The sequence below is a fragment of the Arthrobacter sp. Y3221159 genome (assembly GCF_059089885.1).
Genome location: NZ_JBNHFC010000006.1, coordinates 167212 through 223734 on the forward strand (window position 1 = coordinate 167212; position 56523 = coordinate 223734).

General features: G+C 64.3%; 44 protein-coding genes and 2 tRNA genes (1 of these 46 only partly in view). 20 read left to right on the forward strand and 26 right to left on the reverse strand.

Annotated elements, in window-relative coordinates:
• A protein-coding gene (locus AC5RT3_RS08455; RefSeq protein ID WP_494051968.1) for an amino acid permease crosses the window boundary here: on the reverse strand, nt 1-413 show its 5' end (the start). Its footprint begins 1006 nt before the window's first position; 413 of the gene's 1419 nt are visible here — the first part of the coding sequence; the start codon lies at nt 411-413; the stop codon falls past the left edge of the window.
• Between the two features lie 472 nt (nt 414-885).
• Between AC5RT3_RS08455 and AC5RT3_RS08460 the strand changes: the two genes are divergently transcribed.
• A complete protein-coding gene (locus AC5RT3_RS08460; RefSeq protein WP_494011436.1) occupies nt 886-3579 on the forward strand; it encodes an AAA family ATPase in 2694 nt (897 codons plus the stop codon).
• A 27-nt stretch (nt 3580-3606) separates the two neighbouring features.
• Here the strand turns inward: AC5RT3_RS08460 and AC5RT3_RS08465 are convergent, their stop codons facing one another.
• From AC5RT3_RS08465 to AC5RT3_RS08525, 13 genes are all read right to left on the reverse strand, one after another.
• Nucleotides 3607-4914: a M18 family aminopeptidase gene (locus AC5RT3_RS08465; RefSeq protein WP_494011435.1), complete on the reverse strand. Its 1308-nt coding sequence runs from the start codon at nt 4912-4914 to the stop codon at nt 3607-3609.
• A 10-nt stretch (nt 4915-4924) separates the two neighbouring features.
• Complete coding sequence (locus tag AC5RT3_RS08470) at nt 4925-5830, reverse strand: intradiol ring-cleavage dioxygenase (protein ID WP_494011434.1); 906 nt, start codon at nt 5828-5830, stop codon at nt 4925-4927.
• A gap of 38 nt (nt 5831-5868) precedes the next feature.
• Nucleotides 5869-6561 carry a response regulator gene (locus AC5RT3_RS08475; protein ID WP_494011433.1) on the reverse strand — a complete coding sequence of 231 codons (693 nt, stop codon included), beginning with the start codon at nt 6559-6561 and terminating at the stop codon, nt 5869-5871.
• Nucleotides 6558-7907: a sensor histidine kinase gene (locus tag AC5RT3_RS08480; protein WP_494011432.1), complete on the reverse strand. Its 1350-nt coding sequence runs from the start codon at nt 7905-7907 to the stop codon at nt 6558-6560. The genes AC5RT3_RS08475 and AC5RT3_RS08480 overlap by 4 nt, the downstream gene beginning before the upstream one ends.
• 13 nt (nt 7908-7920) lie before the next feature.
• Nucleotides 7921-8817, reverse strand: coding sequence for an ABC transporter permease (locus AC5RT3_RS08485; RefSeq protein WP_494123968.1), 897 nt, complete (start codon nt 8815-8817; stop codon nt 7921-7923).
• 5 nt (nt 8818-8822) lie between these two features.
• Complete coding sequence (locus AC5RT3_RS08490; protein ID WP_494011430.1) at nt 8823-9770, reverse strand: ABC transporter ATP-binding protein; 948 nt, start codon at nt 9768-9770, stop codon at nt 8823-8825.
• A gap of 165 nt (nt 9771-9935) precedes the next feature.
• Complete coding sequence (locus AC5RT3_RS08495) at nt 9936-11432, reverse strand: bifunctional phosphatase PAP2/diacylglycerol kinase family protein (protein WP_494123969.1); 1497 nt, start codon at nt 11430-11432, stop codon at nt 9936-9938.
• A gap of 48 nt (nt 11433-11480) precedes the next feature.
• Nucleotides 11481-12686 carry an MFS transporter gene (locus tag AC5RT3_RS08500; RefSeq protein ID WP_494011428.1) on the reverse strand — a complete coding sequence of 402 codons (1206 nt, stop codon included), beginning with the start codon at nt 12684-12686 and terminating at the stop codon, nt 11481-11483.
• Entirely contained in the window at nt 12683-13456 is a 774-nt protein-coding gene (locus tag AC5RT3_RS08505; protein ID WP_494011427.1) for a DeoR/GlpR family DNA-binding transcription regulator, read from the reverse strand. The genes AC5RT3_RS08500 and AC5RT3_RS08505 overlap by 4 nt, the downstream gene beginning before the upstream one ends.
• A 56-nt stretch (nt 13457-13512) precedes the next feature.
• Nucleotides 13513-15195 carry an ABC-F family ATP-binding cassette domain-containing protein gene (locus AC5RT3_RS08510; protein ID WP_494011426.1) on the reverse strand — a complete coding sequence of 561 codons (1683 nt, stop codon included), beginning with the start codon at nt 15193-15195 and terminating at the stop codon, nt 13513-13515.
• A 91-nt stretch (nt 15196-15286) separates the two neighbouring features.
• The gene (locus tag AC5RT3_RS08515; RefSeq protein WP_494011416.1) at nt 15287-17275 is read right to left on the reverse strand and encodes a penicillin-binding transpeptidase domain-containing protein; all 1989 of its coding nucleotides are present in this window, start codon (nt 17273-17275) and stop codon (nt 15287-15289) included.
• A 60-nt stretch (nt 17276-17335) separates the two neighbouring features.
• Nucleotides 17336-18793, reverse strand: a complete 1458-nt coding sequence (locus AC5RT3_RS08520) for a phytoene desaturase family protein (protein ID WP_494011415.1) — start codon at nt 18791-18793, stop codon at nt 17336-17338.
• Nucleotides 18786-20246: a glycosyltransferase family 87 protein gene (locus AC5RT3_RS08525; RefSeq protein WP_494011414.1), complete on the reverse strand. Its 1461-nt coding sequence runs from the start codon at nt 20244-20246 to the stop codon at nt 18786-18788. Before AC5RT3_RS08525 ends, AC5RT3_RS08520 begins: the two co-directional genes overlap by 8 nt.
• 264 nt (nt 20247-20510) lie before the next feature.
• On the opposite strand from AC5RT3_RS08525, the gene AC5RT3_RS08530 reads away from it, so the two are divergent.
• Nucleotides 20511-21941, forward strand: a complete 1431-nt coding sequence (locus AC5RT3_RS08530; protein ID WP_494011413.1) for a glycosyltransferase family 39 protein — start codon at nt 20511-20513, stop codon at nt 21939-21941.
• Nucleotides 21942-21965: 24 nt separating this feature from the next.
• Here the strand turns inward: AC5RT3_RS08530 and AC5RT3_RS08535 are convergent, their stop codons facing one another.
• From AC5RT3_RS08535 to AC5RT3_RS08545, 3 genes are all read right to left on the reverse strand, one after another.
• Complete coding sequence (locus tag AC5RT3_RS08535; RefSeq protein ID WP_494011412.1) at nt 21966-22100, reverse strand: hypothetical protein; 135 nt, start codon at nt 22098-22100, stop codon at nt 21966-21968.
• A gap of 592 nt (nt 22101-22692) precedes the next feature.
• A complete protein-coding gene (locus AC5RT3_RS08540; RefSeq protein WP_494011411.1) occupies nt 22693-23277 on the reverse strand; it encodes a histidine phosphatase family protein in 585 nt (194 codons plus the stop codon).
• Nucleotides 23274-24782 carry a CCA tRNA nucleotidyltransferase gene (locus AC5RT3_RS08545; RefSeq protein ID WP_494011410.1) on the reverse strand — a complete coding sequence of 503 codons (1509 nt, stop codon included), beginning with the start codon at nt 24780-24782 and terminating at the stop codon, nt 23274-23276. The genes AC5RT3_RS08540 and AC5RT3_RS08545 overlap by 4 nt, the downstream gene beginning before the upstream one ends.
• 207 nt (nt 24783-24989) lie before the next feature.
• On the opposite strand from AC5RT3_RS08545, the gene AC5RT3_RS08550 reads away from it, so the two are divergent.
• The 5 genes from AC5RT3_RS08550 (at nt 24990) to trxA (ending at nt 31146) form a co-directional block, all read left to right on the forward strand.
• Entirely contained in the window at nt 24990-25490 is a 501-nt protein-coding gene (locus AC5RT3_RS08550; RefSeq protein ID WP_058269716.1) for an NUDIX hydrolase, read from the forward strand.
• Nucleotides 25491-25581: 91 nt separating this feature from the next.
• A complete protein-coding gene (murJ, locus tag AC5RT3_RS08555) occupies nt 25582-27768 on the forward strand; it encodes a murein biosynthesis integral membrane protein MurJ (RefSeq protein ID WP_494123970.1) in 2187 nt (728 codons plus the stop codon).
• 165 nt (nt 27769-27933) lie between these two features.
• Nucleotides 27934-29511: an ABC transporter substrate-binding protein gene (locus AC5RT3_RS08560; protein ID WP_494051982.1), complete on the forward strand. Its 1578-nt coding sequence runs from the start codon at nt 27934-27936 to the stop codon at nt 29509-29511.
• A gap of 316 nt (nt 29512-29827) precedes the next feature.
• Nucleotides 29828-30784: a thioredoxin-disulfide reductase gene (gene trxB / locus AC5RT3_RS08565; protein ID WP_494051983.1), complete on the forward strand. Its 957-nt coding sequence runs from the start codon at nt 29828-29830 to the stop codon at nt 30782-30784.
• A gap of 35 nt (nt 30785-30819) precedes the next feature.
• A complete protein-coding gene (gene trxA, locus AC5RT3_RS08570) occupies nt 30820-31146 on the forward strand; it encodes a thioredoxin (protein WP_494123971.1) in 327 nt (108 codons plus the stop codon).
• Nucleotides 31147-35646: 4500 nt separating this feature from the next.
• Here the strand turns inward: trxA and AC5RT3_RS08575 are convergent.
• From AC5RT3_RS08575 to rpmH, 8 genes are all read right to left on the reverse strand, one after another.
• Entirely contained in the window at nt 35647-36948 is a 1302-nt protein-coding gene (locus tag AC5RT3_RS08575; RefSeq protein WP_494011406.1) for a ParB/RepB/Spo0J family partition protein, read from the reverse strand.
• A gap of 64 nt (nt 36949-37012) precedes the next feature.
• Nucleotides 37013-38080, reverse strand: coding sequence for a ParA family protein (locus tag AC5RT3_RS08580; protein ID WP_494011405.1), 1068 nt, complete (start codon nt 38078-38080; stop codon nt 37013-37015).
• A gap of 89 nt (nt 38081-38169) precedes the next feature.
• Nucleotides 38170-38820 (reverse strand): 16S rRNA (guanine(527)-N(7))-methyltransferase RsmG, encoded by a 651-nt coding sequence (rsmG, locus tag AC5RT3_RS08585; protein WP_494011404.1) that lies wholly within the window; start codon nt 38818-38820, stop codon nt 38170-38172.
• Nucleotides 38821-38841: 21 nt separating this feature from the next.
• The gene (locus AC5RT3_RS08590) at nt 38842-39408 is read right to left on the reverse strand and encodes a Jag family protein (RefSeq protein WP_494011403.1); all 567 of its coding nucleotides are present in this window, start codon (nt 39406-39408) and stop codon (nt 38842-38844) included.
• The gene (gene yidC, locus AC5RT3_RS08595; RefSeq protein ID WP_494011402.1) at nt 39408-40379 is read right to left on the reverse strand and encodes a membrane protein insertase YidC; all 972 of its coding nucleotides are present in this window, start codon (nt 40377-40379) and stop codon (nt 39408-39410) included. The genes AC5RT3_RS08590 and yidC overlap by 1 nt, the downstream gene beginning before the upstream one ends.
• Nucleotides 40380-40394: 15 nt before the next feature.
• Nucleotides 40395-40787, reverse strand: coding sequence for a membrane protein insertion efficiency factor YidD (gene yidD, locus AC5RT3_RS08600; protein WP_494011401.1), 393 nt, complete (start codon nt 40785-40787; stop codon nt 40395-40397).
• Nucleotides 40780-41190, reverse strand: a complete 411-nt coding sequence (gene rnpA, locus AC5RT3_RS08605) for a ribonuclease P protein component (RefSeq protein WP_494011400.1) — start codon at nt 41188-41190, stop codon at nt 40780-40782. The genes yidD and rnpA overlap by 8 nt, the downstream gene beginning before the upstream one ends.
• 41 nt (nt 41191-41231) lie before the next feature.
• Entirely contained in the window at nt 41232-41369 is a 138-nt protein-coding gene (gene rpmH, locus AC5RT3_RS08610) for a 50S ribosomal protein L34 (RefSeq protein WP_003800212.1), read from the reverse strand.
• 469 nt (nt 41370-41838) lie between these two features.
• On the opposite strand from rpmH, the gene dnaA reads away from it, so the two are divergent.
• From dnaA to AC5RT3_RS08670, 12 genes are all read left to right on the forward strand, one after another.
• On the forward strand, nt 41839-43260 hold the full coding sequence (dnaA, locus tag AC5RT3_RS08615; RefSeq protein ID WP_009357110.1) for a chromosomal replication initiator protein DnaA: 1422 nt from the start codon (nt 41839-41841) through the stop codon (nt 43258-43260).
• A 524-nt stretch (nt 43261-43784) separates the two neighbouring features.
• A complete protein-coding gene (gene dnaN / locus AC5RT3_RS08620; protein WP_009357111.1) occupies nt 43785-44909 on the forward strand; it encodes a DNA polymerase III subunit beta in 1125 nt (374 codons plus the stop codon).
• Between the two features lie 101 nt (nt 44910-45010).
• On the forward strand, nt 45011-45895 hold the full coding sequence (gnd, locus tag AC5RT3_RS08625) for a phosphogluconate dehydrogenase (NAD(+)-dependent, decarboxylating) (RefSeq protein ID WP_494051984.1): 885 nt from the start codon (nt 45011-45013) through the stop codon (nt 45893-45895).
• A gap of 46 nt (nt 45896-45941) precedes the next feature.
• Nucleotides 45942-47150 (forward strand): DNA replication/repair protein RecF, encoded by a 1209-nt coding sequence (gene recF, locus AC5RT3_RS08630; RefSeq protein WP_494051985.1) that lies wholly within the window; start codon nt 45942-45944, stop codon nt 47148-47150.
• A complete protein-coding gene (locus tag AC5RT3_RS08635) occupies nt 47134-47694 on the forward strand; it encodes a DciA family protein (RefSeq protein WP_494051986.1) in 561 nt (186 codons plus the stop codon). Before recF ends, AC5RT3_RS08635 begins: the two co-directional genes overlap by 17 nt.
• 377 nt (nt 47695-48071) lie before the next feature.
• Nucleotides 48072-50156 (forward strand): DNA topoisomerase (ATP-hydrolyzing) subunit B, encoded by a 2085-nt coding sequence (gyrB, locus tag AC5RT3_RS08640; protein ID WP_494051987.1) that lies wholly within the window; start codon nt 48072-48074, stop codon nt 50154-50156.
• A 54-nt stretch (nt 50157-50210) separates the two neighbouring features.
• Nucleotides 50211-52889 carry a DNA gyrase subunit A gene (gyrA, locus tag AC5RT3_RS08645; protein WP_494051988.1) on the forward strand — a complete coding sequence of 893 codons (2679 nt, stop codon included), beginning with the start codon at nt 50211-50213 and terminating at the stop codon, nt 52887-52889.
• A complete protein-coding gene (locus AC5RT3_RS08650; RefSeq protein ID WP_494123972.1) occupies nt 52882-53550 on the forward strand; it encodes a DUF3566 domain-containing protein in 669 nt (222 codons plus the stop codon). Before gyrA ends, AC5RT3_RS08650 begins: the two co-directional genes overlap by 8 nt.
• A 96-nt stretch (nt 53551-53646) precedes the next feature.
• Nucleotides 53647-53720: transfer RNA gene (locus tag AC5RT3_RS08655), tRNA-Ile, on the forward strand.
• 70 nt (nt 53721-53790) lie between these two features.
• Nucleotides 53791-53907, forward strand: a complete 117-nt coding sequence (locus AC5RT3_RS08660; protein ID WP_494011392.1) for a DLW-39 family protein — start codon at nt 53791-53793, stop codon at nt 53905-53907.
• A 72-nt stretch (nt 53908-53979) separates the two neighbouring features.
• A tRNA-Ala gene (locus tag AC5RT3_RS08665) sits at nt 53980-54055 on the forward strand.
• Nucleotides 54056-54174: 119 nt separating this feature from the next.
• Nucleotides 54175-55113 (forward strand): DMT family transporter, encoded by a 939-nt coding sequence (locus tag AC5RT3_RS08670; protein WP_494011391.1) that lies wholly within the window; start codon nt 54175-54177, stop codon nt 55111-55113.
• On the opposite strand, the gene AC5RT3_RS08675 is transcribed toward AC5RT3_RS08670, so the two are convergent.
• The gene (locus AC5RT3_RS08675) at nt 55114-55989 is read right to left on the reverse strand and encodes a glycosyltransferase family 2 protein (protein ID WP_494011390.1); all 876 of its coding nucleotides are present in this window, start codon (nt 55987-55989) and stop codon (nt 55114-55116) included. It lies immediately after the preceding gene.
• Between the two features lie 319 nt (nt 55990-56308).
• Between AC5RT3_RS08675 and AC5RT3_RS08680 the strand changes: the two genes are divergently transcribed.
• Nucleotides 56309-56523, forward strand: a 215-nt coding sequence (locus tag AC5RT3_RS08680) for a helix-turn-helix domain-containing protein (protein ID WP_494053885.1), incomplete at its 3' end; no start/stop codon positions are given.

The window sequence follows — 56523 nt, forward strand, 5'->3', positions numbered from 1 at the left end:
TTGGTCAACGTCAGCAGGACCATCAGGATCAGCGCCCAGATCCACTGGTCGATGCCCGGCACCCAGCGGTGCATGATGGCCGCACCGGCGGTTGCCTCAATCCCGAGCACGATGATCCAGAACCAGGCGTAGAGCCAGCCGATGCTGAATCCCGCCCAGCGGCCGAGCGCCTTGTCCGCATAGGTGGAAAAGGAACCGGTCTCCGGGTTGGCCGCGGCCATTTCACCGAGCATGCGCATCACCAGGACCACCACGATGCCTGCTGCCATGTAGGCCACCAGGATTCCGGGACCGGCCTGCTGGATGGCGGCACCGGAACCGACAAAGAGGCCTGCGCCGATGACGCCGGCGATCGCGATCATGGAAAGGTGCCGCGGCTTGAGCGACTTGGCTAACTGCTGGTCAGCGGGCATGGAGCGCCGTCCTTTAGGTCATTGCGGAATGGATGGAAGCCGGACGCCGATGTCAGAGAGCTGGCCGGTTGCGTTTAACGCTGCATCCAGTGCGGTGGGTCACAGGGTTTTTCCAACCCTAAGCGGGTCGCGGGAAAGGGCGTCATGTGCACCCGCACAGATGGCCGGAACCGGATTCAGATCTTCTCACAGGTGCGAGCAGCAGGAGTAATCAAAAGGTATTTCCCGGGAAACGTTGAAACGCAGCGGAAATCACACGGCGTCAATCTTGAGCCAATCCAGCGGGTATTTGAATGGTGCCCCTGACGGCGCGGCGTTATATTTCCTTTTACGGCTGGGTACCGTGCTGGAGGCGTTGGGCCTGCAGCTTGCCGGACCTCCGGTTGCGGCCCCGTAACCGGCAGTGCGGCGGTCATTGTTGGAACGAATTGAAGCGAAAGAAAGTGGTCTCCTTCTTCAGGGATGGGGACCCATGTGCTTAATTGGCCGCAACAAGGAGCTGGACCGGATCCGTTCGGCAATCCGGGGTCCCAAGGAGACCGCCCTCACCATCAGTGGCCCGCGTGGCGCGGGCAAATCTGCCCTGCTTGCCGAAGTCCCCGCCCTCTCCGGGCACCGCACGGTCTTCCTCGCCGCCAGCGCCGCCGAGTCGGACTGGCCATTATCCGGCCTTACGGCGCTCCTCAACGGCATGGACGATCCCGTACTCAACGGGATCGCCGATGAAGTCCTGCACGATGCTGCAGGAGCACTCAGCATCCCAACGGTGGGCACTATGCTGCTCAGGGGCCTGCACCAGCGGTCCTCCGCCCGGACGGTTATCGTCATCGATGACGCGGACCAATTGGATGCCGGCAGCCAGGCGGTCATCGGATTCATCAGCCGGCGGCTCGCCGGAACGGACATAGCGCTGATCATGAGCGTGCGCGGGGACGTATCCGAAAGCCCCCTCGGCGGGCCGGCCGTTCTCCACCTTGGTCCTTTGAGCTACAGCGACACGGTACGCATGCTGGAGGCCATCCCGTCGCGCCACAGCACGACGACGGCGGCACACGCGGTTGCCGCAGCCAGCCAGGGAAACCCGCTGGCCGCCGTCGAGCTTTACCGCCGCCTCCTGGACCGCCAGGCGGAGGGGAAGTACGCTATGCCCGTTCCCCTCCCCTGCTGCGGCAGCCTGGAAGCGGAAGCCGCCTCCGCCGTCGCCATGTTGACGCCTGGTGCGCGCCACGTCCTGGACCTCCTCGCCCTGTCCCGCCGAAGTGACATCACCGCCTTGGAAGGCGTCGTCCCGGAATTGTGGGCCGGTTTGGACGAACTCCTTGCCGGCGGCCTGGTGACCCGGTTTGGGCCGCACCTGGGAATCCCTGACCAGTTGCTGCGCGGTTACGTGTTCTCGGCCTTGACACCAGCCGTGCGCACGGCGGGCCACCTTGCACTCGCACAGGCGTCAGGGGCAACAGATCCCCACGCCCGCCGCTGGCACCTGAGCTTTACCGCGATGGAGCGGCAGACTCCCTTCGGCCTTCTTCGCAGCGCTGTGGACCTCATCGCGGAAGGGGAGGTCGCATTTGCGGTGGAATGCATCGAGCGGGCCCTCGCCATCAATCCCTGGGAAGCGGAAACCGCTGCCCGCCTCACCACCGTGGCCGGGCTCATGTTCAATCGGGGCGAGTTCGTGTACGCCAGGCGCTACCTGGAGTGGGCGCAACGGGTGACGCGGAACCCTGCCCTGGTCCTGCGGCTGACAGGCCTGTCGTTCGAAATCGAGTTCATCCAGGGCGGCAGTGTCCGGTCAAGCATGGTGCTGCGCCTGGTGAAGGAATTTGGCTGCCATGATCCGGGGTACGCGGCACACCTGCTGGCGCTGGCCGCGCTCTACTTCGCCGAGCGGTGGGAGCTGGGCGATGCCGCCGAGCTGCTGGAACAGGCCACCGGGTTCCAGGAATCTGCAACTGCTGAATGCCTCGCAATCATCGAGCGCGCGAGGATACTCGTTGCCTCCACCAGCGGGGACACGGGCACACTCAGCCGGAAGCACGAACCGGCGGGAAGCGTCAAGATGCTCAGCCTGCTGGTACAGGGGCGGGCCCTCACCTACGCGGAACGCTACGACCACGCGCAGGAGGCGTTCGCCCTGGTGCGGAGCTCAGTGGACGCCGGCAGCGTCAACTGGCGCGAAACCGCAGTGTTCCTGGCAGTAGACAATGAAATCCGGGCCGGGAACGTCCGGGCCGCGGTCACGCTCATCGACGATCTGGAACGCCACGAGCCAGAGAACAAGTACCACCGCGGAATGCGGCATATTTTCCGGGTCTGGCGGGCCCATGCGTTGGGAGACGAGGCGGCGGCACAGGCAGCCGCTTCTGAGGCACTCCGCTATGCAGGCTCTGAAAGCCATCCGGCCATTACCGCCCAGCTGGCCGCCTGGCAGGGCCACTTTGCCCTGCTCCGTGGCGACCTGGCCGAGTCCTTCGCCCAGCTGTCCCGGGCGGCAGAGATCGGAAAGGCTTTCGGCAACCCCGCCCTGCTGCGGTGCGAGGCGGACCTGGTGGAGGTCCTGATCAGGCTTGGCCGCCACCGGGAGGCAACGCAGGCATTGCTGCGCCTGGAAAGCCGCTCCGTGGGACTGAGGTCGCCCTGGCTCATCCTGGCGGTGGCGCGGAGCCGTGCCATGCTGGCCGACGGCGAGCAGTCACTGCAGTTGTTCAGCCAGGCGCTGGAGGGCAGGGGCGGGCATGATTCCGTGCTGGAACGGGCACGGACGCTGCTGTGCTACGCGGAACGGTTGAACGCCTTTGGCCGGGTCCGGGCCGCACGCGACACCCTGGCCCACGCCAAGGTGATGTTCGAGGAGAAGGGGGCTGCGGCATGGAGCCAGCACGTGGACGCGTTCCTTTTCCACGAGCTCCTGGAACCCGCACGGCGGCAGGACAACCCTGCCATGCTCATGCTTGCGGACCATGAACGTGCTTTGGCCAAGATGGTGGCACGCGGGATGCGCAATAAGGACATCGCAGCCACGCTCTACGTTTCGGTGCGTACCGTTGAGGTTCGCCTGACCTCCATCTACCGGAAACTTGGGGTGGAGTCGCGTGCGCAACTGACTGCCCTTGCCGCCGCCAGGGACGACGGTGCGGCAGCACCCTATGTGCTGCCGGTCCTGTAACAGACTCTCCAGGAAGAGCCCGGAAAGCTAGGCGGCAGTCCGGAAGAACAGCTCCGTCACGGTGGCGAGCCTGTGCGGGTCCTCCACGCCGCACAGCTCTCGGGCGGAATGCATGGAAAGGAGCGGCACTCCCACATCCACAGTGCGGATGCCAAGCCGGGTGGCCGTCAGCGGACCGATGGTGGAACCGCACGGAATCGCGTTGTTGGACACGAACTCCTGGTACGGCACTCCGGATTCGGAACACATCCGCGCCCAGAAGGCGGCTCCGAAAGCATCAGTGGCATACCGCTGGTTCGCATTGATCTTCAGCAGCGGACCGCCGTTGAGCGCCGGCAGGTTGGCCGGATCGTGGCGCTCCGCGTAATTCGGGTGGACGGCGTGGCCGGCATCGGCTGACAGGCAGAACGACGCCGCGATCGCCTGCCGCCGCTGGCTCGCCGAGGCACCGAGGCTCTCGGAGATGCGCACCAGGACGTCCTCAAGGATGGGCCCACACGCACCGGAGCGGGAGTTGGAGCCGATCTCTTCATGGTCAAACGCTGCAAGGACCGCGATCGGCGCCCCCGGGGCGGCCCCGCCGGAAGCGTGCGCAATGAGTGCGGCAAGCCCCGCGTGGGTGGAAGAAAGATTGTCCAGCCGCCCGGACGCGAAGAACTCCCCCGTGCCTCCGAAAACCGCGGGGGCCTGCGTGTCGGCAATGACGACGTCGTACCCGCCGATCCGTGCCGGGTCCGCGGACGCGCCGGGCACGGACGAAGCCAAAACTGCCAGCAGGTCGAAGTCTGCTGGATTCCCCAGTCCCCACACCGGGTTCATATGCCGCTGCTTGTCCAGGGCCAGCCCCTCGTTGACTGCCCGGTCCAAGTGGATCGCCAGCTGCGGGAACCGCAGCAGGGGACCTGTGGCGGTGAGGTGCTCCGTGCCGTCCAGCATCACCAGCCGCCCCGCCAGCTGCAGCTCCCGGTCCAGCCAGGAGTTCAGGAGGGGACCGCCGTACACCTCCACCCCGGCCTGGAGCCAGCCATGGGCGCCGGTGGTGGGCTTGGGCTTGAGCTTGAAGGTCGGCGAGTCGGTGTGGGCGCCGAGGATATTGAAGCCGGTCGTGGGCCCGGCACCCTCCGGCACCACCCAGGCCATCACGGCACCGTCCCGGATGATGAAGAACGAGCCGGGCCCGTCCTCCCACGGTTCCTGCTCGTCCAGCCGCGTAAATCCGGCGGCATCCTCCAGCCGCCGGCCCGCCTCGTGCGCCGCGTGGAAGCTCGACGGCGATGCGCTGACGTAGGCGCCAAGGTCCTGGATGTGCTCTGTGGCGGTGGATTCGAAAGGCATGGTCTCGAGTCTAGAGGGTGACGTTGAGCCCCGCCGTGTACCCCTCCGCCGACGATCCGGTCATGGTGGCGAGCTGGTAGATACCGCCGTCGTTCCGGAACACGCTGTCTGTCCGCAAGGTGGTGCGCCGCATCGACGCCACGCTCCCCTCATATCCTGGCGTGGCGTAGACGTCCTCACAGGCCGCCTGGGTGAGCGCAATCTGTGACACTGCCAGTACGCGCCCGGCCGTCGTGGCATTGCGCATCGACTCGAACACCTCGAAATGGATGTGCGGCCAGCGGCCCGGGTAGGCGCCCGGGAAGATGGATGTGAAGGTGACCTGCCCGTTGGCGTCCGCCTCCTGCACGCCACGCAGGTAGTTTTCGCCCTCCACGCCCGGGTCGTACAGCGAATACCGGCCCTGCCGGTCACAGTGCCAGGCGTACACTGCCGCACCGGCCAGCGGAACGCAGCCGTTCGCGTTGTCCAGGAGCGTCAGGGTGAACGCCAACGGAACGCCCTCCGCCCGGCCCGACGCGGTGCCGAAGCTGGCGCTGATGTCCCGGCGCACCACCCCCGACGCCGTGAGCGCATCCGGGCCGTTCGAGCCGTCTCCCGGGAAAGGACCTGCCGTCTCGCGCGGGATCTCGACGCCGCATTCGGCCAGCGCCCGGGTCACCGTGGGATTCGGGCTGCCGGGGGAGGAGCCGGTGGCCGGCGATGTGGCGGCCGACGGCGACGGCGGGCCCGCCTGGCTGCCCCCGCCGGGCGTGCACGCGGCAAGGGCGGCTGCGGCACCGCCTGCGCCGAGGAACCTGCCCAGCGCGCGGCGGCTCATGATCGTGGACAGGTCGAACTCGAGGCCGCGGTCATGGTTCTGGTGCGGCTTCCGGCCGTCCGTGCCGGGACTTCCCGGCGTGCCAAGGGTTGTCATGACTCCATCAAAGGCCACCCGCCCCGGCCTTGCCTAGATCAGTAGTCCGGGTTGCTGGGGACCACAAGGCCCGTCTCATAGGCGTAGACCACGGCCTGGACCCGGTCCCGGAGGTGCAGCTTGGTAAGGATCCTCCGGACGTGCGTCTTGACGGTGGCCTCGGAGAGGAAGTAGCGGTGGGCAATCTCCGCGTTGGAGAGGCCCTCGGCCATCGCCCCGAGCATCTCCGTTTCCCGCGGAGTCAGCTCGGCCAGCAGGGGATCGGGCGCGGGGGCAGCGGGCGCCGGACGGCCGGCGCCGCGCACATACGTTTCAAGCAGCCGCTGCGTCACGCGGGGAGCCACAACGGCATCGCCGCTGGCCACCACCCGGACGGCGTGGATGAGGTCCTGCGGTGCCGCGTCCTTGAGGAGGAAGGCGGACGCTCCCGCCTGCAGCCCGGCAAATGCGTACTCATCCACGTCGAACGTGGTGAGGATGATGACCCGTGCGCTGGAACCGGCCGCGGTCATCGCCCGGGTCGCCTCGATGCCGTCCAGGACGGGCATCCGCACATCCATGAGCACCACGTCGGGCTGCAGCTCCTTGGCCAGCTTCACGGCCTCCGCGCCATCGGACGCTTCACCGGCGATCCGAAGGTCCTCTTCGCCCTCAAGGATCAGGCGGAATCCCATCCGCAACAGGGGCTGGTCATCCACCAGCAGGACGGTGATGGGCGCGGTCTCTGTCATGCCTTGCCTTGCAGTTCGTACGGATAGGTTCGTGTGTCGGTGTTGCCGTCCCCCGGCCAGGACAGGACTGCGTGGACCCGCCAGCCGCGTCCGGTCCGGCCGGCCTCCACGGTTCCGGCGTAGATGCGGGCGCGTTCCGCCATGCCCGCCAGGCCCTGGCCGGTGCCGTAGGAGCCGCCGTGCGGGCCGCCGCCCCCGTCATTGGCCGCCTGCCCCGGAACTCCCGCGCCGTCGTCGAGCACCTCGATGGTGACGGTGCCGCCGGATACGGCGATGCTGACATCTACCCGGGCCAGGGACCGTCCGTAACGGAGCACATTCGTGAGCGATTCCTGCACGATCCGGTACACCGTGAGCTGGAAGGCAGCGTCATCGGGCAATGCAGGGCCGCTGTGCGAATAGTGCAGCGGCAGTCCGGCCGTCCGGAACCCTTCCAGCAGCTTGGTTAGGCTGTCGCCGGTGGCCAGCGGCAGGAGGGGTGCCGCCGCCCCGGCGTCATCGCGGAGGACGCCCAGGACGCGCCGCATGTCCGCGAGGGCGGTCCGTCCCGTCCGGGACAGTTCGCCCAGTACCTCTCCGGCACGCTCGGGGCTTTTCCGGACCACGACGGCGGCACCGTCCGAGAGGCTGACCATGACGGTGAGCGAGTGGGCAACGACGTCGTGCATTTCCCGGGCGATCCGGTTGCGTTCGTTCACGGAGGCCAGCTGCGCTGTGCGGGCAGCCCACGCCGCCACCTCCTGTTCGTGTTCCCCCCGCTGCTTGACGCCAATGCCGATGCCGGTGGCGATGACGTTCGACAGCGCGATGGTGGCTCCGGTGGCAATGCTGGTCAGGAGGTGGAAATCCCCCGGGTTGACCCCGTGGTCCTGGACGAACGAGTTCTCCATGGGCCCGACGGCGGCCAGCAGGTACAGGAGGGCCAGCGGTGCCGTGGCCACTGCCATGGTGATCAGGGCGAAGCGGCGGGTGTGCACCACAGCAACGGCATAGAGCGAAAACCACAGCCCCGCGGACGCATTGGAGCCCCACGGGTGCAGCAGGGTGACCGCAACCTCCACAACAGCCACGAACGCCACCAGCCCCACCGGATGGGAGCGCCGCAGGAACATGGCCGCCGCCACCGCCACCAGCAGGGCTGCCGCGAGCCACGTGCCGGAGATGACGGCGTCAACCACCGTGGGCGCCACCAGCAGTGCATAGCTGGAAGCCACCACGGCATCCATGATCCGCGGGTGCTGGTGGAGGTAGCGCCGGATGAGCCCCCGGCGCCGGGCCGTGAGCTCGGCGAAGGACGCGTCAGCCTGTCCGGCTGCCGCGTCCTTGGCCGGTCCTTCCTGCTGCATGTTTCCGGGCAGGTCAGACGTCGCGTTTCTTGAGCACGATCAGCGCCGGCACCAGGAACACCAGCACGTAGCCCAGGAAGATCAGGCCGCCCTGCCACGGATCGATGACACCGTCTGTGTGGCCAATGGAGAGGAAGCGGCCGCCGGCCTCACTGGGAATGTACTGCGGAACGTACTTCCAGAACTCACCCGGAATGAGCGTCAGGAAGCTGGCCGCGATGGACAGCACGAAGAAGATGCCCACCAGGACGGTGATCCCGCCGGCAGAGTTTCGGAGCAGCGTCCCAAGCGAAAGCCCGATCAGTGCAACCCCGGCAACATAGAGCCCGCCGGTGAAGACGCTGTACAGCACGCCGTCCGTGGACCAGTCGAGGTCGAACCCTATGCCCTGGAAGACCGGCATGGCGATCAGGAAGGTGGCCACGCCCGCGATGGTGGTGATGACGTAGGAGATCACGGCCAGGATGATGGCCTTGGCCACGAATGCCGGAGTACGGCGCGGAACAGCGTTCATGGTGGAACGGATCATGCCGGTGGCGTACTCGGAAGCCATGAACAGGACCGCCAGCGAGCCCAGGACCAGGATGCCGATCTGCAGGCCGGCGTTGGGCAGGTTGTAGAGGTCGAACCCGGATCCTGACGGGAAGGTCTGTTCCATCATTTCCGGTGTCAGGGTCTGGCCCTGGTCCCTGGCGTTGCGGATCATCTCATCCAGGTACGTGTAGCGGATCAGGACGGCCAGTGCGCCCACGCCAACGATTGCCACCAGGGTGAGGAGCAGCAGGATGCGGGTGGACATCAGGGACCAGAGTTTGATCCATTCGGAGCGCAGGACGCCGCCAAAGGTGACCCCGCGGTTCCCCGCGGAGGAACGGGCCGGCGTGGCAGGGGTTGCTGTCTGGGTGCTCATCGTCCTTACTTTCCTGCCGTTGCCGGGGCTACCACTGCGGGTCCGCCGGTCAGGTGCGAATGGTATTCCACTTCGTCCTTGGTGAGGTCGAAGTAGGCGTCCTCCAGGGAGGACAGCTGCGGGGTGAGCTCGTAGACCAGGACGCCGCTGCTCAACGCGACCTGGGCTATCTGGCGGGGTTCCAGCCCCGTCACCGTCAGGGTTTCCGGCTCGCTCTGGTCCACCGTGACGCCGTTGCCCGCCAGCAGGGACGCCAGTTGCGGAGCCGAGTCCGTGCGGACCAGGGTCCTGGCCTGGCGTGTGCCCGCAATGATTTCCTTGACCGGGGCGTCGGCAATGATGCGGCCGCGGCCGATGACGATCAGGTGGTCGGCGGTTTGCGCCATCTCGCTCATGAGGTGCGAGGAGAGGAAGACGGTCTTGCCCTGGTTGGCGAGGTAGCGCACCAGGTTGCGGACCCAGAGGACGCCCTCCGGGTCCAGGCCGTTGACCGGCTCGTCCAGGATGAGAGTCTGCGGGTCCCCCAGCAGGGCTGCGGCGATGCCGAGGCGCTGTCCCATGCCCAGGGAGAATCCGCCCGCCTTCTTGCGGGCCACGGCTTCCAGGCCCGTCATCTCGATGACTTCGTGGACCCGCTTCTTGGGGATGCTGTGGGTGGCGGCCATGGCCAGCAGGTGGTTGTAGGCGCTGCGTCCGGTGTGCACGGCCTTGGCGTCCAGCAGGGCCCCCACCTCGTGCAGCGGCGCCTTGTGCTCCGCATATGGCAGGCCATTGATGGTGACGGCTCCGGACGTGGGCCGGTCGAGTCCCATGATCATGCGCATGGTGGTGGACTTTCCGGCACCGTTTGGCCCCAGGAACCCCGTGACCTGCCCTGCCCTGACTGTAAAACTGACCCCGGCCACGGCGGTCTTCGCGCCATAGACCTTGGCCAGGTCGTGTGCCTCAATCATTCGATGTTCCTCCGGTCGGCAGCGCAGGCTGCGGATGGGTTCAGTTCGGTGGGTGTACCCCTTACGCTACTGAGGCCGCGGCCCCTTTTCGCCTTCCTCAGGGATGATTCAGGGGAGAACCAGGGTAGTCCCCCTGGATGACCGGCAGCGTGGAGATGCAGTGGGTCAGGAGCGGTGCGAGTAGTAGGCCAGTGCCCTGGGGAGCACCCTGTACTCCACGGCGCGCACTCCTGCCACGGCCTCGCCGTCGACAGCCAGTGTTATGGGCGCCCCGCCCGCCTCGATGCGGACTTCCGTGGCTTCCCTCAGGTGGGTGATCTTGGAGCCGGCCACCGTCCCCGTCAAGACGGACCACAGCAGCCGCAACCTGGCAAACGGTTCATCAGCGGTGATAAGCCGGAGGTCCAGCACGCCGTCATCCATGACGGGCCGGAGCAACGGAGCATGGTCCCGGGGGTAATACCGGCCCCGGCCCACGTAGGCGATCCAGACCCGGTGCAGCACGCCGTCCACCGTAAGCGTGACGGGGGTTCCCGTGGCGAAGGTCCGGAACATGGCGATCACCCCGGCTAGGGGCTTGCCCAAAGCCGCCTGCAAATGCTCCCGCCGCCGCACAAAGTTCGGGTACAGGCCGACGCTGGATGTGTTCAGCATGAGCATTTCCGTCACCTCCGGCTGTTCCGGGAGGCCCCGCTCCGCCCGGACAATGCCGATGTCCGCCAGGGCGGCTTCGCCCTTCGATGCGGCGGCAACTGCTTCCTTCAGGCTGCCGGTGCCGGCGTCGCGGGCAAAGTGGTTCAGGGTCCCTCCGGGCAGGACCAGGAGGGGCAGGGAGCGTTCGACGGCGGCCGCGGCTGCTGCTCCTACGGTACCGTCGCCGCCCCACACCCCGAGGGCGAGGGTACCGGGCCAGTCGGCGGCGGCGTTGATGCACTCGAGAAGATCCTCCTCAGGCGGCACCGTGATGATATGCGCTGCAGGGAATACGTCGCGGAGTGCTGCAGCCGTTTCTTCACGAAAAGAGCCTCCCAGCGTATTCACCACGATGCTGAGGCCTTTCCCGCCCGGCAGTTCAGGTGCCTCCGTCCAGGTCCTCGAAACCTCAGGGAAGGGCGGCCGCACCGGCCACCAGCGCCGGGTAACAAGGGCCGCCCCCGCGCCGAGGGCCGATCCGAAGAAAACATCGGACGGCCAGTGCGCACCTGTGTGCACGCGGGAATAAGCCACTCCAAGTGCCGCCGGTGCCAACGCGGCACCGATGGCTGGCCGCACCAGGCCGGCTCCCACGGCAAAGGCTATGGCCGATGCAGAATGCCCCGAGGGCATGGAGGAGCTGGTGGGCTGTGGATGCACAAAGCGGAAGACGGGCAGATGCTCCGGCAGGGGCCGGGTCCGGGGGAGCAGGGTCTTGAAGACTCCGTTGGTTACGGCGGACGCTACCGCCTGGGCCAGCAGGCCATGCAATGCTGCCCGGCGGGTCTTGCCGGGGAAAGCGGCCATCACGGCGGCGGCTGCCATCCAGAGCTTCCCGTGGTTGGCCGAGGCAGAAAGCCTCCGGAAAAAGTCGTCGTGGTTGCCACCCGGCAGGTCCGATACATGCCGCACGAGATATCTATCGAGCCGGCCGATGACCCGGTGGCTGTGACGCCATGAGCTCCCCATGCCCCCAGACTACCCCCAGCAGGCGGGGCATCCTCCGGCACGCTCCGGCTAGTTGCCCTGCGCTTTGGCCGGCAGCGGTTTTGCCGCTCCCGCCAGCAGGAGTGCCAGCACGATGGGGGCCATGATGGCCAGTAGCGCGAGGTGGATCCCCGTGAGGTCGCCGAGGTAGCCCAGGAGGGGCGGGCCGGCGAGGAACGATATATAACCGAGAGTGGATACTACGGAGACGCGGGCTGCAGCGTGCTTCGGGTCGTCCGCGGCAGCGGACATCCCCATCGGGAAGGCCAGCGCGGCTCCCACGCCCCACAGTGCGGCGCCAACGGCCGCCAGCCACACATTCCCGGCGAGGACGAACAATCCCAGGCCGGCTGCCGCGGCCGCCATGCTGGCCCGCAGGACCACAACCCGCCCGTATTTGTCGATCACCCGTCCGCCAAGGAACCGCATTGCCGTCATGGCCAGGACAAAGAGGGCGAACATGAGGGCGCCGGTGGACTCGGAGGTCCCCAGTCCGTCAACGGAGGCCTTGGCAATCCAGTCATTGCCCGCACCCTCCGTGAGGGTAGCCCCGAGGACCACCACGCCAATGAGCAGCGTGCGGCTGTCCCGCCACGCGGACGGACCCTTCGCCTGCTTTGCGTCCCCTTCGGGAGCCACCGCGGGGATATGGGGGAGGAAGTAGCGCGGGGCGATCATCGTCACCAGCACCACCACACCCACGATCACCAGGAGGTGCAGGGGCAGGTCGACTCCCAGGTTGGACAGTCCTGCCCCGATCAGCGCACCCACAAAAGCACCGCCGCTGAATGCCGCGTGGAACTGCGGCATGATGGTGCGCCGGAGCTTGTGCTCCACGTCGGCGCCTTCGATGTTCTGCGAAACGTCCCAGAGGCCAATGGCGATTCCGAAGAAGAAGAGCGCGATTGCCGTGCCGGGAATGGATTCAAGGGACAGTGACAGGGCAATCCCCGCTCCGGCCGCCGCCGCCAGCAAGCCGCCAAACCGAACGGTATTTGCCGTTCCAATCCGGCCGACCACCAGGCCGGCAGTGGGCAGGGCCAGCAGGGAACCGACGGCGGTGCACAGCAGCAGCGTGCCCATTTGCCCCGAGGTGATGTTCAGTGTTTCGGTCACCGCCGGGATGCGGGCAGCCCAGCTGGCAAAGACCAGGCCGTTGATGCCGAAGACCAGGAAAGTGGCCGCTGCTGCTGCATTGAGTCCAGCGTCCTGCTTCATGCCCGTATTTGTGCTCATACATTCACTACTTCCACAGAGTATTCATCGAGTTGGGCGCGCTCTCCGGCGCTGAAAACCTTGTCTGTCACCATCACATCCACCCGCTCAAGGCCGGCAACCAGCACCCGCGCGTTGCTGTGCCACTTCGCGGCGGCAGCGGCGAGGACCACCCGCGCGCCCGATTCCAGCCCCGCCCGCTTTACGGCTGAATCTTCGAGGTCATGGGCCAGCAGTCCATCCCCGGTGCTCACGGCGCAGGGGGTGATGATGGCCGTATCGAACCGCAGGGACCGTATGTTGGCCTCGGCCAGGGGGCCGCGGAAGCACAATTCGCCGGGCACTACGTTTCCGCCGGGGACCAGGAGCGCGGGCCGGCCGCCCGCGGCGGTGTCTTCACCGGCTGCGGCGTTCAGTGCGCGCAAGGACATGGGCATCAATGTCAGGTCCCGGCCGGCCAGAGCACGGGCCACTTCCGTGGCGGTGCTCCCGCTGTCCAGCCACACATGTTCCCGGTCCCGCAGCAGGCCGGCAACGGCAGCCGCGATACGCCGTTTGACGTCCTGGTCCTCCAGTTCGCGCTGGCCGTAACCGGGGTTGTCGCCGGGGCCCAGCAGGCTGCGGGCCCCACCATGCACCCGCCGGAGCACCCCGTTGGCTGCCAACACCTCGAGGTCGCGGCGGATGGTTGCTCCTGATGCCTTGCAGGCCAGGGTGAGCTCCTCGACGCTGACTTCTGCCCGCTCGCGCAGCAGGTCTGCGATAGCGCGGTGCCGGTCATCTGTCTTCATGCTCAAATGATAACAACTCTTGAGCAAGTGATCACTAGGGTGATCATCCCGGTCGATCAGCGGGCGCGTTCGACCCGCTTCTCGTCCCAGACGGGCTCCGCCGATTCGTACACTTTGCCGTCAGAGCCGAACACGAGGAACCGGTCAAAGGTCCGCGCGAACCAGCGGTCGTGGGTCACCGCCAAGACGGTCCCTTCGAAGTGGTCGATAGCCCGTTCCAGTGCTTCGGCCGAGTGCAGGTCAAGGTTGTCCGTGGGCTCGTCGAGCAGCAGCAGGGTGGCACCGCTGAGCTGGAGCAGCAGGATCTGGAACCGTGCCTGCTGCCCGCCCGACAGGGACTCGTACTTCTGCTCCGACTGTCCGGCCAGACCGTAGCCGTCCAAAGCGCCGGCTGCGGCTTCACGGCCCAGCCCCGAGCGATGCTCGTCCCCCCGGTGCAGGATGTCCAGCAGTGTCTTGCCCAGAAGGTCGGGCCGCACGTGGGTTTGCGCGAAGAAGCCGGGGCGGATGCGGGCCCCCAGTTTGACGGTCCCTTCGTGCGGCACCTCAGCTATGTCCACATCGGATACGGGCAGGTGCTCCCGCTCAGGGTCGGTGCCGCCGGTGGCCAGCAGCCGCAGGAAGTGCGACTTGCCGGACCCGTTGGAGCCCAGGACGCCCACCCGGTCACCGAACCAGACCTCCGTGGAGAACGGCTTCATCAGGCCGGTCAGTTCCAGCCGCTCCGCAACAATGGCGCGCTTGGCCGTACGGCCGCCCTTGAGCCGCATCTGCACGTTCTGCTCGATGGGCAGTGCCTCCGGCGGCCCGGCCTCGAGGAACTTGGCCAGCCGGGTCTGTGCTGCGTGGTAGCGGTTGGCCATGTCGGAGCGGAAGGCTGCCTTGTTTTTGTACATGTTGACGAGTTCCTTGAGCTTGATGTGCTCCTCGTCCCAGCGTTTGCGGAGTTCCTCGAAGCGGGCGTTCCGGTCTGCGCGCGCTTCCACGTAGGAACCGAATCCACCGCCGTGGATCCACGCTGCAGCCCCGTTGATGCCGGGCTCCAGCGTTACGATGCGTCCCGCGGCATTGTTCAGCAGCTCACGATCATGGCTGATGAAGAAGACAGTCTTCCTGGATTCGTTGAGCCTCTCCTCGAGCCAGCGTTTGCCGGGCACATCGAGGTAGTTGTCAGGTTCGTCCAGCAGCAGCAGCTCATCGGGTCCGGCGAACAGCGCCTCGAGGACAAGCCGCTTTTGCTCACCGCCCGAAAGGCTCGACGCCGGGCGGTGCTGGGCACGGTCGTAGGGGAGTCCCAGCGCGGCCATGCAAACCTCATCCCAGACGGTCTCCACGTCATATCCGCCGGCGTCTCCCCAATCGACGATGGCCTGGGCGTACCGCATCTGGGTGGGCTCGTCGTCGTACTCCATCATGGCCAGTTCCGCCTCGTCCACCTCGCGGGCGGCGGCAGCCAGCGCCGGCGGGGCAGCGGAAACCAGCAGGTCCCGCACGGTGGATTCGTCCCTGACCTGGCCCACGAACTGGCGCATGATGCCCATGCTTCCGGACCGACCGATGACGCCCTCATCCGGGGTGAGGTCTCCGGCGATGATCCGGAACAGCGTCGTCTTGCCCGTCCCGTTGGGTCCGATCAGCGCAGTCTTGGTGCCGTCCGGAACCTTGAAGGTAACCCCATTCAGCAGCTGCGTGCCGTCGGAGAGGAAGTAATCGATACCGGAAACGTCAATATGGGCCACGCAGTCCATCTTCCCACGCCCCACCCCAGGAGTTTTTGTCCAGATATGGCGGCTTGACGGGCTTGGAAGTCGCCATATCTGGACAGAAACTCTAGCCGGCGGCGGTCAGGAATTCCTTGAGCAGCGGGCCGGAAGTGGTTGCCCCCAGCCCGCCGTCCTCCACGAAGACGGCCACGGCAAGGTCGCCGTGCACAGCCACGATCCATGCGTGGGTCTTCGGCGGTACTTCGTTGCCGAATTCAGCGGTACCGGTCTTGGCGCCAACCGGAGCTCCCGGAACCGAGGACAGGAAACCGGCATGGCCGCTGGTGACGACGGCACGCATCATGTCCGCCAGGGAAGCCGCCTCCTCCGCGTTGATCGGCTGCCCGGAAGCTGGTGAAGGAGCTTCAGCAGTTGCCGTGGCCGAGGGCTGCGCGGCGGGAGCAGTGGATCCGCTGGTGGTCCCGGCAGGCGCTTCGCCGCCGTCGGGATTCAAAACGAGCTGTGGCGCAACGGGCGCGCCCTTCGCCACGGATCCCGCCATCATGGCGGCAGCCAGGGGTGACAGCAGGATCTTGCCCTGGCCGATCATGGAAGCGGCATGTTCGGTGCCCGAAGCCTCGCCGGGGACAGAGCCCAGGAAGGCCTCCGCTCCAAGGGTGGGCGCCTCCACGGCCAGTCCCATGGCCATGGCGGCAGACTCGAGCTGGCCCTGCGAGACTTTGTCCCGGGCGGCAATGAACGCTGTATTGCAGGAGTGGGCAAACGCGTCCCGTAGGGTAACCGAGCCCAGGGAACCTTCCGGATACCCCTCCGCATTCTTGAATGTCCGGCCATCCACCGTGAGCGTGGGAGTGCACTCAACCTTGGATTCGGGCGTGAGGCCGTTACGGAACATCGCCAGGGAATCAACCATTTTGAAGATCGACCCCGGGGCATACTGGCCCAGCATGGCAGTGTTGTAGCCGTTGCTTCCCGGACCGGATGAGACAGCCAGCACGGCACCTGTCGAGGGCCGGAGGGCGACGATGGCGGAGGCAGGACCCACCTCCGCCAGGGTGTCTTCGGCAAGCGTTTGCAGCCGGGGATCCAGCGTGGTCTTCAGCGCTGTACCGGGTTTCGGCTCCACCTCGAACAGCACCCGGCGGGGGTCGGTTGCCGAGGACTGGATCTGTTCACGGGTCAGGTCGGCGCGCTGGGCACGGATGACGACGGCGTCAGACCCGCGAAGCTGTTCGTCGTACTGCTGCTGGAGCCCGCTGATGCCGGTCAGGTCGCCGGCAGCCAGGGCCCCTTCGGATGCTTCGATCTGCTCGGCCGTGGCCTCGCCCACGGAGCCGAGTACGGCGCGGGCAAAATTCCGGGTGGGTGCCAAGGGCATCATGGCCGGAATGGCGCGGGCGCCTGGAATGGCGGCGATCTGCTCGTTGGTGATGGTGCGGCCTTCTTCCCGCAGCGTGATCGCCGGAACGAAGGCTTCGGCGCCGGAGGCCTTGACCTGCTCCGTATACGCCGCGGTATCGACGCCCACCAGCGCGGCGAGCTTGCCGGCCGAGTCAGCAGGATCGGCGGAACCGAGCTGGGGCTTGTCGATGCCGACGTTGACCACGGGGCGATAGGTGACCAGGGGGACGTCCCCGGCACCGAGGATATCGGCGCGGGGCGGCGACTGGGCACCCTTGCTCAGGACCTCTGAATCAGCCAGGCCGGGCACCAGCGTGGCGGGGTCCCATACCGTCAGCCACTTATCGCCGGACTTCCTGAACTTGGCTGAGACGGAGTATTTCCATTCCGCTCCGCCGAAGGTCCAGGTGTAGTTCAGCGGCGCGGAGGCGTTGTCCCCGTCGAGGGTGAGCTCACCGGCTGCCACAGAAGGCTTTTGGGGATCGAGGGCCGCGAAGACGGACTTGAGCTGCTCGTTGGCGGCAGCAGCGTCCTTGCCGTCAAAGGCCACGGAGCTGATGTCCAGGCCGGAAACGGCGATGGCGAGCTCAGCAGCTGCGGCTTCCGCTCCACTGCGGCCGTCATCGCAGGCAACGAGCGACGTTCCCAGGATGAGCGCGGCAACAGCAATAGAAAATCTCGAATTTTTCCCCATCGCGCCATTATCCCCTGCTTTTGCCGCCGGTTTGGCCTGCACTACGTCAGCGGCGGATGCTTAGCTTCCGCCGCCTATGTTCAGCCCCAGCGCGGGGACCGGCAGACCGAATATGTCCCGCAAGGCATGTGTTGCCGAATGCAGGCCAGGCATTCCCGTGACCCCCGGGCCTGGCGGTGTTGCGGATGAACACAGGTAGACACCGGGCAGGGGAGTGCGCCACGGGACGCGTGACACGACCGGCCGCCGCAACAGGCCCCGCAGGTCCATCGCTCCCACGCTGAAGTCGCCGCCAATGTAGTTGCGGTTGTACTCGGCCAGCCCGGCAGCGGTAACTGCATTCGACTGCACCACGAGGTCGCGGAACCCGGGTGCAAAGCGCTCCAGCTGGGCGGTGACCGTTTCCGTCATGTCCCTCGTTGAATTAGCGGGGACATGGCAGTAGGTCCACAGTGTGTGGCGTCCCGACGGCGCCCTGCCCGGGTCGAACCGGGACGGCTGGGCCACCAGGACATAGGGTCTCTCCGGATGCCGGCCCGCGTCGACGTCGTTTTCAGACTGCGCAAGCTCCTCCCGCGTGCCGCCCAGGTGCACGGTGCCGGCGTCCGCCAGCTCAGGGGCCTGCCAGGGAACGGGTCCGGACAGGATGAAGTCGACCTTGCAGGAACCGTTGCCGTAGCGGAATGACTCCAGGGAGGAGCGGTAGCGGCCCGGCAGGGAATCCCCGGCCATCTCCAGCAGGCCCCGCGGCGACACATTCAGCAGGACGGCGCGTGCCTCAGGCAGGTCAACCAGCCTGTCCACTGGTGTGCCCGTGCGGATGACACCCCCGTGGGCGGTGAGGTCCTCCGCAAGTGCCGTCGAAATGGCGGCTGAACCGCCGATCGGGATGGGCCATCCCTGGGCATGCCCCAGGGCGCTGAGCATGAGCCCCGCCCCGGCCCCGGCCAGGGATGGCTGATGCGTTATGGCATGAGAGGTCACACCGCTGAGGAGGGCAGGTGCGTACTCCTCACGGAACCTCGCGTTCCATGCCCGTGTCCCCTGTTCCAGGGTGCGCAGGCCAAACATCGCCGCCGTGAAGGGGTCCCCGGGAATCCGGTACAGCTGGTTTTGCGTGAAGTCCATGACGCCGTCGATGTTCCTGACCAAGGGCGCCATCAGCCGGCGGTACGCTGCACCGTCCCTGCCGAGCTCCGCTGCTGTCCGGTCCAGTGACCGGTATGCGAGGGCTGCGCGTCCACCATCCAGCGGGGAACCATAGGAAATGTCCGGGCTGACCAGCTTCACCCGGCGTGCCAGCTCAAAAGCACGGAAGAACGGGGAGGCCAGCGCCATGGGATGCACTGCCGAGCACACATCATGGAAGTGTCCGGGCTGCATCAGTTCGGAGGTCCGCGTCCCGCCGCCAATGGAGGAAGCGGCCTCGAAGACTTCCACGGACAGACCGGCACGGGCCATGACAGCTGCCGCGGCCAGGCCGTTGGGGCCGGCGCCCACTACTACTACGTCAGGCATGCGTGGAGTCCTTTCCGGGAAGAACAGGATGTTCGGCGCGGCGCAGGCTGAAGCTGAAGCGGTCCGGAGCACCGGAGAACGGCCCGCCATGCGGGTCATCAAGATGGTGGCGCCGGATGGGGTCATAGGTGGGGTCGTAGATATCCCAGGTGACCCTCGCCATCAGATACGCCACGGCCACCAGGTGGGCGGCCACCGCCAGAACGTAATACGGCATGTCCAGGTTGTGCTGGGAGGAGCCTGCGCTGGTCACCTGACCAAGGTACATCCACACCGCGGCCCAGTGGAGGCCTTCGATGCCCTGCCACACCAGGAAGTCCCGCCAGCGTGGCCGGGCAAGGGCAAGGAGCGGGATCAGCCACACCACGTATTGCGGGGAGTAGGCCTTGTTGGTGAGGATGAAGGCCGCCACCAGGAGGAAGGCCAGCTGGGCAAGGCGGGGACGGCGGGGTGCCGCCAGCGCCACATAGGCAATCCCGGCACAAAGCAGCACAAGGAATGCCGGTGCGAGCAGGTCGACCGCCACCGGACTTAGACCCGGCCAGCGGAGCCTGCCGGCCAGCAGATTGTAGGCAAACCATGGCGACCCGTACCCCGCATCGCGGTCAGCGGTGAACTGGAAATAGTAGGCCCAGCCGCTGAAGTTGGCCGCCGCGAACGGCAGGTTGACCGCTGTCCAGGTCACAGCTGCGGCCGCGCCTGTCACCAGCAGGGGACGGAACCGGTTTGTCCGCAGGCTCAGCAGCAGGATGGCAACCAGGACCAGCAGGGGATAGAGGTTGGTGGCGGTGGCGAGTCCGAGCAGGATGCCGGCGGGCACCAGCCGCTGAGACGCGAAAAAATACATCCCCACCGCCACCAGGCACACCGTCCACAGGTCCCAGTTCACGGTTCCTGCGAGGATGATCCCCGGCGCCAGGGCCACCATCGCGGCATCCCAGGGCCGGCGGGCCGACGTCCTCGCTGTTGCCAGGACCGTGACCACAGCCGCCGCGGCCAGTAGTGCTGCGTTGACGTCGAAATACGCCAGGATGCGTCCTTCGGAGGCACCCGTGCCCGGCACCAGCCAGGCGGCAAGCCCTGCAACAAGGGCTATCAGTACCGGATACTCGAACTGGCTGCCCAGGATGGGAAAGGCGCCGTCTGCCAGGCCGCGGCTCCGGAACAGTTCCGGGAAGTCCGAATAGCAAGTGGCGTAGAACTGGGTGGGCGGCTCCCAGCCGTTGGCGCGGCAGTATCCCTTGAGCAGGACGCCGATCAAGGCCGCGAGAACGGCCAGGAGCACCAGGACCCGCTCCACGGTGAAAGGAGCCGGGGAAATCACGCCCGGCTCCGCCCTGCGCCCCATGGGTCCACCGGCTACCTCTGTGAAGTTCCGCAACAGGACATCGCTGCGGCTGGGAACCACCAGCCGGGACCGTGCCCGGCTCCCCGCAGGCTGGCTTTCCTCCATGCAATCGAGCTTACCGGGATGCCTCAAGGATGATGTCCCAATTCCTGCGGGCCTGTATCGTCGCAAGGGGTGCCGGGAAAGGCCGTACGCTGTGCCGCGAAGCTTCGTCCCGTCAGCCGTCCTTATGACATGCAAGACATGACTTCGGTTCAACCGGCAGTCTCCAGGAGGTAACAGGTGGAAAGCCAGAGGGTCCGCGGCCAAACAGCCTGGCAGGGGTCCGGGCTCGGCTCTGCACCAGATGGCCCCATCCCAATGTGGCGGATGCCGGCCTTTATTGGGCTGCTGGGATTCTGTGCTGCGTTCCTGGGCTCGTGGATCCCGTCCTTTTGGGATGACGAGATCGCCACCATTTCTGCCGCCGGACGGTCTCCCGGCGACCTGATGCTGCTGCTGCAGTCCGTGGATGCCGTCCATGGCCTCTATTACCTGATCATGCATTTCTGGACGTCCGTCTTCGGTTTCTCCGAGGTGTCCATGAGGCTGCCATCGGCTATGGCAGTGGGTCTTGCCTGTGCTGGAACGGCAGTCATTGGACGGAAGCTGGGATCGGAAGCGGTGGGGTTCGCGGCCGGCCTGGTCCTGGCAGTCCTTCCGCGCATGGTCTGGGCGGGAACGGAGGCGCGCCAGTCAGCCTTCACCGCCCTGATCGCCGTCGCCCTCACCCTGCTGCTGCTCCGGGCCTGGAAGTCCAACCGGGTTCTTGACTGGGCTCTGTACGCCCTCACCGCGGTGGTGGGTGTCTGGATGTTCATGTTCTTTGCCCTTGCCGTCGCTGCCCACACGGCAGCCGCCATCATCCTGCGGCGGCGCATGGTGGCCACGTTGGTGGCTGCATCGGCGGCGGGCATCTGCGTGCTGCCGTTCCTCGCCTATGCCCTGGGGCAGAAGACCCAGGTGGACTGGATCCAGAACCGCTCCCTGGCCCAAAACCTGATGACCGCCGCAGTTAAGCAGTACTTCTACGGCGATGACCGGCCCACCGGCAACATGCCTCCCACGTGGATCCTGGCATTCGTGGTGCTGCTGGGTGTGGTGGAGGTTGCGCTGGTGGCATGGGGCCTGTGGAGGGCGCGCGGAGACGCAGCACTTCGTCCGCTGGTTTGGCTGGGCCTGGCCGGCGTGGGCGTGCCCGTCGCGGGGCTCCTGCTGGTCAGCGTCATAGCCCAGCCCGTCTACGTTGCACGGTACCTGACGTTCACAGCGCCGGCCTTTGCCCTGCTGGTGGGACTGGGTATCACGCGCCTTCCGGCTGCCCGAAGGTGGCTGAGGCCCCTTGCGGTGGCCACGGTGGTTGGGTGCAGCCTGGTCCCGCAACTCACGGTCAAGAGCCTGGTCAACGAACCCGCGGACACCGAGCGGCGGATCGCTGCCCTGCTGGACCAGCAGGAACCGCAACCCGCCGCCCTGGTGTTCGACGAGCCCTACCTCCGGGACATGGTCCTCGCCTATCCGGACGGGTTTGAGAGCATGGAGGACCTGTCCCTTGAGGAAAATCCGGCAGAGTCGGGGACCCTCTGGGGTGTGGATGCTCCCGTCACAGCCGCCGAACTGAAAGGCCGCGGGAACGTCTTGTTCGTCGGGCTGGGTGAAGGCACTTCCCATGATCTTTCCGCCTTCGCTGCCGCAGAATGCAGGGAAACCCGCAGCCAGCCCTTCCAGCGCCTGGTCCTCATCTCCTTCGCCTGCTCCTGAGAACCGAAGGCCCGCCAGCAAGCCTCAGCGGAGGCCGGCCATTTGCTGGTGCATCAGGACGAAGACGTCTTCCCGCTGCTGTTCCAGCAGGTTCCTGTTGAACTGCTTCCTGGCGGGCCGCCGTACAGCGGACAGGAGTTTCCGGATTTTCCGGACCATGGTTCTCACCTCCTATTACAGGTATGCCGGCCAAAAGGCAGCCCGAAAAAGGGCGCAGCAGATTGACCGGTGATTATGAGGAAATTGCGGCAACAATTGATGCCGGAAACACCAGGAAAGTAATTAGGGATTTCCGCGCGTCAGAAAAGTGCCGGACAGGCTGCGCACCGCGGGCAGGGCGCAGGCCCACAGTGGGTCCTGGCAGGCAAGGGCTGCGGGGGCAGAAGGCGGGATACCGAAAGCCACGGAGCAAGCGGGAGCCGCGGATGCCGCTGCTTATCCCCGCCGGCTTCGCCGCCGTCGGAAATCAGCAGGCCGCGGAACGGCTAGCTGCTAGCAGCCTGGAAAGCCCCAGGACAGGTGCGCATTATGCGCCGAGGCCGGGGCGGCATTGATGGTGGTCTTCCGTCCGCCAGTCAAAGTCATCATTTCTCCCAACCTCCTTTTCTCCTGTTGGCCGCAATGAAAGCGTGCAGCCGGGGCGCTGACCCCGGGCTAATTGCCTTGGGAACAGGAATAAAAGTACACCACTAATCCGCAGTTGACTACCTAATTCCGGAAAACCGGCAGAAGAAATTCGAAAAGGGGAATGCTAGAGGCCCCAGCGCACAATTGCCGGAGTCTTCTTGTCCCAGCCAAGGGTGCAGACTTTCGCCGTTCCAAGAATGAAATGCCGGCCCTCGGTGGGCGGCAATTCGAGCCAGCGGGCGGTCAGGATCCGGGAAAAGTGTCCGTGCGCCACAATGAGCACGTTGTCCATCCCCGATTCCAGGATCCGGCCAATGATCTTGTCTGCCCTTGCCGCCACCTCGTCGAGCGTCTCGCCGTTGGGAACGCCGTGCGTCCAGATGAGGTAGTCGGGATTGTCCTTGCGGATCAGGTCGGAGCTGATGCCCTCGTAGTCGCCGTAGTTCCATTCCACAGCCAGCGGTTCGTGCTGCGCATCCGGGAAGCCCGCAAGTTCGGCAGTGCGCCGGGCCCGCCGCAGGGGCGAGGTGAGCACCAGGTCGAAGTCCACGGCGTCGAGCACCTTCCGGGCCTCTACGGCCTGCTGTTCGCCTTCGACCGTGAGCGGGAGGTCCGTCAGTCCGGTGTACTGGCCGCTTTTGGACCATTCGGTCTCGCCGTGGCGCAGGATCCAGAGCTGGGGGCGGGGGGCAAGGGCGGGATTAGTCACTTGGTCTCCTCAGAGGGGGAAGGTTCGACGACGGCGGGAGACCCTGCGGGATCCGCTGCAGCAGGTGCCGATTCGGGCTGCCGGGCCCACCAGCGCAGCAACCGGGCCTCCGCTTCCTCTGTTGGAAGGGGTCCGTGTTCCATCCGCTCGTTAAGGAGGAACTTGTAGGCCCTGCCAACGACGGGCCCGGGCTTGAGGCCGAGCACCGCCATGATCCGGGCCCCGTCGAGGTCCGGCCGCACGGCATCCAGGGATTCCTGTTCCTTCAGGGCAACAATGCGTGCTTCGAGGTCGTCATAGGCGAAGGCGAGCCGCTCGGCCTTGCGCTGGTTCCGGGTAGTGACGTCGGACCGCGTCAGCCGGTGCAGGCGCTCCAGCAGCGGTCCGGCGTCGGTGACATACCGGCGGACGGCTGAATCGGTCCAGCCGGCGTCACCGTAGCCGTAGAAGCGCATGTGCAGCTCCACCAGCCGGGCAACGGCCTTGGTGGTGTCCTTGTCGAACCGGAGGGTCTTCATGCGCTTGGCGGTGAGCTTGGCACCCACCATGTCGTGATGGCGGAAGCTGACCGCGCCGCCCGGTTCGAAGCGCCGCGTAGCCGGCTTGCCGACGTCGTGCATCAATGCGGCGAAGCGCAGCACAAAGTCAGGGCCGGGGACAGGGCCGTCCCCATCGGTTTCCAGCTCGGCCGCCTGCTCCAGCACCTGGAGGGAGTGCTGGTAGACGTCCTTGTGCCGGTGGTGCTCGTCGGATTCAAGGCGCAGGGCCGAGACTTCCGGGAGCACGTACTCGGCCAGGCCGGTGTCCACCAGCAGGTCCACCCCCACGCGGGGGCGGGAGCCGCAGATGAGCTTGACCAGCTCGTCGCGGACCCGTTCCGCCGAAATGATGGTGATGCGCTCGGCCATCCGGGTCAGGGCCTCGCGGACCTCGTCGTGCACCGCCACGCCCAGCTGCGCGGCGAACCTGGCGGCCCGCATCATCCGCAGCGGGTCGTCGGAAAAGGACAGCTCGGGCGCACCGGGGGTGGCAAGAACCGACGCGTGCAGGTCCCGGACGCCCCCGAACGGATCCACCAGCTCCATGGAGGGCAGTTTCAGCGCCATGGCGTTAATGGTGAAATCCCGGCGGAGCAGGTCATCGGTCAGCGACGACCCGAACGCCACCACGGGCTTGCGGGACTGCGGATCGTAGGCTTCGGCCCGGTAGGTGGTGATTTCGATCTGGAACCCGTCCTTGCGCATGCCGATGGTTCCGAAGGCGCGGCCGATGTCCCAGAAGTTGTCCGCCCACTTCTTGATCAGGGCAACCGTCTGGTCCGGAGTGGCGTCCGTGGTGAAATCAAGGTCGGGGGATTTCCGCCCCAGGAACAGGTCCCGCACCGGGCCGCCCACCAGCGACAGTTCATGCCCGGCGTCCACAAAGCGCTGGCCCAGCTCCAGGACCACCGGGTCCACCTTGAAGTCGACGGTGTGGGATTCAGTCTTGTGATGTGCGTGCGCCATAGTTACTTAAGCTTGGCAGAAACCGGCGGCCCGGCAGGCCAAAATACTGTCAAGATCCGAAGGATTCCACCTGCTGGCAGGAAACTGCGTCATATGCCGTCCATGTTGTTGTCATGTTCCGGTCATCACGAACGGGCAACAGTCGTTAGAGTGGACTCCATGGCCCATCCAGTACCGAGCGCTCCAGGCAGGAGGACAAACGCACCGTTGCCGTCGGCGATCGGTGCGCACGTTGCCCCTGCCCAGCATTCGGCCCCGGCCTCGCTGCCCACGGTGGAGGAAGTTTCGGCCGGCGGTGTGGTGGTGGATACGTCCGACGCCGAGTTGAGGGTTGCGATCATCGCCCGCCTTAACAGGGGCGGACGCCTCGAGTGGTGCCTGCCCAAGGGCCATCCGGAGGGCAAGGAAAACAATGAAGAGGCGGCGGTCCGGGAGATCGCCGAAGAGACCGGCATTGAGGGCAGCATCCTGGCCCCCCTGGGAAGCATCGACTACTGGTTCACCGTCAGCGGCCACCGCGTCCACAAGACCGTGCACCACTACCTCCTGCGCGCCACGGGCGGCGAACTCACCATCGAAAACGATCCCGACCAGGAAGCCGTGGACGTGGCATGGGTGCCCATCCAGGAACTGGCCCGGAAACTCTCCTTTCCCAACGAGCGGCGCATCGCCGATCTCGCCCGTGAGGTCCTGCCCGGACACCTTTAGGAGGGCCCGTGTCGCCGTCAGGCAATGTGCCTGCCGCGCTGGCGTCCGGGCGTTGCGGCAATAAGCCCCCGCGGGTGAGACGATGAACTCGATGTCAGCTACCAACTCTCCTTCCGATAACGGCGGCCGCCCGGGCGATGCGGTTCCCGAAGGCGTGCCCCCGGAAGCGGGCGGGCCGGACCTTGCCGGGCCGGATACCCCGCAGGTTGCGGCGGGTGCCAGCGAAACCCGCTCCAGCGCCATCATGGCGGCCGGGACACTGGTTTCGCGTTTCCTGGGATTCGGCAAGACCTGGATGCTCGGGACGGCCCTGGGGCTTGGCTCAACGGTCAATGACACGTTCATCAATGCCAACAACCTGCCCAACCTGATCTTCCTGCTGGTGGCCGGTGGCGTGTTCAACGCCGTCCTGGTACCGCAGATCATCAAGGCCAGCAAGGCGCCGGACAGGGGAGCCGACTACATCAGCCGGCTGCTGACGCTGGCTGTCCTGCTCCTGCTGGGCCTGACGGCCATGGTCACGCTGGCCGCCCCGTGGGTCATCGACCTGACCACCCAGGGCTATTCACCGCAGCAAAAGGCACTGGCGGTCACCTTCGCTTTCTGGTGCCTGCCGCAGATCTTCTTCTATGGCCTCTATGCCCTCCTCACCCAGGTCCTCAACGCCAATGGCGCGTTCGGGCCTGCCATGTGGGCGCCCATCCTCAACAACATCGTGGCCATCGCCGGCCTGGGGATGTTTATCTGGATCTTCGGCACCAATGAGTTCAGTCCCCACACCCTGGCCAACTGGGGGGACACGCAGACCTTCTTCGTGGCGGGCTTCTCAACCATCGGCGTCGTCTCCCAGACCGCCATCCTGCTGATTCCCGTCTTCCGGCTGCGGCTGGGCCTGCGGCCGCGATTCGGCTGGCGCGGCGTGGGACTGGGCCAGGCAGCCAAGCTGAGCGTTTGGACGCTGCTGACGGCCGCCGTCGGACAGCTCGCTTTCCTGTACGTCATGCGCATCGCCACCATCCCGGGCGCGGAGCGGCTCCGGCTGCAGCAGGCCGGCGACCCCGCCGCGGAACTGCTGCCCGGCAACGCCGTCCTCGAGGTGGCCAGCCAGCTATACCTGCTGCCGCACTCCATCATCGCCTTGTCCCTCGCCACCGTGCTGTTCAACCGGATGACCCGGGCATCGCAGGACGGCAACCGGGACGAGCTGCGCGACGCCCTCTCGCACGGACTGCGGACCATGGCCGTGGCCACCGTCTTCGGGGCCCTGGCACTGTTCGCACTGGCCGGCCCGCTGGGCATGTTCTTCTCCGGCGGCTCCCGGCAAGACGGCGTGATGCTGGCCCAGACGCTCACTATCCTTGCCCTCAGCACGCCGTTCATGAGCGCCAACTTCATGATGTCGCGCGTGTTTTACGCCAACGAGGACGCCCGGACCCCGTTCTACATCCAGCTGCTGCTGGCGGTGGTCTATGTGGCGGGCGCGTTCGCCATCCAGTTCCTGCCGGTGAACCAGATCATCTATGCCATCGCCATCCTTTATATGGTGGGAAACATCCTCTCCGTGGTCATCAGCGCCTACTTCCTGCGCCGGCTTTTGGGCCATTTGGACGGGCCACGGATTGCCAATTCGTACATCCGGATGGGTTACGCGGCGCTGGGCTCGGCGATCGCCGGCGCCGGGGCACTCTGGCTCATGGGCAGCTACAGTCCCGATGGCTTCGCCTGGCAAAACCGCCTGACCGCACTGATCACGGTGGTGGTGGTGGGCCCCGTCATGCTGGTGGCCTACTTCTTCCTGCTCAAGCTGTTCCGGGTTGCGGAGCTGCGCGACCTGCTCCGCCCGCTGCTGGGCCGTCTGGGCCGCGGCACCCCCGCTGCACCTGCCGCGGAAGGCGGGGCCCCGCCGTCGTCCGCTCCGGAGGGGACCCCGTCCGTGGAAGGCGCGTCCGCCGAGGCAGCCGTGCACCGCCCCGAGCGCGCCACCACGTCCGTGGACACCGGCCTAATCCCGAGGATTTCGGGCGAATTTGATGCGGTCTCCTTCCGGGCAGGACCGAAGCCGGAGCGGACGACCGGCGACGCGGGATCTTACGACGGCGGCCGTTACGGCGGCGGCCAGGATAAGTCCGACGACGGGTACCTACCCGGCGAGGACCAGCCCGGCACCGCACGGGGAGGGCTGCTCCGCGAGCAGATCCCGCTGCCCGGGCGCCGCACCTTCCAGGGGAAGGCCGGCGAGAACCCCTACTTCAAGCAGCGGCGGCGGCGTAAAAAGTGAGTTTCCGGCCGCTCCCGAAGGCCGTTGTCCACGGCGTGCCGGACGCAATCCGCTAGGATCGGAAAGGTACAGGGGGAGTTGCATTCGGGGGCAAGCCACTCGGCGGTCCCTGAACGGGGGTTGCATCATCTATGCCGGCGACCCCGGACAGTCTAGGAGGAACACGTGTCCAACCCGATCGATGTCGGATCAGTACTGGGCGGCCGCTACAAGGTCACAGCCACTGTATTGGCCTCCCACGACCACGATCTGGTGCTGGACGGTGTGGACCAGGTCCTGAACCGGCCGGTCAGCATCCTGGTTGCCGGTCCGCAGAACACGGAGCAGGTTGCGCAGAGCGCCCGCGAGGTGGCAACGGGTGAACGGCCGGGCACCGTCCAGGTGCTGGACCTCGGCGTGAGTGATGCCGCCACATACCTTATTACCAACCACACATCAGCGGCGGACCTGCTGGACCTCGTTGTCGCCTCGAACCCGCCCTACGTGGAGCCCTTCTTCACGGACACGCTGGGCAGCGAGATCTTCGGCCAGCCCCGCTCGCGCGAGCCTGAGCCCTATGACGAGGAAGACCACGTCGACGCCGGGTACATCAACTACGGCGACAGGCACCAGAGCCAGGTGGACCCCTACCGGACCGCACCTGTTGTGCCGCCCAAGCCTCCCGCACGTCCCGCCGCTGCACCCGGAAGCGGCCGAAGCGGAGCTTCGGTTATGGGCGGGGCTGCTGCGGGCGGGGCAGCTGCGGTCGCAGGGTCCGCTGCCGGCAAAGCAGCAGCGGGCCACGCGGATCCGGATGCCACCGCCGCCCAGCCGGTGCAGGCAGCATCCAGCGGTTCGGCTCCAACTCCCACCACAGGCCCGGGCAAGGATGCCACGGATGCCGGTACCGGCAAGCCCAAGGTGTCGCTCTGGTCCGACGACGATTACGCCCAGGCGGACCAGCAGGGGCAATACCACGATGACTCAGAGCCGGAAGATGAACCCCAGCCGGTCAACAAAAAGCCGGCCATGTTCGCCCGCGCTGCAGCGCCTGCGGCTGCAGGCGTCTCCTTCGCGGACCCGGGGGATTACGACGGTGACCGGGACGAGCCCGACCGGGAACCCCGATCCATGCGTTGGCTTGTGGGCGGGCTGCTTGCCGTAGTCCTCATTGCCGGCCTCGTTTGGGCGCTGACCGGCCTGGGCAGCCTCTTCTCCCAGCCGCAGGCAAACAACCCCGCACCCGTGGCCACCACCAGTGCTCCTGAAGCATCAGCCGCGGCAACCCAGGCACCCAACTCTGCTCCACCTGCCGAACCGCCCGCAATCGAAAGTGTTTCGCGCCAGGGCAATTTCGACTTTGCCGCGACCTTCGACGGCGACCTGATGAAGGCCTACGACGGGAATGCCGCCAGCTACTGGTCAGACATGGAATTCGCCACCGAAAACTGGGGCGGCCTTGCACCCCAGGGTGTGCCGCTCGTGGTCAAACTCGAGAAGCCCGCTACCGTATCCTCCATCACCCTGTCCCAGCTGGGTGGCTCCGGCGGAAACATCACCGTCTACACCAATGACCGCCCATCCCTGGACGGGGCAAAGGCTGTAGGAACCAGCAGCTTCACGTCGACTGACCTCAACATGCCGCTGGCAGAACCTGCCCAGGCACAGTACGTCATCGTGTCGATTAACTCCGTTCCCAAGCTGGCGGCGCCAAAGACCCGTTATGGGTACGGTATCCGCCTGGCGGAGATCAAGATCCAGTAGCGGCTCCATGAGCGTCCGGTAGTCTTCAGGTAACGGCCCTTTCCTTCGGGGGAGGGCCGTTCCTTTTGTCCACACTGCCGGTGGTGCCCGGCCGAGGTGTCGCATCGCGTCATCTTGGGCCCGGCGGCGTGGCATCCTGTCGTCCCGCGCTCTGGGGGGACGGTAATCTGGAAAGAACGCCTGGAGGGGCTGTACTTTGCCGTTCGCCGGCTGTCATCCCATTTCCAGCGCCGGAATATTCAGCATCCAGTAGCAGTTGTGCCATGTGGCCGGCCTCCACCGAGGCGCGTCAAGTAAGGAAGAGGTTCACCGTTCAGTGACCATCGCAGAAAACACCGCGTCCGAAGTGCGTGATGTCATCATTGTCGGCTCCGGACCGGCTGGCTACACAGCCGCCGTCTACACGGCCCGCGCCAACCTGAAGCCGCTGCTGCTGGCAGGATCCGTGACCGCGGGCGGTGAACTGATGAACACCACCGACGTCGAGAACTACCCGGGTTTCCCCGACGGCATCATGGGTCCGGACCTCATGGAGAACTTCGAGAAGCAGGCCGCACGTTTCGGCACTGAAATCCAGTTTGAGGATGTAACAGCGCTCGATCTTCAAGGCCCAGTTAAGACGGTGACCATTGCAACGGGGGAGACCTTTCAGGCGAAGGCAGTCATCCTTTCCACCGGGTCCGCCTACCGCGAGTTGGGGCTGCCCAACGAGAAGCGGCTTTCCGGCCATGGCGTGAGCTGGTGTGCAACCTGCGATGGTTTCTTTTTCAAAGATCAAGATATTGCCGTGATTGGTGGGGGTGACTCCGCGATGGAGGAGGCCCTGTTCCTCACCAAGTTCGCCAAATCAGTCACGGTAGTGCACCGCCGTGACTCACTTAAGGCATCCAAGATCATGGCAGACCGCGCGCTGGCCCACGAGAAGATCAATTTTATCTGGAACAGCACCGTGGAAGATGTGCTCGGTGAAGACAAAGTCACCGGCCTCAAGTTGAAGAACGCCCTTGATGGTACGGAATCGCATCTTGCTGTCACCGGGGTGTTCGTCGCCATTGGCAACGATCCCCGAACTGATCTGATCAAGGACGTCCTCGACCTGACGCCCGAAGGAACCATCGCCGTACAGGGCCGGAGCTCCAAAACCAGCATTCCCGGCGTTTTTGCTGCCGGAGACGTCATCGACCCCACCTACCGCCAGGCCATTACGGCTTCCGGCTCGGGATGTGTGGCGGCCATCGACGTGGAACACTACCTGGCCAACCTGCCTGCATAAGTCTGCAAATACGAACCGAGGAGAAAGAGAACGCAATGAGCAACGCAAAAGACGTAACCGACGCAAGTTTTGGAACGGACGTCCTGTCCTCTGAAAAGCCGGTAATTGTCGATTTCTGGGCTGAATGGTGCGGCCCCTGCCGTAAGCTCGGTCCGATCCTCGACGAAATCTCCGTGGAATACAGCGAGAAGGTTGATGTCGTAAAGGTGAACGTCGACGACAACCCCTCCATTGCTGCGGAATACGGCATTACCTCGATTCCCGCCGTCTACCTGTTCCATGGCGGAGAAGTGAAGAGCACGGTCATCGGTGCAAAGCCGAAGCAGTTCTTTGAGAAGGAATTCTCGGACGTCCTGTCCTAGTTCGCTCTTCCGCCGCGAAGCATAGAAGTGGTCATCGCCTCCGGGTAATGGCCACTTTTTTGCGGTCCTCGATTTGGCTGTATAGGTGCTCGCAGACACCGGTAGCCAGCAGCACCTTGGTGGCGGTTTCACGTGAAACGTTCGATTCAGGGGCTCACATTTCGATGCGCGTCGATGGTCACCCATTGAAGGATTCTCCGGAGTCCAGGCTGCCTCAATCAACCTTGATACATGCGAATGCGACCCTTGTCGCTCCTGTGTGACAGGAGTCTTGTTTCACGTGAAACGCAGTCATGCTGACCGCCTCAGTCGTACTGCCGGCGCGACTTGGTCTCGGTCGCGGAATGATTTTCCCCGCCCTGCTACTTCGCCGCCCACGGCAAGCACAATCCCGGATCTGCAGATGTAGAAGCCACGTTGAACACCAAACACTGCGCCACGTTCCAAGGTCGGTCCTGTTGCCCCCCCGGTGCAAGACCCCGTGCCACTTTCACAGGGACTGGCGACGTAAGAGCACGGGACCATGAGTGTCCGACGTTTCACGTGAAACAGAGGCTCGCCGGCCCTCAGTGGCGGACAGCGCCTAGGCAATGCCAACCCTTCCACGCGGGCAGCAACCTCACGGGCGAGCCGGCTGCGCGCTAGCATGCAGATTCTCATGCGCCATGCATACAAAATGGATTGTTAGAACGGCTGCGCGAGCAGCCCTGCTAACAACAACGGGAAGTGACGTGTTCTCTTGGTCAAAAGACGGGGCGCGGTACCGATGCGCCGCTGCGGATCGGACGTATTTGCGAATGAGTCGCTTGGAAGGGCCAAGCCAGCCCGGACGGCGCCGCGTCGGAGAGCGGACGCAGAAGGAGCCAGTTCGGCCCTCGGCGACAATTCCGTGTGCCGGATACTTTCGGCTCAGCACTGCCAGTCGGCGCTCTGCGTTCCACCTCAACAAAGGCTGCAGGATCGCATTCCGCCCAGGAGGTCCATGTGGACACACGCACGCCAATGGCAATGGCCCCAAATACTTATCAAGTCAGTCCATTAGCCCTATGTACTCTCTCACTGGTAAGCATGAACACTCGGCGGCTCGGGAGGCAAGGGCGTCAGTTGCGAAATGAGGGTCTGCACCGAAACATAGAGTTTGCTGCCTGGGCGAAAACGTATCGTCTGGCAAGCAGCCTAAAAGTGGAGAACTGCATGGACTGAGAGCGCGTGGGCTGCTTGGGACATCAGCCTACTGGCGTGCCTCTATATGCAACTAGCTGGTACCGTTCCGCTACGGTCGCTCCTGGCAGGATCGTGCAAAGGGGCCGCTTACCTTCCATGGCAGGCCTGACAGCATGTCCACCCATCGTTTGGCGGCTGGATCCTACCGTCGGCGACACCTGGTCATGCAGCAATGGTCGGTAGTGCATCTTGGAAGGCGCGCGTTCTGTTTCACGTGAAACAGGCCGCATTCCCGATGCTGTGAGGTTAGCCGGGCAAGGCATTCAGTATTGCTAATTCAATGCACACTGCAATTGGAGGCAGGAGCACGAGGATGCCAGCACCGGGAAGTCACACGCACTTCCTGAAACAGGCCTCGGAACCTGCCCCGGACCTATCCGCCGGGCCCGATTACCAGGGAACCTATTGTATTCTTCATCCAAGCGCTTGCAGTCGCAGCCTCTGGCTGCCGGTGAGGTTACCCATTCAGGGCACCAGGCGATGCAATCAACGGCGGCGACGTAAGCCATCGCCTCTGCCTCTGCTTGCCTTTGCAGGAACAGTTGGCGTGTGCCGCGGGAACATGGGGTTCACCGAGACTATGCTCACACGCGCTGTGATAGTCCGGTCTGCGCTTACCAGCATGCACAAAGGAAAGCAGGGATTCATCCTTCGGGCACGACCCTCTAAAGCATTGGTGATTCCGGTCCAACCCACCAGTGCCTTTGTCCCGGTGGGAGCATGGGTACAGTGGGATGTCGCCTGCTCATCAATTGCAGCTTCGGCGTGTGAAAGATCAGTATCTTAGGGCTGACCGAGTTACTGCAGGATGCCACTGCGGCGCTCGTAACGTAGTCCTGAGGTGCACCGCGTAAGGTGCAGAGACTGCTCTAGTGCGGTTCTTACACATCAGCTCTCCCTACGGTCCACAACTTATCCACAGCCGCCTAGTGATGTTATGCACACTGTTATCCACAAGCCTAAGAGATGAGGTGTGGATTGCCGGCGAGCCGCAGTAGCGGTCGCACTTGTGGCGCTTCCCGTGCTGGACTCGCCCTCAGCTCGACCAAGAGTAGTTATTGCTCCATGGGCGCGCCCTTCGGCGCCAAAAGAGTCGCTCCAAAAAGGTGTGAAATCAACCGGCCTGGTTGGCACGGCGCGACCGGATGTGGCTCTAGTGCCCCTTTCCAGACGGCCGACAGTGTTTCACGTGAAACACCAAGCAACGGTGAAACGACTCGAAGGAGCAAGTCGACGGGGGGTGGCCGGCACATGCCGAGCGGCACGGACGGCGTTTCCCTCCGGAAAGGAACAGAGAGGTCGCAAGTTATCCACCGAGTTATCCACAGCGATATCCACCGACAAAATCTATCCTTCTGGACCTGCGTACGGCCGGCGCCAGCGACGGTCTGGCTCACTAAGGGTCATCACTGGGCCTAGGCGAACGACCGCGGGACACGTGCCTGTCACATGATTCACGCCAGTGGGGAGTCCATCTGTGAGCCAGGCAGGCGGTCATTTTTGACACCAAAGTACAGCACTCATCACGTCGTAGGGGGCCCGCGGCATGGTGCGCCACGATTCATCCTGCTTGCATGGATGACACCAAGGCCTACACGGTGCCCATCATTATGTTCCGGAGAGGCCGACCCACATGTAGTCCCTTCCCATGGTCTGCGGCCGTGGAAGACATCAATGCTGCACCGATGTCGTGGCTTCAGGCTGCACGGGGAGCAACGCAGCGCGGCGGGGACAGCAGTCTTCCACAGAGCCCCAATACGGAGTCCAAATGGATGTGCCAGCCCCTGGTGGTTCAGCGAGCCGGGCTCCTCTGGTGGATTCTCGAGCCGCAGTGCTACGGCGTGACGCCGCGGGCAGCTCGAATAGAAGTTCGTGACGCTGCGGGCAGCTCGAATACGAGTTTGGGGCTTTAGCTCCGCGCGCACCGGAACGTGATAAGTCTGTCAGTAAGGTGACAATCGAGATTGGACGGGTCGGTAGGAGTCTGTGCATGCGTCCCTGGGCGTGCCAGGTCCCTGCCCTCCGAGTATGCCCCCGCAGGATAGGAGTGCTGCTGTTCTAGGTTCCTATTGCATGAGCAATGCCATGTTCTGGTCCTGGCCTCGCCAGCCATCTGTTTCACGTGAAACTTGGCCACACCAGTGTCAGCGGCAGCTCCGGCACCAGTCTGCTAATTTGGCGCACACCCGTGTAAGGGGCTTGTTCCTGTAGTGATGCTTAGCGGGAGTCGTATTGAGGAGCCGGTGCAAGAGAGCGACAAACGGCCTGCCTACTAGGAGGAGGTATCTGGTAGTAGGAGTTCGATACATCCCGCAAATTGATGCGGCGCACATTCTGTTCTCACATTGCTCGCCGGTTTGGTCCCAGACTTCGTGCCCACTCTTGATCACCCAGTGAGAAACCTTCCTTGTAAAGACGTTCATTGAGGGGTCGATTCTCCCGCACTAGCTGGCCACCGTTTCACGTGGAACACGCACCACAGTTGAATTGCCACATTGCTCATACCCGCAGGTACAAAGTGACGTCAAGGAAAGTGCACGGACCGCTCGAGGATCGGCAACGCTTCACCGCGAGTGTCTCCATACGTAGATGTCCCTAGGCAAACAACTGTCCGGCTGATCGGAGAGCCGGGATCACAGATTGAATTCTTCAATGAACTATCGCCACGCCTTCCTTCACTGCACCACGCGGGACGGTGATGTTTATGACTAATTGAGTTTCTTGTAGCCGAGCGGCGGTTATCCAGCAAATGGGGCTGCTGGGGAGGGCTTCCTAGCGCGAGCCAATTCCCATATGCTCACAGATTCACCAAGTCCCGCTCGAACTGCCCTAGAATCGCTGGTGTTCATTCACTCGCCCGGCGCTGGCAGACAGTTGAATCTCCTGTGTACTGCGGAACGACCAATGCCACCGTGGATGCGGGCGCTGCTTTGGCCTTCCTTTCTGCCCGTCTTGCAGTGATAGACGGGGTGTTTCACGTGAAACAGTTCGTTCCCAGGGACGAAGGGGACACCGTCTAAAGCTGAAAACATCGTTGAAGCCCGAGCTGCACATGGTTAGGGGAAAGGCGCGTCAAAACCCAAGCCGCCCTTCCAACCGCGAGAAGAGAGTAAAAATATGAGGGCCAACGGAAACAGGTGATGGGGCGGTCCAAATTCCAGTTCGGTTCGCGGCGCAGATATTGGCGGAAGCCGGACATGCGCCGGGCGGTTCAACGCGCCCTAGAAGACGCAAAAAGGCCCAATTCGTAGTGAATCGGGCCCTTCAGAGCGCGGACTAATTCGTCGAACCAGGAGCCAAAACATCCATGATGCGGTTCAGGTCCTCAACGCTCGCAAACTCGATGCTGACCTTCCCCTTTCGGACACCCAGGGAGATTTTCACGTTAGTATCCAGACGGTCAGACAGGGAGGACGCGAGGTAGTCGAGCCGCTCATGACGTGCACCAGGACGGGGAATATTGTTCTTCACGGGCTTGGCGGGATCCTGGTACAGCGTGACAGCCTCTTCCGTGGCGCGCACGGACATACCTTCGGCAACAATCTTCTGGGCCAGCCGTTCCATCGCCGCAGCATCCGGAAGGGAAAGCAGGGCACGGGCATGCCCCGCAGAAAGGACTCCGGCGGCAACGCGGCGCTGGACCAGGGGAGGAAGCTTCAGCAAGCGCAGCGTGTTGGACACCTGCGGGCGTGAACGCCCGATCCGATCTGCCAGCTGCTCGTGTGTCGTGCCGAAATCCTCAAGAAGCTGCTGGTAGGCCGCCGCCTCTTCCAAGGGGTTGAGCTGGCTCCGGTGGAGGTTCTCGAGCAAAGCATCGCGAAGGAGGTCATCGTCAGTGGTATCCCGCACGATGGCGGGAATGGTGTCCAGCCCGGCCGCTTGGACTGCCCGCCACCGGCGTTCACCCATGACGAGTTCGAAGGGCTCGCTACCGGATTCCGTTGATTTTCGGACAACAATTGGCTGCAGGACTCCGATCTCACGTACAGAGTGGACCAGTTCCGCCATGTCGTCCTCATCGAAAACGTTTCGCGGCTGTTTCCGGTTCGGATGGATATCCGTGACCGGTATTTCAGCAAACCGGACGCCCGGGACCTCAACGAGCTCTACACCGTCGTCGATCACCGCAGGGGAAGCTACCGGCTCAGCTGCCGACTCCTCCGGCGATGCGTCGTCGCGGGCTTCGGCTTGGACCGGTTCCTGGTCATCTGCCTTGGCAGGCGAACCCTTGGGCCCCGTACTCTTGGATGCAGCAGCAGCAGCGGCGGAACCGGCCTGCTTCCTGGTCCCGGCAGAATCGGAAGCGGAGGAAGAAGTGTCTGCATCCCGCGAATCGGCATCCTGCTTCTTCGAAGGCTTCGACGTGGACCTGGGGGCAGGGGAGGCAATCAGCTTGTCTGCAACGGACTGCGCAGAACCCGCAGCATCATCCGGCGAATCAGTTTTCTTCCGTCCTTCGGGAAAGAAGAGGTCAACCGGGCGGGATACTGCTGCACCGTTGCCCTGCCCGTTGGATGCGGCGGAACTTGGAATCAGCGCGCCAAGACCGCGGCCTAGGCCCCGTCGCTTCTCGCTCATGGATAAATCCCTCCAGTGGTAGAACCAGGCAATGCCGGTTCCGGTCGTTGCAGTTTGAAGATTTCTAGCGTTCTGCTATTTCAGCAGCGGCTTCCAGGTAAGACAGAGCGCCACTGGAGGATGGGTCATACGTCATGACAGTCTGCTGGTAGCTCGGCGCCTCCGAAATGCGAACCGAGCGGGGTACTACAGCGGACAGCACCTGTTGCGGAAAATGCGTGCGGACTTCGGCAGCAACCTGGGCAGCAAGGTTGGTGCGGCCGTCATACATGGTGAGCAGAATGGTGGAAACTTCCAGTTCGTCATTGAGGTGCTTCTGGATCATCTCAATGTTCTTCAGGAGCTGGCTGAGTCCCTCGAGCGCATAGTACTCACACTGAATCGGGATGAGGACCTCGTTGGCAGCACAGAACGCGTTAACCGTAAGAAGGCCAAGGCTTGGCGGACAATCGATGAAGATGTAGTCGAGCCGCTCCTCACCGTTCTTTTCACGCGTCTTGGCATAAACATCAATGGCCCGGCGCAACCGCTGCTCGCGCGCCACCAGCGACACCAGTTCGATCTCTGCGCCTGCAAGGTGAATGGTGGCCGGCGCGCAAATGAGCTTTTCAATGTCGGGGCACTGGGCCACCACATCTGCCATCGGCACGTCGTTGATGAGGACGTCGTAAATGCTGTCGACATCCGCGTGGTGCTCAATGCCCAAGGCCGTGGATGCGTTGCCCTGCGGGTCGATATCGATCACCAGGACGTTCAGTCCGGCTGCTGCCAGTGCGGCCGCAATGTTCACGGTGGTGGTGGTCTTTCCCACCCCACCCTTCTGGTTGGAAACAGTAAAGATCCGGGTCTTCTCCGGCCGGGGAAGCTTACGACCCATGAGGCGCTCCCGGCGCTTGGTTTCGTGCGCGAGTTCGCGCGCGATGGGGCTGGAATCATCAATTGCATCAATGATGTTGGATCTACCGGCGGGGGTTGTTTCACGTGAAACCAGGGAGGCCGAGCCCGAATTCGCTACCGGTTGGGGATGATTACCGCCTCGGCCTGGGGCAAGGCCCGGCCCAGTGACGGAACGAGCTGACCCCAATGACACAAACGGCGGTATCCGTTGTGCGGAGGCTTCACTACTGGTCACTGGGGCACACTCACTCTCGTTCAGCCATTTTTGCTGCCGTTGACTAGCCTAACTGCTCGACCCGGCAGACTACGGCTACCGGGCCAGGACTAGGACTTCTTTTGGGACTTGTTTACAACGATGCGCACTACCGTGGTGGGTTCCTCAAGCAGGTTGTCACCCACGGTCAGGACTGACGTTTCAACGCCGCCCAGTTTCCGGATCACCTTGGCGGCTTTTTCGATCTCTTCGCCGGCACTCCGTCCCTTGATGGCAACAACTTCGCCCTTGCCGTTCAAGAGGGGAATGGTCAGCCCGGCGAGGTTGCTCAGTGCGGAGACTGCCCTTGCCGTCACCACGTCGGCGTCAACATGCCCAACAGCCAGTTCTGCACGCGTTCGCATCACGGTGACATTGTCCAGCGCGAGATCGTCCACCACCTCCTGCAGCCAGAGGACCCTGCGTTCCAGGGGCTCGATGAGGGTCAGTTCCAGGTCGGGCCGGGCGATGGCGAGGCAGAGACCGGGCAGGCCGGCCCCGCTGCCGACATCGGCCACCTGGCTGCCCTGCGGAATCTCACTCTCGATGACGGCGCAGTTGAGAACATGCCTGCTCCACAGCCGGGGGATTTCCCGCGGCCCGATAAGGCCACGTTCAGTTCCCGAGGTGGCAAGATGCTCAACGTAGCGCTTGGCCAGATCAAGGCGGTCGCCGAAGATTTTTTCGGCGGCCAAAAGCTCAGTTGCCGTGATGTCAACCATGTTCAGCGGGCCAGCAATTCTCTAGTCTGCGGATACAACAATGTGGCGTCCGCTGCCTTCGCCCTCGGACTCACTGACAAGCCCCAGATCTGCAACGGCGTCGTGGACGATCTTCCGTTCATAGGCGCTCATCGGCTCCAATGCCACCGGCTTGCCGCTTTCCTTTACGGCAGCAGCGGCGTCCTCAGCAATCTTCTGCAGGTAGCCGGTGCGCTCCTGGCGGTACCCGTTGATATCAAGGACCAGCCGCGACCGGTTCTCAGTTGCGGACAGCACCGCAAGGCGTGTGAGCTCCTGGAGTGCTTCAAGAACCTCGCCGTCTTCGCCCACCAGGCTCTCAAGGCCTTCAGTTTCTTCCTCGGCAACAATCGAGATGTAGGTGCGGCCATTGCGGACCTCGATGTCGATATCACCGTCGATGTCGGCTATGTCCAGCAGTTCCTCAAGGTAGTCCGCCGCGACGTCGCCCTCTTCATCGAGACGGCTGACAGCGGACACCTTCGGGGAGGCAGTCTCTTCGTTCACGGACTCGTCCTGGTCTTCGATCATGTCTTCAGAAAGGGCGTGTTCGGTGCTCTCGGCTGACATTACTTCTTCTTCCTGTTCTTGCGCTGTGGCTGGACACGCTGGCCCTTGGGTTCGGCGATGGCTGCCGCCGCGGCGGCATCGGCCTCGTCTTCCTTCTTGCCGCTGAGGATGGACAGGGCCGGCAGGCCCTTGGCGGCACGGCGCTCGGCGAGGGCCTTGGCGGCGGGGGATCCCGGCGTCGGCATACGGCGGATGACAAAGAACTGCTGGCCCATAGTCCACAGGTTGGTAGTGGTCCAGTAGATCAGGACACCGATGGGGAAGTTGATGCCACCCACTCCGAAGACGATCGGCAGGATATAAAGCATCATCTTCTGCTGGCGCATGAAGGGGCTGGCCATGGCTTCTTCAGACATGTTCTTGGCCATGATCTGTTTCTGCGTGATGAACTGCGAGGCAGTCATGGCGAGAATCATGATGATGGAGAGGATCCAGACCGCGGTCAGGTTGCCTTCACCGCCGTGCAGGAGTGACGCGGAAAGTGTGGCACCGAAGATAGTTGAGTCATCGAACTGCACTACCTGGTCGTAGCTCATCGCGCCGATGCCCTGGTTCCGGTCCCTCGCCGTCGAAATGCCGGACAGGACAGTGAACAGCGCGAAGAAGAACGGCATCTGGATCAGCATCGGCAGGCACGCGGAGAACGGGTTGGTGCCATGCTTCTTGTACATGGCCATTTGTTCCTGCGCCATTGCCTGGCGGGACAGCTGGTCAGTCTTGCCCTTGTACTTATCCTGGAGCTTTTTCAGGTCGGGCTGCAGCAGCTGCATGCCGCGCTGCGCCTTGATCTGCTTCACGAACACGGGAATCAGGGCGGCGCGGATCACGAGCACCAGCCCGATGATGGAAAGAGTCCACGTCCAGCCCGATGCCTCGGGCAGGCCGATGGCAGTCAGGCCCTCGTGGAAGCCCACCATGATGATGGACACAAGCCACTTGAACGGAAACATGATTGTTTCAAAGAAGTCCATACTTATCCCTATTCGTCAGGCCGCACTGCGGCCTTCTCCATCAGTCCGAGCAGCCAGGTACTTGTCCGGGTTGTTCAGCACAACAATTGTGGGGGCCTGGCTCTCCGGCCAGTCCCGCTTCCCGGCGGGGACGTGGTCCACACCGCCGGCGTTCCATGGATGGCAGCGGCCGAGGCGCCGGACTGCGAGCCAGCTTCCCTTGACGGCGCCATGGACAGTGACCGCTTCAAGGGCATAGGCCGAGCATGAAGGGAAAAAACGGCAGACCTGCCCGTACAAGGGTGAAACCACCTTGCGGTATACCTTGAGCAACACAATCAGGATGTTCCGGGGAATGTTCCACAGGAACATTCCGACGGCGGCGGCTACAGGTCGGATACGGGCGACGACGGCGGTGGCGTTACGCACGCGATGTCCCCTCCTGTGTTGTACCAGCCGAACCGTTCGCGGCCGCCTTCGCGGGGCGGCCGGCCAGCCGGGTCAGCGTCGATTCCAGTGCAGCGTTGTAGTCCTTCAGCAGCTGATCCCAGCTGGCAGAGGCGGACGCGGGAAGCGCCCGGACCACTATGGCGAAACCGGTGCCATGCTCGCGCAGCGAGGCGGCACCCGCTTCCCTCAGTCTCCGCTTAACGAGGTTCCTGACCACAGCGTTCCCTACACTCTTGGAAACGATGAACCCGATCCGGCTGGGTTCGTCGGCAGCAATGGCTGCCGCATATAACACTACGTTCCGGCGCCCATTGCGGACACCGGAACGTACAGTTGTTGAAAAATCGGTAGCAGTCCTCAGGCGGTTGCGGGCGGCCAGCACCTTAAACTCGCAAAGGGATGTCTACCGACAAGTCAGGTTATTTAGGCCGACAGCTCGGTGCGGCCCTTGCCACGGCGGGCTGCCAGGATGGCACGGCCGGCACGGGTACGCATACGAAGGCGGAAGCCGTGCTTCTTGGCTCGACGGCGGTTATTCGGCTGAAAAGTCCGCTTGCTCACGTTAGTTACTCCAGTGGATCAAAGGTGCGCCCACCCGATCAGTATGGGGAAGAACTGGCCGACGCTAAGTTTTGTATATGCACGCTTCCCCCGGCTGCCCAAACGCGGAGCGTCTGGGAGATTCAGATGGGGCCAAAAAGCGGACACAAAGGACTTCACAACGTTAGGGCAATTCAAGCCCTTGCGTCAAACCGGGACGGCCCCCGGGCGCTATCCCCGGCTGTTCCTAACTACCCCCCAAAGCCTGTGGATGAAGTGGCTCACAGCCCCCGTTTGGGAACCACACCCGTGTAATTATCCACAAGCAACTGGCCAGCTATCTTCTAGGCTTTTCATCCCCTAGAGTGGCCCAGTAGCCGATTATCCACGTACTGTGCATAACCCTGTGGATTAAGCTGGGCCAGCATCCTGGTTCCGGACTTTGGGCTGCAGGCATTGCAGGCAAAGCAAGTTTTGAGGGAACCCATTGATGACAGTAGACGAAGCCAACCACGCCAATACTGTCGGAAGTTCCTGGCGCCGCGTTGTCAGCCTGCTGGAGCAGGACCACCGCGTTTCCCCGCGGCAGCGCGGCTTTGTCATCCTCGCCCAGGCCCAGGGCCTGATCGGTTCCACCCTCCTGGTGGCCGTACCCAACGAACTCACCCGCGAAGTGCTCCAGACGCAGGTGAAAGATGCCCTCGACGATGCCCTGCACAGCGTCTTCTCGGAAGATATCCGGTGCGCCATCGACGTCGACACCGATCTGGTGCCCGTCCACGAAGAGCCCGAACCCGTCGTCGAACCGTCCTTCGTCTCGGACCAGCTGGTGGAGCAGAAGCCGCAGCCAATGCTGCCCAGTACGTCACACGAGTTCGGCCGGTTGAATCCCAAGTACGTTTTCGACACGTTCGTGATCGGCTCGTCCAACCGCTTCGCGCATGCTGCCGCAGTAGCAGTTGCCGAAGCGCCGGCCAAGGCCTACAACCCGTTGTTCATCTACGGCGATTCCGGGCTGGGCAAGACGCACCTGCTGCACGCGATCGGCCATTACGCCCGGCGCCTCTACAGCGGAATCCGCGTCCGCTACGTCAACTCGGAAGAATTCACCAACGACTTCATCAACTCCATCCGGGACGACGAAGGCGCCAGCTTCAAGACCACGTACCGCAACGTGGACGTGCTGCTCATCGACGACATCCAGTTCCTGGCCGGCAAGGACCGGACGCTGGAGGAGTTCTTCCACACATTCAACTCGCTGCACAACAACAACAAGCAGGTGGTCATCACCTCGGACCAGCCGCCCAAGCTGCTGGCGGGCTTCGAGGACCGGATGAAATCCCGCTTCGAGTGGGGCTTGCTAACGGACATCCAGCCACCGGAACTGGAAACCCGCATTGCCATCCTCCGGAAGAAGGCCCTGAGCGAAGGACTTTCGGCACCCGATGACGCCCTTGAGTACATCGCCTCCAAGATCTCCAGCAACATCCGCGAACTCGAAGGCGCCCTGATCCGCGTCACGGCGTTCGCCAGCCTCAACCGGCAGCCGGTGGACGTGGCCCTGGCGGAAATGGTCCTCAAGGACCTCATCACGGACGACGGCGCCCAGGAAATCACGTCCAGCCAGATCCTGCAGCAGACAGCTGACTACTTCAAGCTCAGCATGGAAGAGCTGTGCAGCAAGTCGCGTACCCGCACGCTGGTGACGGCGCGGCAGATCGCGATGTACCTGTGCCGGGAGCTCACCGACATGTCCCTGCCCAAGATCGGCCAGGAGCTCGGTGGACGCGACCACACCACGGTCATCCACGCAGACCGCAAAATCCGTGAACTCATGGCCGAGCGCCGTGTGATTTACAACCAGGTGACAGAGCTGACCAACCGGATTAAGCAACAGCAGCGCGATTCCTGACCCGCCACCTATACCTTATTAACAGGTGCATGTGGATAAGGCTGTGGATAGTTAAGGGGACAACCGCGGTTAATGGGCTTAAAACCCTTAAGCCGCCTGTGGATCGCGAAAATGGCGAAAATTTCTATCCCCATCCACACCCTGTTTAAAACCTGCTCCACCCACAGTCCATGAACAGGGCTTAACCCCTCGAACCCGGGCCGAAGCACGGTTATCCACAGTTTCCACAGCAGTTATTAACACTACTAATCCCTAAAAATCGAAGTCCCTCAAACAACAAGATCGATCCGCACACCTCTGCCGGGCGGGCCAGGCGGCCCGGACCCCTTGGGGCCGGACTGGGGGATGGGTTAATCCCTGATGTTCCGGCTAAGCTGTCAGCAGCGCTCCCATCCCTGGGTCCGTGCGTGGTCCGCCCAGTGCAAACCATGCGCCAAACAGGGCAGGGACAACACTTTTCAGGGACTCCTACCGCGGGAGTGCCGGAACCCAAACGCAGCAGCAATGAAAGGCGGCACCCTTCCGTGAAGTTCAGAGTCGACCGGGACGTCCTGGCAGAAGCCGTCACCTGGACAGCCCGGTCCTTGTCTCCGCGGCCGCCCGTACCCGTCCTGTCCGGCCTCCTCCTGAAGGCCGAAGCCGGCACCGTCAGCCTCTCCAGCTTTGACTACGAGACCTCCGCACGGCTGGAAATTGCCGCGGACATCCGGGACGAAGGCACCATTCTGGTATCAGGCCGGCTCTTGGCGGATATCTGCCGCAGCCTTCCCTCCGCTCCGGTCGACGTCGAAACCGACGGCAACAAGGTGACACTCACCTGTCGCCGAAGCAGCTTCCACCTGGCCACCATGCCTGAAGCCGAATACCCGCCCCTGCCCGCACTTCCCGCCATCAGCGGCACGGTCCCCGGCGATGCCTTCGCCCAGGCCGTTTCCCAGGTGATCATCGCCGCGAGCAAGGACGACACCCTCCCCATCCTCACCGGGGTCCGGATGGAGATCGAGGACGACCTCATCACCCTCCTGGCCACGGACCGGTACCGGCTGGCTATGCGCGAAGTGCCGTGGAAGCCTGTGACGCCCGGTATCTCCACCAGCGCCCTGGTCAAGGCAAAGACCCTCAACGAGGTAGCCAAGACACTCGGCAACAGCGGGGACATCAACCTCGCACTTTCTGACGACGACAGCCGCCTGATCGGCTTCGAAAGCGGCGGACGCACCACCACTTCATTGCTCGTGGATGGCGACTACCCGAAGATCCGTTCGCTTTTCCCGGAATCCACTCCCATCCACGCCACCGTGCAAACCCAGGAACTGGTTGAGGCGGTCCGCCGTGTTTCACTCGTGGCCGAGCGGAACACCCCGGTACGGCTTGCCTTCACCGAAGGCCAGCTGAACCTCGACGCCGGCACCGGCGAGGACGCCCAAGCCTCGGAAGAACTGGAAGCGCAGCTTTCCGGGGACGACATCACCGTTGCCTTCAACCCGCACTACCTGGTGGAGGGCCTGAGCGTGATCGAAACCAAGTTCGTCCGCTTCTCCTTCACTTCAGCGCCGAAGCCGGCAATGATCACGGCACAGGCAGACGCCGATGGCGAGGACCAGGACGACTACCGCTACCTGGTGATGCCGGTCCGCCTCCCCAACTAGTCCCCACCGGCCAGGGAACCCTGGCGGCGTGGGCCCAGAGTTGTTGTCGTTCTGGGCCGCCCATAATGAAGCCCGCCCCCTCGCGCAGAAAAGAGTTCCTGATGCACATTGGACTGATTGGCCTTGGCAAAATGGGATTCAACATGCGCGAGCGGCTGCGCAAGGGCGGGATCGACGTCACAGGCTACGACCGCAACCCGGACGTCACCGATGCTGCCTCCGTGGATGAGCTGCTCGCCGCAGTTCCTGCTCCCAGGCTGATCTGGGTGATGGTTCCCGCCGGCGCGATTACCGATGCGGTCATCACGGAGCTTTCGGACAAGCTGGACCAAGGTGACCTGGTGATCGACGGCGGGAACTCCCGCTTCACCGAGGACCAGAAGCACGGCGAACTCCTTGCCGCCAAGGGCATCCGCTTCGCCGACTGCGGAGTGTCCGGCGGAGTCTGGGGGCTGCAGAACGGCTACGGCCTGATGGCCGGCGGGGATGCGGCGGACATCGAACGCGCACTGCCGGTATTCGATGCCCTACGTCCCGAAGGTGAACGCGCGGACAGCTTCGTCCACGTCGGCGGGATCGGCGCCGGGCACTACGCCAAGATGGTCCACAACGGAATCGAGTACGGCCTGATGCAGGCGTACGCCGAGGGCTACCAGCTGCTTGCATCCAAGGACATCATCAACGACCTGCCCGGCACTTTCCGGGCATGGCAAAAAGGCACTGTGGTGCGGTCCTGGCTGCTTGACCTGCTGGTCAAGGCGCTGGAGGAAGACCCCGGCCTGCAGAATATCGATGACTACGTGGAGGATTCCGGGGAAGGGCGCTGGACGGTGGAGGAAGCCATTGCCAACGCAATTCCCGCCCCGGCCATCACCGCCGCGCTGTTCGCCCGCTTTGAGTCCAGGGAGGACAGTTCACCTGCCATGAAGATGGTCTCCGCCCTCCGTCACCAATTCGGCGGCCACGCAACCCGTCCCGCAAAGTAGCACCCACCGGGGGACCGCCGTCGTCTCCAGAATTGTCGAAGCCCGCGTGTACCTGGAACACCTCTCACTGACCGATTTCCGCAGTTACGCCCAGGTTGACCTTGCCCTGGAGCCGGGCGTCACCGTCCTGGTGGGATACAACGGCATCGGCAAGACCAACCTGATGGAAGCCATCGGGTACCTCGCCACGCTCAGTTCCCACCGGGTCAGTTCCGACGCCCCCCTCCTGCGATTCGGAACCGACCGGGCGCTCGTCCGTGCACGGCTGGTCCGCGGGGACCAGACCACCATCCTGGAACTTGAGATCAATGCCGGCCGCGCCAACCGCGGGCGGATCAACCGCAGCAATCCCGTCCGGGCCAGGGACCTGCTGGGGATTTGCCAAACGGTCCTGTTTGCTCCCGAAGATCTGGCTCTGGTAAAAGGCGATCCCGCCAACCGCCGGCGGTTTCTGGACGAACTGCTGGCCAGCCTCGTTCCGCACCACGCCGCCACGCGCAGCGACTACGACCGTGTGCTGAAACAGCGCAACGCCCTGCTCAAATCGGCGCGGTCCGGAAAGTTCACGTCCGGGCACGAGGCAACCCTGGATGTCTGGGACCAGCACATGGCCCGGGCCGGTGCCGAGCTCCTCCACGCCCGCCTTGAGCTGGTGGAACGCCTCCGGCCGCACCTTGCCCGCGCCTATGCGGAGCTGACTGACGCATCCAAGCCCGCCGATGCCACGTACCGTTCCACGCTCCAGAACCAGATGGACGACGACGGCGCCCCCCTGCCGGATGCGCCGCGCGACCTGCAGGGGGACGCCGTCGGGACGGAGGACCTGCGCAGGCTTTCCGTCGAACAGCTCACGGAACGGTACGTGCGCGCCTTTGCGGAGTCCCGGAAGAAGGAACTGGAACGGGGCATTTCGCTGGTGGGACCGCACCGCGATGAACTGGAACTCGTCCTGGGGCAGGCCCCGGCCAAGGGCTACGCCTCGCACGGCGAAACCTGGTCCATGTGCCTGTCCCTGCGCCTCGCTTCCTACTACGTGATGCTCGACGACGCCCGCACCGGCGGTTCTGCGCCAATCCTGATCCTTGACGACGTTTTTGCCGAACTGGACGTCCAGCGCAGGCGTAAACTGGCGGCAATAGTCTCCGGCGCGGAACAGGTCCTGGTGACCGCCGCCGTCGATGCCGATATCCCGGAAGAGCTGTCCGGCCGGCGGGTGAAGGTCATCCCGGGAGGTATTGATGAGCAGGGACGGTGACAACGGAGGCGGGCTGCAGCCCGGCCGCGATCCCGACAACATCGATGCGCCGCAGGCGGCACTGAACCGGATGCGGGAGGCCGCCGCTGCCCGGGGCGAAGTCCGCAGGAAGGCCGTTCGGCCGGGCTCCCAGAAAGCCCGGGGCGGAATCCGGGATACCCGCGGCTTCAGCCAGTTCCATTCCACTGGCCGTGATCCCCTGGGCCTTGGCAAGGTGGTGGGCCGGCTGGTGGCTGAACGGGGCTGGACGTCACCGGTGGCGGTGGGCTCCGTCATGGCGGAATGGCCTGCCCTGGTGGGGCCGGAGATTTCCGCACACTGCACCCCTGAGAGCTTCACGGACACAACCCTGCACGTCCGGTGTGACTCCACGGCGTGGGCCACCCAGCTCCGGCTGCTCAGCACCAGCCTGCTGGAGAAGTTCCGCGTGGAACTCGGCGACGGGGTGGTCACCAGCATCCAGGTCCTGGGCCCTTCCGCGCCCAGCTGGCGCAAGGGCGGCCGGACCGTCAACGGCCGTGGGCCACGGGACACCTACGGGTAGCCTCCGGCCGGACTATTGAAAATGCTCCCAACGCCGTGTAGAGCGCTGGAAGGGCCGGTGGGTGTATAGGCCCCCGGGGACGGTCCTTTTGGAGCGCCCTAGGCGCGGCCAGCGGCCGGGCACAGCCATGCAGCTTCCCGTCCACGGCCCCGGAATGCGGGAATATGGACTGTTTCCCGGTAGAATCGTTGTAGATAACTGGGCGCGGGTGAAACGTTGACTGAGTCCGTTCTCCGGGTGCTTTCGGCACGCGGGTGCGGACCCCCACCGTCAGCAAGCCACCCGCGCCATAAGTTTGTGCCTGTTGGCGGGTGCCTTTTCCGTTTGGAGGAGGAATCAGCCGGCCATCATCGAGAACAGAGGAGTCGACAGCGCCTGTGGCTAACGACAATACAGATCTGGCAGTTGAACCCGCAGTCGAGGATGCCCGTACGCCTGACACTCCTGCGGAATCCGCGAAGCCGCGCGAATACGGGGCCAGCGACATCACTGTCCTTGAGGGTTTGGAAGCCGTCCGGAAACGTCCCGGCATGTACATCGGCTCCACCGGGCCGCGCGGTCTCCACCACCTGGTCTACGAAGTGGTGGATAACTCCGTCGACGAAGCCCTCGCTGGCTACTGCACGCATATCGAGGTGGTCCTGCAGGCCGACGGCGGTGTCAAGGTTGTGGATGACGGCCGTGGCATTCCCGTGGACATGCACCCCACCGAGCACAAGCCCACCGTCGAAGTTGTCATGACCATCCTGCACGCCGGCGGCAAGTTCGGCGGCGGCGGCTACGCCGTGTCCGGCGGCCTTCACGGCGTGGGCATCTCCGTTGTCAACGCGCTGTCCAGCCGAGTGGATACAGAGGTCCGCCGGCAGGGCCACGTCTGGCGCATGTCCTTCGCCAATGGCGGCAAGCCCCAGGGCAGCCTGGTCAAGGGCGAGGAAACGGACGTCACCGGTACCAGCCAGACGTTCTACCCGGACCCGGAAATCTTCGAGTCCACCGAGTTCGACTTTGAGACCCTCCGTGCCCGCTTCCAGCAGATGGCGTTCCTGAACAAGGGCCTGCGCATCACGCTGACGGACGAGCGCACGCCCACCGCTGAAGACGCCGACGCCGACCTGGATCTCGATGCCATCGCCACCGAGGGCGAGGTCAGCGCGGAGCACAGGACCGTGGTGTACCAGTACGACGACGGCCTGCTGGACTACGTCAAGCACCTGAACTCCGGCAAGAAAGTGGACGTGGTCCACGAGGATGTCATCGCCTTCGAAACCGAGGACACCGAGCGCAAGATCGCTGTGGAAATGGCGATGCAGTGGACCAGCGCGTACTCCGAAAGCGTGCACACCTACGCCAACACCATCAACACCCACGAGGGCGGAACCCACGAAGAGGGTTTCCGTGCAGCCTTGACGTCCCTGATCAACCGCTATGCGCGCGAAAAGAGCATCATCAAGGAAAAGGACGATAACCTCACCGGTGACGACATTCGCGAGGGCCTGACGGCCGTCATCTCCGTCAAACTGTCCGAGCCCCAGTTCGAAGGCCAGACCAAGACCAAGCTCGGCAACTCCGAAGTGAAAGGCTTCGTCCAGCGCGTGGTCACCGACGGCCTGGGTGACTGGCTGGAACGCAACCCCGGCCCGGCCCGTGACGTGATCCGGAAGGCCATTTCCGCCGCGCAGGCCCGCATGGCGGCGCGGAAGGCACGTGACAACGCGCGCCGGAAGAGCCCCCTGGAATCATTCGGCATGCCCGGCAAGCTCTCGGACTGCTCCTCAAAGGATCCGGAGAAGTGCGAGGTCTACATCGTGGAGGGTGACTCGGCAGGCGGTTCCGCCAAGCGCGGGCGCAACCCCGAAACCCAGGCGATCCTGCCGCTGCGGGGGAAGATCCTGAATGTGGAGCGCGCGCGCCTGGACAAAGCCCTGGGCAACGCCGAAGTCCAGTCCATGATCACCGCCTTCGGCACCGGCATCGGCGAGGACTTCGACCTCTCCAAGCTCCGGTACCACAAGATTGTCCTGATGGCCGATGCCGACGTGGACGGCCAGCACATCACCACCCTCCTGATGACGCTGTTGTTCCGCTACATGCGTCCCCTGATCGAGAACGGCTACGTGTACCTGGCACAGCCGCCGCTGTACCGCATCAAGTGGTCCAACGCTGCGCACGATTACGTGTACAGCGACCGCGAACGCGACGCCAAGCTCGTGGCCGGCCAGGCCGCTGGCCGCAGGATCCCCAAGGACAACGGCATCCAGCGCTACAAGGGCCTCGGCGAGATGGACTACACCGAGCTGTGGGACACCACCATGGACCCGGACAACCGGACGCTGCTGCAGGTCACCATGGACGACGCCCTCGCCGCCGACCAGATCTTCTCCGTCCTTATGGGCGAAGACGTGGAGTCCCGCCGAAACTTCATTCAGCAGAACGCCAAGGACGTCAGGTTCCTGGATATCTAGGGCACCGCGCAAAATATCCGGACTTCGACATATACCTGAAACGGAAATTAATAGATGAGCGACGAAACACCCGAGAACCCGGCGCCTGACGCCGGAACCCCGGACACCGTTCTTGAGGGCGACGTGCTGATTGACCGCGTGGAGCAGGTGGACCTGCAGACGGAAATGCAGCGGTCCTACCTGGACTACGCCATGGCCGTCATCGTGGGCCGTGCCCTTCCCGATGTCCGTGACGGGCTCAAGCCCGTCCACCGCCGCGTCTTGTACGCGATGTTCGACGGCGGCTACCGCCCCGACCGTTCCTTCAACAAGTGCGCCCGCGTGGTGGGCGAGGTCATGGGCCAGTACCACCCCCATGGCGACACGGCGATCTACGACGCCCTGGTCCGCCTGATCCAGGACTGGACCATGCGGTACCCGCTGGCGCTGGGCCAGGGAAACTTTGGTTCCCCGGGCAACGACGGCGCGGCAGCTCCGCGTTACACCGAAACCAAGATGGCACCGCTGGCCATGGAAATGGTCCGCGACATCGACGAGGAAACCGTCGATTTCCAGGACAACTACGACGGCAAGAACCAGGAACCCACCATCCTGCCGGCCCGGTTTCCCAACCTGCTGGTCAACGGTTCGTCCGGCATCGCCGTCGGCATGGCCACCAACATTCCGCCGCACAACCTCCGCGAAGTGGCCGACGGCGTCCAGTGGTACCTGGCCAACCCCGGCGCCAGCCGCGAGGACCTGCTGGAGCAGCTCCTGCTGCGCGTCAAGGGACCCGATTTCCCCACCGGCGCCACCATCCTGGGCCACAAGGGCATCGAAGACGCCTACCGCACGGGCCGCGGCTCCATCACCATGCGCGCGGTGGTGAACGTCGAGGAACTACAGGGCCGCACCTGCCTGGTGGTCACCGAACTGCCGTACCAGGCCAACCCGGACAACCTGGCCATCAAGATCGCCGAACTGGTCAAGGACGGCAAGATCCAGGGCATCGCCGACCTCCGCGACGAAACGTCCGGCCGCACCGGCCAGCGCCTGGTAATTGTCCTCAAGCGGGATGCCGTGCCCAAGGTTGTGCTGAACAACCTCTACAAGCACACCGAACTGCAGAGCAACTTCTCCGCCAACATGCTTGCCATCGTTGACGGTGTACCGCGCACCCTCAGCCTGGACGCCTTCATCCGGCACTGGGTGACGCACCAGCTGGACGTCATCGCCCGGCGCACCCGCTACCGGCTGCGGAAGGCGGAGGAGGAAGCACACATCCTCCGCGCCCTGCTCAAGGCACTGGACATGCTCGATGAGGTCATCGCCCTCATCCGTGCCTCCAACACCACCGAAGCAGCGCGCGACGGCCTGATGGAATTGCTGGACATCGACGAGCTCCAGGCCCGGGCCATCCTGGACATGCAGCTGCGCCGCCTCGCCGCCCTGGAACGCCAGAAAATCCAGGACCGGCACTCAGAACTCGAAGCACTGATCGCCGAATACAACGAGATCCTTGGCTCCGAACAGCGCCAGCGCGAGATCATCAGCACCGAACTCGGCGAGATTGTGGACAAGCACGGTGATGACCGCCGTACCAAGATCCTCATGGGCTACGACGGCGACATGTCCATGGAGGACCTCATCCCTGAAGAGGAGATGGTGGTCACCATCACCCGCGGCGGGTACGTGAAGCGGACCCGCAGCGACAACTACCGCTCGCAGCAGCGGGGCGGCAAGGGCATCAAGGGTGCCCAGCTCCGCGGCGACGATGTGGTGGAACACTTCTTCGTCACCACCACGCACCACTGGCTGCTGTTCTTCACCAACCTGGGCCGGGTCTACCGCGCCAAGGCCTATGAGCTGATGGAAGCCGGCCGGGACGCCAAGGGCCAGCACGTGGCCAACCTGCTGGCCTTCCAGCCGGACGAACACATCGCCCAGGTGCTGGACCTGAAGGACTACCAGCAGGCGCCCTACCTGGTGCTGGCCACAAAGCGCGGCCTGGTGAAGAAGACCAGGCTCGAGGACTACGACACCAACCGCTCCGCCGGCGTGATCGCCATCAACTTGCGGGACGAAGATGAACTGGTGTCCGCGCAGCTGGTTTCGGAGACGGACGACCTGCTCCTGGTCTCCCGAAAGGGACAATCGATCCGGTTCACCGCCACCGAGGATGCGCTCCGGCCCATGGGCAGGGCAACGTCCGGTGTCACCGGCATGAAGTTCCGCGAAGACGACGAACTCCTGGCCGCCAATGTGATCACGGACGGCTCCTTCGTCTTCATCGTGACCGAGGGCGGCTATGCCAAGCGCACCGCCGTCGAGGAATACCGGCTCCAGGGCCGCGGCGGCCTGGGCATCAAGGTGGCCAAACTTGCCGAGGAACGCGGCGACCTGGTGGGAGCACTCATCGTCCAGGAGGAAGATGAAGTGCTGGTGGTCATGGAGGGCGGCAAGGTTGTCCGGTCTTCGGTGGCCGGTGTTCCCGCCAAGGGGCGCGACACTATGGGCGTCATCTTTGCCAAGCCGGACAAGAACGACCGGATCATCGAAGTGGCACGCAACAGTGAACGGGGCCTTGAGGGCGAGGAATCGCCTGAGGATGACGTAACGTTGGCTGAAGATGGCGGGGCCCCTGGGGAGTCCGCCGGGTCAGGAATGGCAGACGAATCACCGGCCGTTGAGTCAGAGGACGCCTCGGGCGACGCTGAGCCGAACGAAGACACCACGGAGGTAACGAGTGAGTAATCCCGACTCATTTCCCAAGCCGAGCAGCACTGTTCCCGACGGAAGCCGGCCCTCAGCGGCACCCCGCGTGAACGCCCCGGTTCGTCCGCAGCAGCGGCCGGCAGCGCCTGCCGCCGCCCCAGGCCAGCGCCCGGCCGTTCCCGGCCAGCGTCCAGCCCAGGGTCCCGCACAGGAGCAACCGGCCCAGCCGGGCCAGCGGCCAGCACAAGGCGCCCGCCCTGCCACAGTGGGCCAGCGTCCCGCAGGCGCTCCGGCGCAGGGCACTCCCGGCCTGGTCAAGCCCGCCCCCAAGGCCAAGGTGCGGCGCGCCCGGCTGCTGATCAGCAAGGTTGACCCTTGGTCCGTCCTGAAGATGGCCTTCCTGCTGTCCGTAGCCCTGGGCATTGTCACCGTGGTGGCTGCCATTGTCCTGTGGACCGTTTTGGACCTCACCGGCATCTTCGACCAGGTGGACAGCCTGCTCGGCACCCTGGCCGGCTCCGAAGGCGGCGGCTTCGAACTGAAGAAGGTCGCTTCCCTGGGCCAGGTCGCGTCCTTCGCCACAATTATCGCCGTGGTGAACGTGGTCCTGCTGACCGCACTCTCCATGTTGTCCGCCGTGCTTTACAACATTTCGGCCACCCTGGTGGGCGGCATCGGCGTCACCCTCACCGACGATTAGGACCCGTTTCCGCCGGTCCCGGACCGGCGGAAACACCCGATTTGAGATCGGGCCGGGATGTGCTGTAAAGTCATGTCTCGGCCCGATGAGGCATCGGGGCGTATAGCTCAGGCGGTTAGAGCGCTTCGCTGATAACGAAGAGGTCCCAGGTTCAAGTCCTGGTACGCCCACGGAACCTGTGCAGGTTCAAGTGGAGGTTTGGTTCGGGTTAGCCCGGAGCCGGACCGGAACGGGGAGCATGTGAAGAAGTTGCTGGTACTTGCAGCTGCAATCGCAGGCATCTTGGTCTACCGCAAGGCACAGGAATCCGAAGCCCGGAAAACTGTCTGGAGCAAGTCCACCGATTCGGTTGACTAGCCAGGGCGCCTGGAATGTAAGCCGGTAAATGGCTCTCCGGTTCTAGGGTATGATTGACGGGTTGCTTCTTATGGGGGCATGGCGCAATTGGTAGCGCACCTGCTTTGCAAGCAGGGGGTTCGGGGTTCGAGTCCCCGTGCCTCCACCATAAGAAAGTCCCGGTCCGCGGAAGCGCGGTCCGGGACTTTTGCTTTCTCCCGGCAACCATATCGACGAGTCCGGACAGCACCGGCAGTTAGCCGTCAGAGCGCCCATTAGGGTTGTCCAGTGACCTTCTTCCTCGCGGCCATGGGCGTCCTGGGCGTTGCCTCCTCCGGCCCGCTGATCGCGGCCACCCTTGGTGCCACCAGCGTCAGCGCCCTCGCCATCGCCTTCTGGCGGAACGCCATTGCCGCCGCCGTGATGGCCGCACCCACCCTCATCCGGGAACCCCGCCAGTTCCGCACAATAACCCGCCGGGACTTCACCTGGTCCCTGGTGGCGGCCGCCGCCCTGGCCCTGCACTTCGCCTGCTTCATCACCTCGCTCCAGCTGACGTCGGTTGCCGCGGCCACGGCCCTGGTCTGCCTGCAGTCGGCCTGGATCGCGGTGTTCCAGCTGTTCCGCGGCGTCCGGCATCGCTGGCAGGTCCTCGCTGGGCTCGGCACTGCGTTTGTCGGCGTCGTGGCCATCACAGGTTTCGACATGGGATCGTCGCCGCAGGCCCTGCTTGGCGACCTGCTCGCGGTGGCCGGGGGCGCACTGGCCGGCCTTTACACACTGGCCGGCGGCAAAGCGCGGCAGAACATGACCACCAGCAGCTACACCACGCTGTGCTACGGGGTCTGTGCCGCCCTCGTGGCGCTAATGGCGCTGGTGGCCGGACAGCCGCTGGCCGGCTTCGAGGCCGCGGGCTGGCTTGGCATCGCAGCTATCACCGTCTGCGCGCAGCTGGTAGGGCACACGGCGTTCAACCACCTGCTCGCCACCATGAGCCCCCTCCTGGTATCGATGATCATCCTTCTCGAAATACCGGGTGCTGCGCTACTTGCGGCATTGTTCCTCGGGGAGACCTTGCCGGCCGGCACGTATGCGGGGCTGGGGCTGATCCTGGCGGGGCTCGCCGTCGTCGTCCTGGGGCAGAAGCCCGGAAGGACCGGCAGGCGCCCCACGGCACGCGGGGAGGAGCCGCCGTCGGAACGGCTGGCGGAGCTGGGGACGGACTAGCTACTGGCCGCCACGGCGGACCGGCTGCGCCGTGTTCACGGTGTGGATGGCGCGCAGGAGCTTGGCCGGGAAGTAGACGGAGAAGAAGACCACCATCGGTGCCTTCAAGGCCATTTTCTTGACGTTGTGTGCCTTGTATGTGCGGTCGAACCGGGTGACGTAATAGCGGTAATCCCGCGGTGAATCCTCCAGCCGGCGGGCCGACATCCCGGACACCATCTGGGCGCAGTACTGCACTTTGAGCTCGTGGTCGGCCAGATGCAGGGACAGGTCGATGTCCTCGTGCATCTCGTCTTTCTCGTCCCGGCACGTCTCGGCCCGGATGGTCTCCCACGCGGAGGCCCGCAGCGCCATGTTGGAGCCGAACAGGAAGTGGTACTGGTGCTTGGCCAGCTTGAGCATGAGCTGGCGCATCTTGTCGTCCGCCTTCAGCCCAAAACGGCGCATCGGCATGTCGTAGTAGACCACGGGGCCTGTGGCTGCCTGCACCGACGGGTCAAGGAACGCCTTCTGCACCTGCTCCACCCAGTCCGGCTCCAGGACGGAGTCAGCGTCGATCCGTCCCAGGATGTCGCCGGTGGCGTGGTCCAGTCCGAAGTTGCGGGTGGGAATCAGACCCTGCTCGCGGTCCTGGCTCAGCAGGATGATAGGGCTTTCCGGATACTCAAGCTGCATCTGCCGGACAATGTCGGCGGTCCGGTCCTTCGAGAGGTTGTCCACCACGATGATCTCGTGCGCCGGGACGGACTGGTAGATGGCAGCGATGAGGCACTGCCGGATGACGCCCTCCTCGTTATACGCCGGGATGACGATGGACACGCGGGGCAGCTCGGCTGCGTCGTTCAAGGCATCCCCAAGGGATTGATCGGCTGACATCACTTCAAATCTAGCACCGCAGGGCCGCCGTGCCCGGGACCGGAACCAGCGTCCTGGACCCGCCGCGTCGGCAAACAGCAGAAGGGGCCCCGTCATGTGAACTGCTCCCCGGGAGTTGGACTGAGAAATTCAGTTCCGACTCCCGGGGAGCAGTTTTATGCGTGCGTCTAGTTCGTTGTCTGAGGATCAGCGCGAGTCCGCTGTAGCGTGGTTTGAGAAGGGCATCGCGGACAAGGCGACAGCCAGGTTGCTGGGCGTGGCCCGCTCCCCGGTGGGCCGTCTTTATCGGCGGTGGAGGATCCATGGCCGGGGAGCGTTGATGACTAAACCGACAAAGCGCGCATACTCGTTTGAATTCAAGCTCGCTCTGGTTGAACGCTTCGCCGCAGGCGAGACTGCGCACGATCTCGCCTCAGAAGCCGGCTTATCGTCGCCCAAGCTTCTCGAAACGTGGGCTCGGGCATACCGCCGGGAAGGGCCTGACGCGCTGCGTCCAAAGCCCAAAGGCAGACCCAGGAAACCCGACGCCTCGCC

What these genes read in the sequence shown, in the direction of transcription:
- AC5RT3_RS08460 (WP_494011436.1), top strand. Translation starts at nt 886, where the DNA reads ATGTGCTTAATTGGCCGCAACAAGGAGCTGGACCGGATCCGTTCGGCA.
- AC5RT3_RS08465 (WP_494011435.1), bottom strand. Translation starts at nt 4,914, where the DNA reads ATGCCTTTCGAATCCACCGCCACAGAGCACATCCAGGACCTTGGCGCC.
- AC5RT3_RS08470 (WP_494011434.1), bottom strand. Translation starts at nt 5,830, where the DNA reads ATGACAACCCTTGGCACGCCGGGAAGTCCCGGCACGGACGGCCGGAAG.
- AC5RT3_RS08475 (WP_494011433.1), bottom strand. Translation starts at nt 6,561, where the DNA reads ATGACAGAGACCGCGCCCATCACCGTCCTGCTGGTGGATGACCAGCCC.
- AC5RT3_RS08480 (WP_494011432.1), bottom strand. Translation starts at nt 7,907, where the DNA reads ATGCAGCAGGAAGGACCGGCCAAGGACGCGGCAGCCGGACAGGCTGAC.
- AC5RT3_RS08485 (WP_494123968.1), bottom strand. Translation starts at nt 8,817, where the DNA reads ATGAGCACCCAGACAGCAACCCCTGCCACGCCGGCCCGTTCCTCCGCG.
- AC5RT3_RS08490 (WP_494011430.1), bottom strand. Translation starts at nt 9,770, where the DNA reads ATGATTGAGGCACACGACCTGGCCAAGGTCTATGGCGCGAAGACCGCC.
- AC5RT3_RS08495 (WP_494123969.1), bottom strand. Translation starts at nt 11,432, where the DNA reads ATGGGGAGCTCATGGCGTCACAGCCACCGGGTCATCGGCCGGCTCGAT.
- AC5RT3_RS08500 (WP_494011428.1), bottom strand. Translation starts at nt 12,686, where the DNA reads ATGAGCACAAATACGGGCATGAAGCAGGACGCTGGACTCAATGCAGCA.
- AC5RT3_RS08505 (WP_494011427.1), bottom strand. Translation starts at nt 13,456, where the DNA reads ATGAAGACAGATGACCGGCACCGCGCTATCGCAGACCTGCTGCGCGAG.
- AC5RT3_RS08515 (WP_494011416.1), bottom strand. Translation starts at nt 17,275, where the DNA reads ATGGGGAAAAATTCGAGATTTTCTATTGCTGTTGCCGCGCTCATCCTG.
- AC5RT3_RS08520 (WP_494011415.1), bottom strand. Translation starts at nt 18,793, where the DNA reads ATGCCTGACGTAGTAGTAGTGGGCGCCGGCCCCAACGGCCTGGCCGCG.
- AC5RT3_RS08525 (WP_494011414.1), bottom strand. Translation starts at nt 20,246, where the DNA reads ATGGAGGAAAGCCAGCCTGCGGGGAGCCGGGCACGGTCCCGGCTGGTG.
- AC5RT3_RS08530 (WP_494011413.1), top strand. Translation starts at nt 20,511, where the DNA reads ATGCCGGCCTTTATTGGGCTGCTGGGATTCTGTGCTGCGTTCCTGGGC.
- AC5RT3_RS08535 (WP_494011412.1), bottom strand. Translation starts at nt 22,100, where the DNA reads ATGGTCCGGAAAATCCGGAAACTCCTGTCCGCTGTACGGCGGCCCGCC.
- AC5RT3_RS08545 (WP_494011410.1), bottom strand. Translation starts at nt 24,782, where the DNA reads ATGGCGCACGCACATCACAAGACTGAATCCCACACCGTCGACTTCAAG.
- murJ (WP_494123970.1), top strand. Translation starts at nt 25,582, where the DNA reads ATGTCAGCTACCAACTCTCCTTCCGATAACGGCGGCCGCCCGGGCGAT.
- trxA (WP_494123971.1), top strand. Translation starts at nt 30,820, where the DNA reads ATGAGCAACGCAAAAGACGTAACCGACGCAAGTTTTGGAACGGACGTC.
- AC5RT3_RS08575 (WP_494011406.1), bottom strand. Translation starts at nt 36,948, where the DNA reads ATGAGCGAGAAGCGACGGGGCCTAGGCCGCGGTCTTGGCGCGCTGATT.
- rsmG (WP_494011404.1), bottom strand. Translation starts at nt 38,820, where the DNA reads ATGGTTGACATCACGGCAACTGAGCTTTTGGCCGCCGAAAAAATCTTC.
- AC5RT3_RS08590 (WP_494011403.1), bottom strand. Translation starts at nt 39,408, where the DNA reads ATGTCAGCCGAGAGCACCGAACACGCCCTTTCTGAAGACATGATCGAA.
- yidC (WP_494011402.1), bottom strand. Translation starts at nt 40,379, where the DNA reads ATGGACTTCTTTGAAACAATCATGTTTCCGTTCAAGTGGCTTGTGTCC.
- dnaA (WP_009357110.1), top strand. Translation starts at nt 41,839, where the DNA reads ATGACAGTAGACGAAGCCAACCACGCCAATACTGTCGGAAGTTCCTGG.
- gnd (WP_494051984.1), top strand. Translation starts at nt 45,011, where the DNA reads ATGCACATTGGACTGATTGGCCTTGGCAAAATGGGATTCAACATGCGC.
- AC5RT3_RS08635 (WP_494051986.1), top strand. Translation starts at nt 47,134, where the DNA reads ATGAGCAGGGACGGTGACAACGGAGGCGGGCTGCAGCCCGGCCGCGAT.
- gyrA (WP_494051988.1), top strand. Translation starts at nt 50,211, where the DNA reads ATGAGCGACGAAACACCCGAGAACCCGGCGCCTGACGCCGGAACCCCG.
- AC5RT3_RS08675 (WP_494011390.1), bottom strand. Translation starts at nt 55,989, where the DNA reads ATGTCAGCCGATCAATCCCTTGGGGATGCCTTGAACGACGCAGCCGAG.